Genomic DNA, 57671 nt, shown 5'->3' with positions numbered 1-57671 from the left:
TAATTGCGACTGGTTTCGAAGACAAACCAGCTACTCATGCACGTAAACAATCTAATACAGGTTTCGGATCTAGCGCAACAAGCACAAGTGCTTCAAGCGACGAAGGTATCGGTCATGCGCCAAGATCTCATAGTTCTGAATCATCAAGCGAATCAAGAACACACACTACTAAAGAAGATGATATTCCAAGCTTCATCAGAAACAGAGAAGAAAGACGTTCAAGAAGAACTAGACGTTAATCTCTTTCTATAAAGTTTGCATTGAGCAATCAACCATAGTATCACGTAAGATTAGATGCAACAGGTCATCGAGTGGTCTAGTGAGAACAATAATCTAAAGTGTCATCAGATCGATTGATCTGATGACACTTTTTATATATTTGAATATAAGCGCAATTAGCTTTACTATTAAATTGACAACCTAGTTTAAAAGGCATCAATCTATAAATAGGAGAGATTATTATGCCAGAGAATTTTAGCAAACAACCACATTATTTAGAACATACGGGTGCGAAATCAGAAGGGATTACTTTAGGATTCACTACCAGAGAAGGTGGACAGAGTCCGTATCCAGAAAACGCGTTTAATATGGCATTATATATCGATGATGCTGCTGAAAATGTACATGCCCATCAACGTATCATTGCTGATGCCATTGGTTATGATAGAAAACAATGGATTTTCCCGATTCAAACACATGGCACAAATGTCGTTGAAGTGACATCAGATGACGCGAATACAAACATTGATACATTAACAGATGCTTTGCATGGAGTAGATGGTATGTACTCATATGATTCAGATGTATTATTAACGATGTGCTATGCCGATTGTGTACCTGTTTATTTCTATAGTCCAAAACATCATTTTATTGCATTAGCACATGCAGGTTGGAAAGGTACAGTTGGCCGTATTTCAGAAGAAATTTTAGAACATATCATTTTTGATTTGAAAGACCTGCAAGTTGTGATAGGTCCTGCGACTTCAAATAGTTATGAAATTAATGATGACATTAAAGCGCAATTTGAAGCCTTACCTGTTGATACATCAACATTTATTGACACACGTGGCGAAGATCGTCATGGCATCGATTTAAAAGAAGCGAATCGTCAATTACTCATCCAAGCAGGTGTACCGAGTGAAAATATTGACGTAACAGATTATGCGACTTCTGAGAATTTGGACTTATTCTTTTCATATAGGGTAGAAAAAAGTAAGACTGGCCGTATGTTGGCATTTATCGGACAGTAAGAAGTAAGGAGTAATTGGAATGAATGTGAAACAAAATCTAGAACAAATCAACGAACATATTACGAAAAGTCTTGAGAAAGTCCATCGTGACACCAGACCGAACGTGATTGCTGTAACAAAATATGTTACAATAGAGCGAGCTAAAGAAGCATATGATGCTGGCATCAGACATTTTGGGGAAAATCGTTTAGAAGGTTTCCAAGCTAAGCGAGAAGCATTGCCAGATGACGTGGTAATGCACTTTATCGGTACATTGCAATCACGTAAAGTCAAAGAAGTTATCGATGACATTGATTACTTACATGCATTAGACCGTAAAAGTTTAGCGAAAGAAATCAATAAACGCGCATCACATGTCGTTAAATGTTTTGTTCAAGTGAATGTTTCTGAAGAAGAAAGTAAACATGGTCTTGCTTTAGAAGAAGTAGATGCATTTATCGAATTACTTGAACAATATGAGAACATTCAAGTCGTGGGTCTGATGACAATGGCACCTTATACAGAAGATGAAGCAGAAATTAGACAGATTTTTGAAACATTAAGACATAAACGTGATGAAATTCAAGCAAAACAATTAGATTATGCGCCATGCACTGAATTATCTATGGGCATGAGTAATGATTATGAAATTGCTGCAGAAGAAGGCGCAACCTTCGTACGAATCGGTACTAAACTAGTAGGGAAAGAGGAGTGAGCCAATTGGCTTTAAAAGACCTATTTAACAATTTTTTTGTCATAGAAGAAGAAGAGGAAGTTGCTGATCGTCAGCAACCTACAAAAAATACTGCACAAGCTGAACCAGAACCTCAAACACAAGCTACTACAACAGCGCAGCAAACGCAATCAACAAACAATAATAATTATTATAATGAAAGACAGCGTGCAATTAAGACTGTCCCTAAACGTCAAACACAAAGCAATCGATTGCAGACGTCTTCCAATGAAAGGAAGTATCAAATGGCTAATCACACAAACAATGACCCTTCAAGAAATGTAGTCAATATGAACGCTGGGAACTTGCACGAAAGTTCAAAAATGTGTTTATTCGAGCCACGTGTCTTCTCAGATACGCAAGATATTGCGGATGAGTTGAAGAATAGACGTGCGACACTCGTCAATTTACAACGTATTGACAATGTTTCTGCGAAACGTATTATTGATTTCTTAAGCGGAACAGTATACGCAATCGGCGGAGACATCCAACGTGTCGGTAATGATATTTTCTTATGTACACCAGATAACGTAGAAGTAGCTGGCAGTATTACAGAAGATATTGATACGTCTGAATTTGATTATGAATGAGGTAACCAGCTATGAGTTTAGTTAATGTTTTAGCGCTCTTATTTAATGCGATAGAGATATTGTTGACAGTGTATTACTGGGGTATGATTTTATACTTCTTTATGTCATGGATACCGAATGCGCAAGGTTCTGCATTTGGACGTTTCCTACGTAAGATTTACGAACCGTTTTTAGCACCGTTTCGTAAAATTATCCCGCCAATCGGTATGATTGATATTTCAAGTTTAGCCGCTATCTTTGTGTTGATATTCTTCCAAAGAGGCTTACATGCGATCTTCGTGCTGATTCTGCAACAATTAGTTTAATAAATCATGAAAGGTATGCCGAATTTCATTGGAATTAGGCTGCCTTTTTCTTTTGTCAGGGGTGAATTCACATAGATATATATCAACACTTTAGAAGAGAAGAACAACCTATCATCACAATGTTGATGGATAAAGTACAACAAGCAGAACGCAATTATGCGCCGGTGTTAACACACTTTCTAGATCCAAGAGCACAATATATTTTAGAAGTCATCGTCAATAGTTTCGATGATTTACAGGTTTCATTTAATGGCGGCAGTCCATCTAGTGAACGTAAGCGTGCAGTGATTGCGCCAGATTACTTTGAACCGACTGAAGAAGATTTTGAGCTGGTGCTGTTTGATTTAGAGTATCCTGAAAAGTTTGCGTCAATTGATCATCGTAACGTGCTTGGAACGTTGATGTCACTCAGTATTGAACGCGATCAGCTCGGCGATATTATTGTAGGCGATAAAATTCAGTTTATTTTGACAAAGAATATTAAATCGTATATAATGTTGGAATTAAAGCGAATCAAGGGTGTGCCGGTCAAACTGCATGAAGTACCACTAGAAGATATGATACAATCAAAAGAGGATTGGACGCTCCATCAAGCAACGGTCAGCGCAATGCGCTTAGATGTTGTGTTGAAGGAAATGATTCGTAAATCACGTTCAATTGCGAAACAATATATTGAAAAGAAACGTATCAAAGTGAATCATACAATTATTGAACGTCCAGATTTCCAACTAGAACCTGGAGATTTGCTGTCGATACAAGGACATGGCCGTGCGAGAGTGACTGAAATCGGTCATAAAACAAAGAAAGACAAACTGCGCATAGTATATGAAACTTTATTCAAATAGTGTATGATTAAGGAGGACAATATAAGATGTCTTTTACACCGAATGAAATTAAAAACAAAGAATTTTCTAGAATTAAGAATGGCCTTGAACCCACTGAAGTCGCTGATTATTTAAGCCAACTCAGTCAAGAAATTGAACATTTAAAAGAACAGAAAAAACAACTTGAAACAGTTGTAGAAGAAAAAGAAAATAACTTAAAAGCGTACAAAGAAGTACAACAATCAGTAAGTGACGCTTTAGTTCAAGCACAATCAGCAAGCCAAGAAACAAAAATGGCTGCGACAAAAGAAGCAGAAGCGATTATTGCGAAAGCAAAAGCAGAAGCAGATCGTATTGTGAATGACGGTGTGGAAAAAGCAAGACGTTTATCTTTCCAAACAGAAGATATGAAACGTCAATCTAAGATTTTCCGTTCTCGTTTCCGCATGTTAGTGGAAGCTCAGTTAGATTTATTGAAGAATGATGATTGGGATTACTTATTAAACTATGACTTAGATGCACAACAAGTCACAGAAGAAAACTTCCAACATTTACATCAAAATGATGTGACTGAACAAGAGAAACAACAAGCGCAAGCACAACAAGCTGAAGCTCAAGAAGGCACACCAGCACAAAACGAAACAGATAAAGAACAAAAATAATAATTGAATTTTGTAAAACAGACGCGTAAGAATTAAGTGAACATATCAACATAACAGCGAGTTAGGGATGGTGCGAGCCTAATATATGTTTAATTCTTATATCACTGTTTTATCCAATCATATAGGTAAGAATGAAGAGAACTCTAAGTTGAGTTAATCAGGGTGGTACCGCGGTTAATCGTCCCTGTTAATTGAACTTAGAGTTCTTTTTTATATTTTAAGGAGTGAAAATTAATGAACTACAAAGAAACGCTATTGATGCCGAAAACAGACTTCCCAATGCGAGGGGGATTACCAAAGAAAGAACCAGAAATCCAAAAACAATGGGATGAACAAGATTTATACCATAAAATCTTAGAAAAAAATAAGGGAAATGAAACTTATATTTTACATGATGGCCCACCGTATGCGAACGGTAACTTACACATGGGACATGCCTTAAATAAAATTTTAAAAGACTTTATCGTACGTTATAAATCAATGCAAGGTTACTATTCACCTTATGTTCCTGGTTGGGATACGCATGGTTTACCAATTGAACAAGCATTAACGAAAAAAGGTGTTAAGCGTAAAGAAATGCCTGTATCTGAATTCCGTGAATTATGTAAGGAATTCGCTTTAGAACAAATCGATATTCAAAAGAAAGACTTCAAACGTTTAGGTGTGAATGGTGACTTCAACGATCCATACATCACATTAAAACCTGAATATGAAGCAGCACAAATCCGTTTATTCGGTGAAATGGCTGACCGTGGTTTAATCTATAAAGGTAAAAAACCAGTTTACTGGTCACCATCAAGTGAATCATCATTAGCTGAAGCGGAAATCGAATATCATGATAAACGTTCACCATCTATCTATGTGGCATTTGACGTTAAAGACGGCAAAGGTGTTGTAGATGAAGATGCGAAATTCATTATCTGGACAACTACACCTTGGACATTACCTTCAAACGTTGCGATTACAGTTCACCCAGAATTGAAATATGGTCAATATAAAGTGAATGGTGAAAAATATGTTGTAGGTACTGACTTAGTAGAAGAAGTTGCTGAAGCATTAGATTGGGATAAAGACGCAATCGAACTTGAAAAAACATTCACAGGTAAAGAATTAGAATATGTTGAAACACAACATCCATTTGTTGATCGTGTATCATTAGTTATCAACGGCTTACACGTTACAACTGACGCTGGTACTGGTGCGGTTCATACAGCACCTGGACACGGGGAAGATGACTATATTGTCGGACAAAAATATGGTTTACCTGTTATCAGCCCATTAGATGATAAAGGGGTCTTCACTGAAGAAGGCGGCCAATTCGAAGGTATGTTCTACGACAAAGCAAATAAAGCTGTCACAGACTTACTTAAAGAAAATGGTTCTTTATTAAAATTACAATTCATCACACATAGTTACCCACATGACTGGCGTACGAAAAAACCGGTTATCTTCCGTGCGACACCACAATGGTTCGCTTCAATCAGTAAAGTACGTCAAGATATCTTAGACGCAATTGAAGAAACACACTTCAAAGTCGACTGGGGTAAAACACGTATCTACAACATGATCCGTGACCGTGGCGAATGGGTTATCTCACGTCAACGTGTTTGGGGTGTACCACTTCCAGTCTTCTACGCTGAAAATGGCGACATCATCATGGATAAAGAAGTCATCTATCATGTAGCGAACTTATTTGAAAAATATGGTTCAAATGTATGGTTCGACCGTGAAGCGAAAGACTTATTACCTGAAGGCTTCACACATCCAGGCAGTCCAAATGGTGAATTCACAAAAGAAGAAGACATCATGGACGTATGGTTCGACTCAGGTTCATCACACCGTGGTGTATTAGAAACACGTCCGGAATTGTCATTCCCAGCTGACCTTTACTTAGAAGGTAGTGACCAATATCGTGGTTGGTTCAACTCTTCTATCACAACTTCAGTTGCGACACGTGGCCAATCACCATATAAATTCTTACTTTCACATGGTTTCGTAATGGACGGAGAAGGTAAGAAAATGAGTAAATCATTAGGTAACGTTATCGTTCCTGATCAAATCGTAAAACAAAAAGGTGCAGATATCGCACGTCTATGGGTGAGCAGTGTAGACTACTTATCTGACGTACGTATTTCTGATGAAATCTTAAAACAAACTGCGGATGTTTACCGTAAAATCCGTAACACATTACGTTTCATGTTAGGTAATGTTAATGACTTTAATCCAAGTACAGATGCGTTGGATGAAGCGGACTTATTAGAAGTCGATCGTTATTTATTAAATCGTTTACGTGAATTCACAGCAAATATCATCAAACACTACGATAACTTCGACTACTTAAACATCTATCAAGAAGTTCAAAACTTCATCAACGTTGAATTAAGTAACTTCTACTTAGATTACGGTAAAGATATCTTGTATATCGAAAAACAAGATTCACCAAAACGTCGTAGTATGCAGACAGTACTTTACCAAATCTTAGTCGACATGACTAAATTATTAGCACCAATCTTAGCGCATACAGCTGAAGAAGTTTGGTCATATATCCCTCACGTAGAAGAAGAAAGTGTACATTTAGCAAATATGCCTAAAGTGGTTGAACCAGACACAGCATTACTTGAAAAATGGAACACATTCATGAAATTGCGTGACGATGTGAACCGTGCTTTAGAAAGTGCACGTAACGACAAAGTTATCGGTAAATCATTAGAAGCGAAAGTGATCATCGGAAGCAATGAACACTTCGATGCGACTAGCTTCTTAAAAGACTTTGAAAACTTACAACAATTATTCATCGTGTCACAAGTGGAAGTAGAAGATAAAGTTGAAGATGGTACTGAATACTATCACGGCGACATCAAAGTTGTTCACGCTGACGGTGAAAAATGTGAAAGATGCTGGAACTACAGCACTGAACTTGGTTCAGCAAACGGCTTAGATCACTTATGCCCACGTTGCCAAGCAGTTGTAGAAACTTTATAAGTCACACATTGTTAAAATAAAGATTAAAGTAAAAATGAAGCACTCTGACTAACCCTCAGAGTGCTTTTTTCAATGTATAGACTGTGAGCCAATCCTGAGTAATTGAGTCGAAAACTCGGTATAATGAGTAATACGCTTATGGAACGTCAATGAAAATAGACAGAAAGGAGCGACGGCATTGCGTCAATTAGGAGAAAAACATTACGTCAATGGTGTGACGTTAAATGTGAGAGATAAAGAAAACTTAAAACACTTTTATGAAGAGATATTAGGATTTAATGTGATTAATGAAACGTATACTTCTATTCAATATGAAGTAGGAGATTCAAAACATCGCATTACCTTACATCAAATAGATGATGGCAGAGAGCCATTAGTATCAGAAGCAGGATTATTTCATATCGGTATTCGCTTAGGTTCGCACGCGCATTTAGCGGATTTAATGGCACACTTAACGGAACATGAAATCCCGTTAAATGGTGCGGAACATAATGTCAGTACGTCATTATATTTTACAGACCCTGAAGGTAATGGCTTTGAATTTTATGCGGACCAACCGGAAGAAACCTGGGATTTTGATAAAGAGAATCGTGTGATTATGGATACAAGACATTTATATGCCTCTAAACTAATGAACTTACGTTCACGTGATGGATGGCAAGGTATTCCAGATGACAGTATGATTGGTAATTTACATTTGAAGACGGTACGTATTTCTGAAGTGAAAGATTATTACTTAGCACACTTTGGATTAGAAGAATCTTCTTTTGTGAATAAATCATCACTCTTTATGTCATCAAACGGTTATCATCATACTTTAGCTGTCAATCATTGGATGTCTAGTATGCAGCGGATGGAAAATGATGATACGTATGGTTTAACATTAGTAGATTTCCATTATCCAGAGACGACACATACTTGGCTAAAAGGACCGGACGGTATCGCATTTCGATTTAATTATCTAGGAGTTTGATAATCATTGAAAAAACTAATTTCAGCAGGTGTTATGTTGGTCGTCCTTGGTGGAGCAACATATGTGGCAGTCGACCATCAAGATGAGATTGAACATTATATAGAACAGATGAAACCTGATCCTATGGCAATTAATCCGTACGATGATGGAGAATGTACGGATTATGTGTTTGAGAAAGTCAAAGATGACGGTAATATGATTGGTAAAAGTTGGGGAGATGCGAAGTACTGGGCAGACAAAGCTGAAGAAGCGGGTTACACAGTGAATCAACAACCTAAAGCTTCATCACTCTTACAATCATCAAGAGGTGAAGAAGGTCATGTCGCATACATTGAACATGTGAATGACGATGGTTCATTATATGTGACTGAAATGAATTACGTTGCGCCTCATAAAGTGACTTCACGTACGATTCAACCACAACAAGTTCAAAATTATCATTATATTCATCCAAAAGAGAATCCAAAGACACAAGATACTAAAGAAGCTTAATTGATAATTTTAGTATCTGTTCTACTGGCAATTTGTTATAATATACAATGTTGTTATGAAGAAGTGAAAGGTCAGTATGCATCATTGTGGTGACACAATAGATTATCTGGCTGCTTCAAGGAGGAAGACATGAGAAAATCATATTTCATCGGTGCCACGTTATTTGTGACCTTAGCGGTACTGATTTTAGATCAATTTACTAAAGCATATATTGTTAAAACAATGTCAGTAGGTGACTCATATTCAGTCATTCCAGGATTTTTAAACATTACCTCTCACCGTAATACAGGCGCTGCTTGGGGAATACTCAGCGGCAAAATGGGCTTTTTCTTTTTAGTTACGATTATTGTATTAGGGTTACTTACTTATTTCTACGTTAAAGAAGCAAGAGGTCATTTCTGGATGCAGATGGCAATCAGTTTATTATTTGCTGGTGCATTAGGTAATTTCATCGATCGTATGAAAAATGGTGAAGTGGTCGATTTTATTGATACGTATATTTTCGGTTATGATTTCCCAATTTTTAATGTTGCGGATTCTAGTTTGACTGTCGGTGTCATTTTAATTTTGATTTTGTTGTTGTTTGATTCGAAGAAAAATAAAGTGAAGTAAAGGAGTGTTGAAATGACTCAATTTGATTTTAAGATTACAGAAGATGAACACGTTGGTCAACGTATAGATAAATTCTTGCCTGAACAAAACTCTGATTGGTCACGTAGCCAAATCCAAGATTGGATTAAAGAAGGCTTAGTTGAAGTGAATCAAAAAGTTGTGAAGGCGAATTATAAAATGAAGAAGAATGATCAAGTTCAAGTGACGGAGAAGGAGACGGTTGAAGCGGATATTCAACCTGAAAATTTGGACTTAGACATTTATTATGAAGATGAAGATGTGGCAATTGTTTATAAACCTAAAGGTATGGTTGTGCATCCATCACCAGGTCATTACAGTGGGACACTTGTAAATGGCTTAATGTACCAAATCAAAGATTTAAGTGGTATTAATGGTGAAATCAGACCTGGTATTGTCCACCGTATCGATAAAGATACGTCAGGTTTATTAATGGTTGCGAAAAACGATATTGCGCATAGAGGTTTAGTGGAACAGTTAATGGACAAAACTGTAACGCGTAAATATACGGCATTAGTTCATGGTAATATTCCACATGACTACGGTACAATCGATGCGCCAATCGGCCGTAATAAAGTAGACCGTCAAGCTATGGATGTTGTCGATGACGGTAAAGATGCGATTACACACTTTAATGTGTTAGAACACTTTAACAACTACACATTAGTAGAATGTGAACTTGAAACAGGACGTACACACCAAATTCGTGTACATATGAAATACATCGGTTATCCATTAGTCGGAGATCCAAAATACGGACCGAAAAAAACAATGGACATTGGTGGTCAAGCCTTACACGCAGGAGTCATCGGCTTCACACATCCAGTAACTGGTGAATACATCGAAAGAAAAGCACCTCTTCCAGATTACTTTGAGGAAATCCTTGAAGATATTCGTACAAGAGATGCGTAAATAAAAGTAAACTTAATATCTAATAGAAAATCCCTTGAAATGAAAGTGTTCGTTTCAAGGGATTTTTTGCATAAAAAAAGTCTTACTGACACAGTAAGACGTTAGCATTTAAGCTACATTTTCGCTTTAAGCTTGTTTTAACTTATTTATGATCTTTTAGAATGAAGTAAACTTCTATTACATCTTAACATAGGACTTTATAAAATAAAAGAATTTTGAGATAATTTATATAAATTATTACGACAACAGGTGATGACATGAAGAAAACAAACCCATATATTCTTAGCTTAGACATTGGAACAGCAAGTATTGGTTATGCTTGTATGGATTTAGATTTTAATATTTTAAAATACCATGATAAAGATGCGATAGGTGTGCTTACATTTGAAGGTGCAGATACAGCAGCTGAAAGGCGTGGATTTAGAACAAGTAGAAGACGTAAAAATAGAAGAATAAAACGTCTTGGATTATTACAGGAAGTTTTAGCACCATTAGTAAAGAATCCTAATTATTACCAATTATTAAACTTGCATAAATGGAAAAATTCAAATGAGGATTTTAAACATCGCAGTTTATCTGAAGTCTTAAAAACTTTAGGGAAGAACCCTAAAACTTATCCTACGATTTATCATTTACAACAAGACATTCAGAACCATCCCGAAAAGAAATTTGAACCAGAATTAATTTTTTTTAGCGCTTTACCACTTAGTTAAGTACCGTGGCCATTTCTTATTTAATAATTTAAGTTTTGATAAAGGGAAAACTGTTGATAATGAAGCACAACTATCAGAGCTGTTAGAACAATATCAAAGTATTAATCTATATGAAGACTCTATTTCCAATAAAGATATTAAAGTGATTGTCAATACTTTAAAAGATGATCAGTTAACAAGAAATGATAAATCTAAAGAATTAAAGAGAAATGTGTCAAAAACTCATGCAGAGCTATTTAAAATGTTAGTTGGCCTTAAATTTAAGCAAAGTATTTTATTTGAAAATATGGAAAATGCAGAAGATATAAAAGAAAGTGCTACAGGTAGTGATGCAATTTCGTTATCTGATGATTATTATGAAAATTTATCAGAGTTTCTTACAGATGAACAACTGAATTTTATTGAGTCGGCTAATACGTTCTTTATGGGCATTATGTTAGACAGAATATTAAAAGGTGCAACAAGTATCTCTGCAGCCAAAGTGAGAGATTATAAGATTTTCAAAAATCAATTGAAGTTAATTAAAGATATCGTTTATCAAAATAAGTATGATAAATATCATGAGTTTTTCGTGACAAGTAAAGAAGATATGAGGGCATATCAAGAAAACCCTGATGCGAAAACGTTCGGGAAGCTATCTAAGTTTGATCAATATCTCATTCATCCTAAAGATCAGTATGCGAAATTGATGAAGGACTTAAAAGGGATAGTGCCTAAAGAATATACTAAGGTTTTAAATTTAATAGATGAACAAAAGTTCTTAGTGGTCCAAAATACGACGGATAATGCGAGTATACCGTATCAAAATAATGTGTTTGAAGCGGAAAATATACTTAGAAATCAACAAAAATATTATCCTGAAATTACTGAAGAGATGATTGGTAAAGTTATCAATTTAATTTCATTTAGAATTCCATATTATGTAGGTCCGCTCACTAATAAAAATGGACAATCTGATTTTGCATGGATGATTCGTAAATCAGATGAACAAACTTTACCATGGAACTTTGACAAAGTTATTGATAAATCTAAGAGTGCTGAAAAATTCATCAGACGTATGACAAGTAAGTGCACTTATTTGTTAGAAGAAGATGTATTACCAAAACACAGTCTGTTATACCAAGAGATGGAAGTACTCAATGAACTTAATAATGTGCAACTTAGAGGAGAAAATGAACCTAAGCATAGAATCCATAGACTTGATCCTAAAGTTAAACAATTTATTTATCATAATCTGTTCCAAAAGAAAAAGAATGTCACGCATAAAGATTTAATCACTTTACTACAAAACTCTGAACATAGAAATACTTTAAACAAAACAAGTGGTCAAAAATTAAAAGTGTTTGGTACGCAAAATGATTCTAAATTTGCGTCAAAACTCTCTACTTATAATGATATGAAAGCTATTTTTGGTTCTGTTGAAAACAAAAGACAGATGATTGAAGAGTTAGTTTTATGGATTACAATCTTTGAAGATAAAGCGATATTGAAACAGAAAATTGGTGAAAAGTATCCAAATATTACTGAGAAACAACTTAATCAAATTGTTAAACTGAATTATTCTGGATGGGGAAGACTAAGTGAAAAATTACTAACTAAAGAAGTGAATGGTCGTTCTTTAATAGATTTGATGTATAGTACAGAAAATAACTTTATGGAAATTATCACAGATAAAACATTAGGATTTGATTGTTTCATTAAAAATAGTAATAAGGTAAAAAATGCTAAAATTTCTTATAAAGATGTTGCTGAATTAAGAACTTCTCCTGCACTTAAAAAGGGCATTTGGAACGCGATAAAAATGGTAAGAGAAATTAGCAATTTATTTGGTGCACCAGAGAAAATTATTATTGAATTTGCGACAGAAGATCAAGCAAAAGGTAAACGCCAAAAGTCACGTAGCGAACTTTGGGATGATTTGGTTAAAAAGAATAACCTAAAACGAAATAAAGAGTTCGAAGGTTTGTTTGAAGAACTAAAAGCTTATCCTGATTTAGATTTTTCTAATCCTAAATTATGGCTTTATATTCATCAAAACGGTAAATGTATGTATACCAAGAAGCCGATAGATTTAGAAAGATTAATGTCAGATACGAATAATCAACTCTATGAAATAGATCATATTTTACCGAGAACATTTGTAAAGGACGATAGTATTAACAATAAAGTTCTTGTTATACAAAGCGCTAACCAGAAAAAATCAGGCGATAAAATGCCGCTAGAAATTTTTGATAATCATGTACTTGTTTCATTTTGGAAGATGCTATATGAAAATGACCTAATTAGCAGTAGTAAGCTTTCAAAATTAATGAAGAAAGAATTTAATGATTTGGATAAAGAAGGTTTTATTCAAAGACAACTTGTTGAAACAAGACAGATTATTTCTCATGTAAGTGACTTCTTAACAGAAGAATATCCATCAACAACTGTAGTGCCTATGAAAGCAAACGTCGTTTCTGAATTAAGACGTAAATTTGATATACCTAAAATTCGTCAACTTAACGATTGGCATCATGCGGTAGATGCGTATTTAAATGGTTTCGTATATCAAGCTGCTCGTGTCTTTTATCCTAAAGTTAATCTATTTGAATTTAACTTCAAGTGGGAAAAAGTGCGTGAAAAATGGAGACAATTGGGTGAATTCACTGAGAATAATAAGAAAAGAGAATTCTTCCTGTTTAAGCGTATGGAAAACTATGTTAATGAACATGGGGAAGGTATGATTTCTAAATTGATATTTGACTTAGATAATTTTAAGTTCAATTATTCAAGGAAAGTAGAAAGCACAGAAAGTGCATTCTATAAACAAAGTGCTTTTTCTCCTAAAAATACGACTGCACAGTATGACTCGGATAAAAGTAAAACAGCTGTTTATAAAGAAATGAAAAATAAACGTGGTATTGTAGTTAGCTACATTTATGTCAAAAAAGATCAGGAGTTAATAGGTTACGGCGTATTTAATGAAACGGTATTTGAATATGTAAATAATGCTGATGTAGATATGAATACACGTGCATTGAAAATTGTTCGAAAAGCATTTCCTAAATTAGACATTAAAAAAGTACAATATCTATTTAGTATTAATAAGGGCGATACACTTCTTGTCAATGGACATCCATTCTTATTTGTTTCTGCATATGAACGCATTAATGGTAAACAATTAGAGTTTGATATCGCAATGCAACGTAAAATAAAACAGGCATTAAGTCCATATAATAATATGACAGAACAAGAAAAAGTAGAGTTTTATAATCAGTTTGCAGAAAAAGTTATTGAAGAGTTCAGAAATAGTATTGGATTACAATCTAGAGATAGAAAGGTTAACTTAATAAAAAATCTGTTTAACAAAACAGAAAAGTCTAACGACTCAATGACTCAATCTATATTAGAAGTTTTGAAGATGACTAAAGTCTCAGCTGAGAGATCAAAAGAATTAAAGATACGATGGAATGGACAAACGCCAAACACATTTATAGATACTAAAAATAATGCTGAAATACAATATAAATCCATTACTGGTTTAAAAACAACTAAACCTAAATCTATTTTCAAATTAGCGGAGTCTAAAAATGAGCTTTAGGACTGTCATAATTACTAAAGAATCAAAGTTGTCCTTGAGAATGAATCATTTAATAGTAAAAGCTGATGAATTGTATAAAATTCCACTCCAAGAAATTCTATGCTTGGTGATAGAAAATCCAAGCGTTTCTATTACTGGACATTTATTAAATGCCTTGTCTGAAAATAAGATTATTACGCTTTTATGCGATAAAAAACATTTACCTTCATCGTTTGTGGTGCCAATTTATGGGCATCACAAACAATCTAGGCATATTGCTAAACAATTGAACTGGAATAAGGAATATAAATCATTACTTTGGCAGAGGATTATAAAAAATAAAATTGCTAAACAAAAACAAGTGATTCAATATTTTTATAGAAATATTGATACCTCATTCTTTGATAACTGTGTTCATGAAACCAAATTAAATGATAGTACAAATAGAGAGGGACTAGCCGCAAAGTCTTATTTCAATATTATTTTAGATTCAGGTGTATCCAGAAATTCAGATGAATTTGTGAATGCAGGACTGGATTATGGCTATCAAGTATTATTAGCTGTATTTGTGCGAACTATTGTTAGTAAAGGTTATTTAACTGAGATAGGGATAAAACATAAAAATGAATTTAACCCTTTTAACTTAGCGTGTGATTTTATGGAAGTATTTAGACCGTTGGTAGATTTTTTGGTTCTACAAAATGTGTACGATAAATTTGAAAAAGAGGAAAAAAGAGCGATTTTAAACATGTTTAATGAGAAAGTTAAGTTAAACAAAAAGAATTACTTTTTAGTTAATGCGATTGAAATTTATTTGGATGGAATTTTTAAATTCTTGGAAAGTGGAGATATCAACTTTATTAAGATGCCTGTTTTTAACTTCTAAAAATTGGGTGTTTGAAAGGAGTATTATGAGATTCTTGAGACTTTTTATTATGTTTGATTTACCTGTTGAGACTTCGAGAGAACGACGTGAATATAGAAAGTTTGTTAAATTTTTGTTGAATGAAGGATATGTCAGAAGCCAATATTCAATTTATTGTAAATTGATATTAAATAGAGGTACATTAAACCATCAAATAAGTAAGCTTAAACAAAACTTACCTGCGCATGGAATTGTGCAATCGTTAATTGTCACTGAAAAACAATTTTCAGACATGACCTATCTAGTTGGCGAACCTAGAACGAAATATGATGTAAATACAACAGAAAGAATTCTTGAATTATGAAATTAGTTGGAGAATTTAATAAACCGATTGAAATAGCAAAGCAAAGATTAAATGTGATTTCTTTTCAGAATACTAGTAAATTGAATGCTTTAACTGAGGGACTTATAAAGTATAGTCAGTCTAAATCTAAAAATTATGATGAAAACGTTAGACTTGTAGCAGATGATTATCAAACAATATTACCTAATAAAGTAAACTTAATTATTGTTCCGTGCGGTGATATAAACCTCTTTGATAGTAAAATATTCAAAGAAGCATTATATCATCGTTTCGAACAACAAATTTTTAACGAAGAAACGACTAATTTATTATATAATAAGGTAGAGTCAACGATAGAAAGTTTCTTAAACTCATTAGAAATAAAGAATGAAAGTTATCAAGTTGACTTTCAATCCTCTAATATTGTTTTGAAAAAGTTGCTTGGCATGTTTAAACCAGATTTTCATAATGATTTAGAAGATTTAAATGCGATAGAGCAACGCAAATTATTTATAGACACATTAACATCAACAGAAAAAGAAAATGTGCTGGTTTTGTTATTCCCTGAAGCTCATTTAGGGCTTTCGGATATGAAGGCATTTAATAAATATCTGCAGACTCTAAATATGTTTAGTATTATTGTTACGAGCCATCCTTATTTTATTATAGAGTCTGATACATTAGCGCATATTAAAATGAATGGAGAGCCGGTGAATACTAAACAAATAAGAGAAGAGTTATTGTTGTTTAAAGAAAAAGAATCAATAACTGATTTGGATAAGACAAGCAAAATGATAGCTTATCATGAATTTTGCCAACATCCATATCTTGATGATGAGTTCTTCATTCAATTTATGAACAAATATTAGTTTACTGTCATTATAAAGGTCTCTAAAGTCTTGATTTCTCGTTGTTTGAGGTTTTAGAATTGTGATCTTTTAGAATGAAGTAAAACAAGTGACGAAGACTTTGAACGTGTAATGAAGTTTTAGAATTGTGATCTTTTAGAATGAAGTAAAACCATGCCATCCATTAATCGTTTCATCAATGTGTTTTAGAATTGTGATCTTTTAGAATGAAGTAAAACGTAATCTTGATTTTTGCTTTGTTGTCTGACGTTTTAGAATTGTGATCTTTTAGAATGAATTGACCATGGAGATTAACTTAACTATTTATCGTGCTTGTTTGAATGGAGAAATCTTTATATTTGTTTTGGAAATGTCTTTGACTTTTCATCTATCTGTGTTAAACTTAGTACAGTTTAATAAAGAAATCGTAAGTCTTTAATTGAGAGTACAGAGATGCTCCGAAGGCAGATAATTTACATGTTGAAACTAGAGAAAGTAACTAAGTAAACACTTTATTAAGAGGTAATTTTGTATGAACACGCAATTCACCAACCCTGATTGCCATACAAATTTAGTAAAGTAACCGACAAAACAGTTACTGATTTAAATAGTTGAGATAGTAAATCTCGCATGTTCTTCGTGTCCCGTGTCTCTCAATTGAGATACGGGATTTTTTTATGGAAAGGTGAGTGCGGGAATGACAGAGCGTATTGTATTAGATGATGCAGGCATGCAGCGGACTTTAACACGTATCGCACATGAAATTCTAGAGTATAACAAAGGTACTGAAAATCTTGTGTTGCTTGGTGTGAAAACACGCGGAGAATTTTTAGCGAAACGTATTCAAACGAAAATTCAACAAATTGAAGACGTAAGTGTTCCTACAGGAACATTAGACATCACGCAATTCAGAGATGACTTAGAGTTACCGACACCTAAAATGTCTGAGAAGTCTTATGTCATTGATGTAGACCTTAAAGACAAAGTCGTTATCATCATTGATGATGTGCTTTATACAGGTCGAACTGTACGTGCGTCACTCGATGCAATCTTACTACATTCTCGGCCACAAAAAATCGGGTTAGCAACATTAGTGGATCGCGGACACCGCGAATTACCAATACGCGCTGACTTCGTAGGTAAAAATATTCCAACTGCGAAAGACGAAGAAGTTTTAGTCTATGTAGACGAAACAGATGGTCGCAACGCAGTTATAATTGAATAGCTTACCCTTTTAAATCAGTACGAGAGACTGACAAAGGGTTAGATAAGAACTGTTGTCAACTTACAATGCTAGCACGAGAGGCTACAAATCTTGTAAGAAACAACTTCTAAAGAGGTACACGTGTATCTCAAACAGACAACACCTTCTTATCTTTCCCCCACAATGTCTCTTTGCACGCTGATTGCTGTAAAGAGATTTTTTTATGAAAGGAAGAAAGAGAAATGGAAAATGAACAAATGTTTGAGCGAACGGTGAAACCCGTACTAGATGTCAATGAAAAGCCGAAAGCAGGCCAATGGGCCTTCCTCAGCTTACAACATCTATTCGCGATGTTCGGAGCAACAGTCTTAGTACCATTCCTAACAGGCTTGCCAATTTCAGCAGCATTGCTTGCATCAGGAATCGGGACATTGCTTTATATCTTAATTACAAAATCAATGATTCCAGCATACTTAGGCTCAAGCTTCGCCTTCATCACACCGATTATTACAGGATTAAGTACACACAGCTTAGGAGACATGCTTGTGGCACTTTTCATGAGTGGTGTGATGTATGTCATCATCGGAATCTTAATCAAATTAAGCGGAATCGGTTGGCTTATGCATTTGTTACCGCCCGTTGTAGTAGGACCAGTCATCATGGTTATCGGATTAAGTCTTGCGCCGACAGCTGCCAACATGGCAATGTTTGAAAACACTGCAGACATGAAAGGTTACAACGTTACTTACTTGATTGTCGCAATGATCACGTTAATCACAACATTAGTTGTTCAAGGCTACATGAAAGGGTTCTTCTCGCTGATTCCAGTCTTAATCGGAATCATTGTAGGATACATCGCAGGCATCATCTTCGGCATCGTAGATTTCAAACCAGTGATGAAAGCATCATGGTTCGACTGGCCGCACATCTATGTACCATTTGTAGATTATCATCCAAGCTTCCACTTCGGACTGGTGCTCTTAATGGTTCCGATTGTATTCGTCACAGTCAGTGAGCACATTGGACATCAAATGGTCATCAACAAGATTGTCGGCAGAAACTTCTTCGAGAAACCAGGTCTTCACAGATCAATTATCGGAGACGGTGTATCTACAATGTTTGCAAGTATTATCGGCGGACCGCCAAGTACAACATACGGTGAAAACATCGGCGTACTTGCGATAACAAAGATTTACAGTATCTACGTTATCGGCGGTGCAGCAGTCATTGCGATTATCCTGGCATTTGTAGGTAAGTTCACAGCATTGATTTCATCAATCCCAACACCAGTTATGGGTGGGGTATCCATTCTCTTATTCGGTATCATCGCTTCAAGCGGCTTAAGAATGCTGGTTGAAAGCAAGGTAGATTTTTCGGAAAACCGTAACTTAGTAATCGCGTCAGTTATTCTTGTGGTGGGTATCGGAAACTTAATGTTCGATATTCACGGCGTCAAAGTTGAAGGTATGGCACTTGCAGCACTTTCAGGTATCGTATTGAACCTAATTTTACCTAAAGTAAAACCGGAAACATCAAATAAATAAACTTTATCCAATTCTTAGGGGGAATTAACAATGAAACAATTAGTATCTATGGAACATTTATCAAATGAAGAAATCTATTCACTTATCGAAACAGCAATCGAATATAAACAAGGTAAGAAAGTTCATAAATTAAATGACACATACGTAGCAAACTTATTTTTCGAAAACTCAACACGCACAAAATGCAGCTTCGAAATGGCAGAACGTCGCTTAGGTATGCAAGAAATTCCATTTGAAACTAGTACTTCATCTGTTAAAAAAGGTGAGTCATTATATGACACATGCAAAACTTTAGAAAGCATCGGTGTAGACGCATTAGTTATCCGTCACCCACAAAATGATTACTACAAAGAATTAGAGGGATTAAACATCCCAGTCATTAATGGCGGAGACGGCAGTGGTCAACACCCAACACAAAGCTTACTTGACATCATGACAATCTATGAAGAATACAAAAAATTCAAAGGCTTAAACGTGTTAATCTGCGGAGATATTAAAAACTCACGTGTAGCACGCAGCAACTACCAAGCACTTACATCTTTAGGTGCTAACGTTAAATTCGCAGCACCAGATGAATGGGTTGACGATACTCTAGATGCACCTTATGTCAAAATTGATGATGTCATCGAAGAAACGGATATTGTGATGTTATTACGTGTACAACACGAAAGACATGACGGAGAATTAAACTTTGATCCACATGAATACCATGAAAAATACGGTTTAACAAAAGAAAGATACAACCGCATGAAACCAAATGCAATTGTAATGCACCCAGCACCAGTGAACAGAGGCGTTGAAATTGATACAGAATTAGTAGAAGCGCCAAAAGCACGTATCTTCAAACAAATGAAAAACGGCATGTTCTTACGTATGTCAGTCATCAGCCATATTATTGCGGAACAACAGAAAGGGGTTCTTATCGATGTTGCTAATTAAGAATGCAAAAGTATTAAAAGACGGGAAATTAACAGAGGCTTCTATCTTAGTAGAAGACGACAAAGTAAAAGAAATCGCACCAGAAATCACAGTAGGTTCAGAAGTTGAAGTGATCGACGCAAAAGGTCACTTCGCAGCACCTGGCTTAGTTGATGTACACGTACATTTAAGAGAACCAGGCGGAGAACATAAAGAAACAATTGAAACAGGTACAAAAGCAGCAGCACGCGGTGGATTCACAACAGTTTGCCCAATGCCGAATACTCGCCCAGTACCAGATACAGTTGAACATTTAGAAAAACTCAACAAATTAATTGAAGATAACGCACGTGTTCGTGTATTACCATACGCTTCAATTACAATCAGACAAGCAGGCAGCGAATTAGTTGATTTCAAAGGATTAGCTGAGCACGGCGCATTTGCGTTCACAGATGACGGTGTAGGGGTACAAACAGCCGGCACAATGTATGAAGCAATGCAACAAGCAGCCAAATTAAACAAAGCAGTAGTTGCACACTGTGAAGATAACAGTTTAATCTACGGCGGCGCTATGCACGAGGGGAAACGCAGTAAAGAATTAGGTATTCCGGGTATTCCAAACATTTGTGAAGCTGTACAAATCGCACGTGACGTATTATTAGCTGAAGCAGCAGATTGTCACTACCACGTATGTCACGTTTCAACAAAAGAAAGTGTACGTGCTATCCGTGATGCGAAAGCAGCAGGTATCAAAGTCACTGCTGAAGTGACACCGCACCACTTATTAATGACAGAAGACGATGTCCCTGGTGACAACGCAATGTACAAAATGAATCCTCCTTTAAGAAGTAAAGAAGACAGAGATGCACTGATTGAAGGATTGTTAGACGGCACAATTGATTGTATCGCAACTGACCATGCACCACATGCAGCTGACGAAAAAGCACAACCAATGACAAAAGCACCATTCGGTATTGTCGGCAGTGAAACAGCATTCCCATTACTTTACACACACTTTGTAAAAAATGGAGATTGGTCATTACAACAATTAGTTGACTACTTAACAATTAAACCTGCACAGATCTTTGACTTGCCATACGGCATCCTAGAAGAAGGCAAAACAGCAGACTTAACATTAATCGATTTAGAAGAAGAGAGAGAAATCAAAGCAGAAGATTTCCATTCAAAAGCAAGCAACACACCATTCATCGGTTATAAAGTATACGGCAACCCTGTATTAACAATGGTAGCTGGAGAAGTGGCATTCAAGGAGGAATAAACAACAATGTTAGAAAAACGATATCTTGTATTTGAAGATGGTTCAATTTATGAAGGAAGAAAGCTGGGATCAGACAATCTGACTAAAGGTGAGATTGTCTTCAACACAGCAATGACGGGTTATCAAGAAACAATTTCTGACCCGTCTTACACAGGTCAAATCATTACATTCACTTATCCTTTAATCGGAAATTACGGTATTAACAGAGATGATTTTGAATCGTTAGTACCGACATTAAGTGGTGTAGTCGTAAAAGAAGCGAGTACACATCCTAGCAACTTCCGTCAACAAAAGACTTTCAACGATGTATTAGTTCAATATGATATTCCAGGTATTTCTGGTGTAGATACACGTAGTATCACACGTAAAATACGTGAACACGGAGTACTTAAAGCAGGTTTTACAGACCACGCTGAAGATATTCCAACATTCATAGAAGAACTTAAACAATTTGAACTCTCTCGTGATGAAGTACCGATGGTATCGACGAAAACACCTTATGTATCAACTGGTTCAGACTTAAGCGTCGTATTGGTAGACTTCGGAAAGAAACAAAATATCGTTAGAGAACTTAACGCACGCGGTTGTAATGTAACTGTCGTGCCATACAATACACCAGCTGAAATTATTCTTGGCATGTCACCTGACGGTGTCATGTTATCAAATGGCCCAGGAGACCCTGAAGATGTACCAGAAGCTGTGGAAATGATTCAAGGTATCTTAGGAAAAATTCCATTCTTCGGTATTTGTTTAGGTCACCAGCTATTTGCATTATCACAAGGTGCCGAAGCTTTCAAAATGAAGTTTGGTCACCGTGGTGCAAACCATCCAGTTAAAGACTTATCAACAGGAAAAATTGCTTTAACAAGTCAAAACCATGGTTACGCAATTGATGAAGCTTCAGTTGCACACACAGATTTAGAAGTCACACATATTGCCTTAAATGACGGCACAGTGGAAGGATTAAAACATAAAACGCTTCCTGCTTTTTCAGTACAATATCATCCAGAAGCATGCCCAGGACCTACTGATTCAAATTACTTATTCGATCAATTCATTGATATGATGAAAGAATTCAAAGCGAAGGAGCGTACAGTCAATGCCTAGAAATAATGACATCAAAACCATTTTAGTGATTGGTTCAGGACCTATCATCATCGGCCAAGCTGCAGAGTTTGATTATGCCGGTACACAAGCATGTTTAGCCTTAAAAGAAGAAGGTTACCGCGTTATCTTAGTCAATTCAAACCCAGCAACAATTATGACTGACAAAGAAATTGCAGATAAAGTTTATATCGAACCTTTAACACACGACTTTATCGCACGTATCATCCGTAAAGAACAACCTGATGCACTCTTACCAACACTTGGTGGACAAACAGGTTTGAACATGGCCATTCAACTTCATGACAGCGGTGTTTTAGAAGCGAACAATGTACGTTTATTAGGAACAAAATTAAGCTCAATTCAACAAGCAGAAGACCGTGAGTTATTTAGAAGTTTGATGAATGACTTAGATGTACCTGTTCCTGAAAGTGACATCGTCCACACCGTAGAACAAGCTTTTGCGTTTAAAGAACAAGTGGGATATCCATTAATCGTCCGCCCAGCATTTACAATGGGTGGTACAGGCGGCGGTATTTGTCATAACGACGAAGAATTAAAAGAAGTTGTGACAAACGGCTTGCATTATAGCCCAGCTACACAATGTTTGATTGAAAAATCTATCGCAGGATTTAAAGAAATTGAATATGAAGTAATGCGTGATAAAAACGATAACGCCATTGTGGTTTGTAATATGGAAAATATCGACCCAGTTGGTATCCATACAGGTGACTCTATCGTTGTTGCGCCAAGTCAAACTTTGACAGATGTTGAATATCAAATGTTACGTGACGTATCATTAAAAGTTATTCGTGCTTTAGGTATCGAAGGTGGTTGTAACGTACAATTAGCACTTGATCCATATTCAATGAATTACTATATCATTGAAGTTAATCCACGTGTATCACGTTCATCAGCCTTAGCATCAAAAGCAACAGGTTATCCGATTGCGAAATTAGCAGCTAAAATTGCGGTTGGTTTAACATTGGATGAAATGTTAAATCCTGTCACAGGCACATCTTATGCGGCATTTGAACCAGCTTTAGACTATGTGATTTCTAAAATTCCACGTTTCCCATTTGATAAATTTGAAAAAGGTGAACGTGTACTTGGAACACAAATGAAAGCAACAGGTGAAGTTATGGCTATCGGCCGTACGTATGAAGAATCATTATTAAAAGCCATTCGTTCATTAGAATATGGTGTCCATCATCTAGGATTACCGAATGGAGAAAGTTACGATTTAGACTACATAAAAGAACGTATCTTACAACAAGATGATGAACGTCTTTTCTTCATCGGTGAAGCGATTCGACGTGGTACAACACTCGAAGAAATTCACGAGATGACTAAAATCGATTACTTCTTCCTTAACAAATTCCAACATATTATCGATATCGAACGTGAATTAAAAGCACATAAAGGTGATATCGAATATCTTAAATATGCGAAAGACTATGGTTTCAGCGATAAAGTCATCGCGCATAGATTTGATATGGAAGAAGAAGATGTTTATCGACTCCGCCATGAAAATGATATTAAACCAGTATACAAAATGGTAGATACATGTGCTGCAGAATTTGAATCTGCGACACCGTACTACTATGGAACATATGAAAGAGATAACGAATCCATCGTAACAGATAAAGAAAAAGTGATTGTACTTGGTTCTGGTCCGATCCGTATCGGTCAAGGTGTTGAATTCGACTATGCGACAGTTCATGCCGTATGGGCAATCCAAAATGCAGGCTATGAAGCAATCATCGTCAACAACAACCCTGAAACAGTGTCAACTGACTTCTCAATTTCAGATAAACTTTACTTCGAACCATTAACTGAAGAAGATGTCATGAACATTATTGAACTCGAACAACCTAAAGGTGTTGTAGTTCAATTCGGTGGTCAAACTGCCATCAATTTAGCAGAAAAACTTGCGAAACACGGTGTGCAAATCTTAGGTACATCTTTAGAGAATTTAAACCGTGCTGAAGATAGAAAAGAGTTTGAAGAACTCTTAAATACCATCGATGTACCGCAACCGAAAGGTAAAACTGCAACTTCTCCTGCAGAAGCTTTAGATAATGCGCGAGAAATCGGTTATCCAGTTGTTGTACGTCCATCGTATGTATTAGGTGGCCGTGCGATGGAAATCGTGTATAATGATGCAGAGTTAGAAAACTACATGAGAGAAGCTGTAAAAGCGAGTCCTGAACATCCAGTACTTGTAGACCGTTACTTAACAGGTAAAGAAATTGAAGTTGATGCGATTTCAGATGGGGAAACAGTGATTATTCCAGGTATTATGGAACATATTGAACGTGCAGGGGTGCACTCAGGCGACTCTATCGCGGTTTATCCGCCTCAAACGTTATCTGATGAAGTGATTCAAACTTTAGAAGCTTATACAACGAAACTTGCGAAAGGTTTGGATATTATCGGTTTAATCAATATCCAATTCGTATTAGCACATGATGGTGTCTATGTCTTAGAAGTGAACCCAAGATCAAGTCGTACAGTACCGTTCTTAAGTAAGATTACAGATATTCCAATGGCACAACTTGCGATGCGTGCCATCTTAGGAGAAAAACTCAGTGACTTAGGTTACAAACCAGGACTTCAACCTTATTCAGAAGGGGTTTATGTTAAAGCGCCAGTATTCAGTTTTAATAAATTGAAAAATGTCGACATTACGCTTGGACCTGAAATGAAATCAACAGGTGAAGTCATGGGTAAAGATTTAACTTTAGAAAAAGCATTGTTCAAAGGTTTAACTGCGAGCGGTGTGGAAGTGAAAGATCATGGCACAGTGTTAATTACTGTCAGTGATAAAGACAAAGAAGAAATGGTTAAAATCGCAAAACGTTTACATGAAGTGGGATATAAAGTACTCGCAACTTCAGGTACAGCTGCGAAATTAGCTGAAAATCATATTCCGGTTGAAACAGTGGGTAAAATCGGCGGTGAAGATGATTTATTAAATCGCATTCAAAATGGTGACGTACAAATTGTCATTAACACGATGACAAAAGGGAAAACGATTGAAAGAGATGGTTTCCAAATCAGACGTGCGTCTGTAGAAAATGGTGTGCCATGTTTAACATCATTAGATACAGCGAATGCGTTAACGAATGTGATTGAAAGTATGACATTCACAATGAGAAGTATGTAAAAGTAGTTAAAGTGGCTATAATGAAGATAGATTCAAGATTAAAAGGAGGATTTAACAGTGGAACAAAACATTATCGTATCCAATCGAGAAATTGCGGACCGCATTTTTGAAATTAAAGTAAAAGGACCTGTGACACGTAAAATGACACAACCTGGACAATTCGTTCATATTAAAGTAGGTGAAGGTTCACTGCATATGTTGAGACGTCCGATCTCAATTTGTCATATCGAACCTGAAATTGAAACCTTTACGATGTTATATCGTGCAGAAGGTGCTGGGACACAACGTCTGTCTCAAATGCGTGAGAATGATGCGATTGATATTATTGCACCTTTAGGTAATGGTTTCCCTGTTGAAAAAGCAGAACGTAAAGCGCTTCTTGTGGGCGGCGGTATCGGTGTTCCTCCTCTATATGAACTATCTAAACAACTCAATCGTCAAGGTATTGAGACAGTGCATGTTTTAGGTTTCAGAAGTAAAAAAGATGTCTTCTACGCAGATGAGTTTGCGCAATTGGGTGAAACGCACATTGTGACTGAAGATGGCACAATGGGAGCAAAAGGCTTTGTGACAAATGTAATTTCTGAGTTGCCGGTAGATTATGATATTTACTATACATGCGGGCCTAAACCGATGTTAAAAGCCATTAAAGAACATGACAAATTAGCAGATGTTGAAGGTTTCTTATCACTTGAAGAACGCATGGGTTGCGGTATCGGCGCATGTTACGCATGTGTCTGCCATACACCTGAATCTGAAACAAGTTATGTCAAAGTTTGTACAGATGGACCTGTATTTGAGAAAGGAGCAGTCATCCTATGAGTCGATTAAATGTAGAAATTCCAGGATTAGAGTTAAAGAACCCGATTATGCCAGCAAGCGGTTGTTTTGCTTTCGGTGCAGAGTTCAGTCAATTTTATGACTTAAGCGAACTAGGTGCCATTATGATTAAAGCCGCTACGAAAGAAGCGCGTTATGGTAATGAAACACCGCGTGTTGCTGAAACTGATAGTGGTATGATTAATGCGATTGGGTTACAAAACCCTGGTGTGCATCACATTATTGAACATGAACTTAAGAAGTTAGAACAATTTGATGTACCGATTATCGCAAACGTTGCTGGTTCTACTGAAGAAGACTATGTATACGTGGCTGAACATATTTCAAAAGCACCAAATGTGAAAGCGTTGGAATTAAACATCTCTTGTCCGAACGTGAAAGAAGGCGGTATGCAGTTTGGTGTGGATCCAGTGGTTGCTGCTGAATTGACACGTAAAGTTAAAGCAGTTTCTGAAGTGCCTGTATACGTGAAACTTTCACCAAACGTAACAGATATTGTCGCAATGGCTAAAGCAATCGCGCAATATGCGGATGGTTTAACAATGATTAATACATTAGTCGGCTTACGTATTGATGCGAAAACAGGGCGTCCAATTATCGCAAATACAGTCGGTGGCTTAAGCGGACCAGCAATCAAACCTGTCGCAATGCGAATGGTTTATCAAGTCAGACAAGCTGTAGATATTCCAATTATCGCAATGGGCGGTGTTCAAAACGCACAAGATGTTATAGACTATATTTCAGTGGGTGCGAATGCGGTAGCAGTTGGAACAGCTAACTTCCAAAATCCAATGGTATGTAAAGAAATCATTGATGAACTGCCAGCATTGCTCGACGACTTAGGTGTAAACCATATTAATGAATTGTACAAAAGGACTTTTGAGGTGACTAAATAATGGCAAATCGTAATTTACCTTTACCGATTATCGCATTAGACTTTGCGACGGCTGAAGAAGTAGAAAATTTCTTAGATTTATTTGATGAACCTTTATACATCAAAATCGGAATGGAACTTTATTATCAAACTGGCCCTGAATTAATCAACAAAATTAAAGCACGCGGCCACCAAATCTTCTTAGATTTAAAACTGCATGATATTCCAAATACAGTCAAACAAGCGATGGCTGGTTTAGGACGTTTAAATGTAGATTTAGTAAACGTACATGCTGCAGGCGGTACTGAAATGATGCGCCAAGCAGTTGAAGGCTTACGTAGCGTCAACAAAGACACTAAAATTATTGCGGTCACACAATTAACATCAACAACAGAAGAAATGCTGCAAAAAGAACAAAACATCCAAACTTCAATTGAAGAGGCTGTATTAAACTATGCACGTTTAACTAAAGAAGCTGGCTTAGATGGCGTAGTATGTTCACCATTAGAAGCAGAATTACTGACAAAAGAATTAGGTTCAGACTTCTTGAAAGTAACACCAGGTATTCGTCCAGCACATTACGCACAAGACGATCAAAAACGTATTACAACACCAGACAAAGCACGTGAAATGGGTTCTACACATATAGTAGTAGGTCGTCCAATCACACAAAGTGACAATCCGGTTGAAAGTTATCATCATATTAAAGAAAGTTGGTTAGGTTAAGATGTCAAAACAAATTGCGCAATCATTATTAGATATTGGTGCAGTTGCACTATCACCGAATGATTTATTTACATGGAGTTCAGGGATTAAATCTCCGATTTATTGTGATAACCGTGTTACATTAGGTTATCCAGAAGTTCGTAACGCGATTCGTGACGGTTTAATCGAATTGATTCAAACACATTTCAAAGATGCTGAAATTGTATCAGGAACTGCGACAGCGGGCATTCCTCATGCAGCGTTCATCTCTGAAAAATTAGATATGCCAATGAGCTATGTACGTTCTAAAAGTAAAAGCCATGGTAAACAAAACCAAATCGAAGGTGCACCAAGTAAAGGTAAAAAAATCGTAGTCGTTGAAGACTTAATTTCAACAGGCGGTTCTTCTTTAGTTGCTGCAGAAGCATTAAGAGAAGCTGGCGCTGAAGTATTAGGTGTAGTCGCAATCTTTACGTATGGTCTTGCTAAAGCGGATCAAATGTTCAAAGATGCTGATATTCCGTTCTATACTTTAAGTGACTACAACGAATTAATCGACGTGGCTAAAGAACAAGGTAAAATTTCTGAGTCAGATATTCAATCTTTAGTTGAATGGAGAGACAATTTAGCATAAGATGGAATTGGATGGAGGGATGAACCATGTCCAATACACATGCACAAACTGCTCATAAACCATTTGCGCACTTAAATAAGTTCTTATCCGCAAATGAAGATTACCGTGAGCCGGTCAATAATCATGATCAAGATGAAAATCAATGGTTATCGAATGAACACGAGAAAAACATTTTCAAGAAATGTAAAACAGATATAAAAGAAAAAGGCTTAATTTAAAACAAACGACAAAATCCGCAATCATGAACACTCATTTTGAGCTTATGATTGCGGATTTTTAGATTTTAAGAAAAATCTGTCTAAGTCAAAAGTGACAAATAGACTAGCGTAAATATATTTTAATAAAGATATAACCGATAATAATCACTGCTAACATTGCTAAAATAGGTAAGAAAAAGTGAGACATCATAGACCTCCATTCATTCAATCATCTGATTAAGATTTACTCATTGTTTTGGAATAAAGTCATTATACTATGAATTGTGTCATACATATAGAAAAAGGTACTGTTTGATTCACTTTTGGTCTTTCATAATGTTAGCTTAATTTAACCCTTTTGAGGAAAAACACAATCTCAATTAAGGCAGTACTATGTATAGGTTGAGTTGCTTTTGCATAGTCATTCATGTATCGTTTTAAGTGTTAAAATAGTGATTTTTAAGTTGCTTAATTTTAAATTACTATGTGATTAGTAAATAGCAAGTCAATAAGGAGGGGATAGTGTGCAAATACCAAAGGTGACACCATTTTTAATGTTTAATAATGAAGCTGAAGAAGCGATTGAACTTTATACTTCAGTATTTGAAGATAGTGAAGTGGTTTCAATGGTGAAGTATGATGAGTTTGGAAGCGGAGAAGCGGGTGCAGTCCAACACGCAATTATTCGTTTAAAAGACCAAATTATTATGGCGATTGATAATTCTAATGGAACTGAAATACCGATGAATCCATCTATTTCTTTATTTGTGACAGTAGATAATGCTATGGAAATGGAACGTCTATACAGTGGACTAAAAAGCGGCGGTGCCATTTTAATGGCCAAAACTGAGCTTGGACCTTACAGAGAATTCGCATGGATACAAGATCGCTTCGGTGTGAATTTCCAACTGGCATTAATGGATTAATTTCATCAATGATATGTAAACAACTCACCTGATAGGTGGGTTGTTTTTTATTTACAGCAGGCTATGAAAGAAGAATATAATAAAGGTGAGTTATGAACAAACGCCATTTAAAAAGATAGATTGGTAGTCTGAATTTTGGAGTGATACCCATGATAGATATGCATAATCATATATTAATTGATGCAGATGATGGACCAAGAGATGAAGAAGCGGCTACTCAATTATTAAAACAAGCTAAAAAAGAAAATGTAACAAAAATTATTGCAACACCTCATTATACTAATAAATACGATAATTCTTTTGATAAAGTAAAGTTAAAAATAAAAAGATTATGTAAATTAAAAAAGGTTAAAGATTTAGGAATTCAAATTTATCCAGGACAAGAGGTAAGAATTCATCAGAATTTAATTGAAGATATTAAATCCGGAAAGGTAAGTGGTTTAAATAAGTCCAGATACTTACTCATTGAGTTTCCTCCTAACGACATTCCTGATTATACGTATCAAATGTTTCAAAATATACAGGATTTAGGTTATATTACCATCATTGCACATCCTGAACGTAATATCGCTTTGTTGAAAGATATGAGTGTTTTATATAACTTAGTTCAGCAAGGAGCATTAAGTCAAATTACTTCAACGTCTTTAGTAGGGGATTTTGGTAAAGGAATTCAAGATGTATCGATTGAACTAATGAAATGTAATCTTGCTCATTTTATCGCATCTGATGCGCATGATTTTGAAGCCAGACCTTTTATTATGAAATCTTTGTTTAAGGAAGAAGTGTTATTGAATTTTCGTGAATCTATGATGAAGTTAATCAAGAATGCAGAAGCAATTATTAAAAATGAAGAAATTGATAAGCGTGAACCGTTTGTTCCTGATAGTCAAAAAATTAAAGGTTGGATATTTTAAAATAAAGCACTCGAAAACATTTTGTCTTCGAGTGCTTTTAAAGTAAATAGATTATTTTAATTTCACTTTTTCTGAATCGCTTTTCATTGATTGGATGTGATCATAATCTGGTGTGGCATATAATGTTTTTTGATTATCGTATGTTACAAAGCCTGGTTTCGCACCTGATGGTTTGTGTACGTTTTTGATATCTGTGTAATCTACTGGAATTTGACCAGAGTTTCCTGCTTTAGAGAAGTAGGCTGCTAACATTGCAGCTTCTTCTATTGTTTTATCGCTTGGTTCATCTTCAAAAATGACTACGTGAGAACCAGGAATATCTTTTGTATGGAACCATAAATGGTGCTTACGTACTTTTTTATTTGTTAGATAATCGTTTTGTTTGTTGTTTTTACCTACATATATAGTTGAGCCATCTGTAGAAAGGTAAGTTTGCAACTGCATTTGCGGTTGTTTCTTTTTCTTACGATTTTGACGTTGTTTCATAAAGCCTTGTTCTGCAAGTTCTTCACGGATTTCGTCAATATCTTCTACTGTGATATGAGCCAACTGTTGCTCAATAGATTCAAAGTATGCAATGTTTTCTTCTGTGAGTTGAATTTGGTGTTCAAGCTCATGTTCACGTGTTTTTAAACGGTTATATTGCTTATAGTAATATTGAGCATTCAGTGAAGGTGATTTAGTCGGATCTAACTTAATTGTCACTTCTTCACCTGTGTAGTAATTTTCAGTAGTTAAGGTTTCATCACCTTGTTTAATGCGATAGATGTTTGCGGTAATGAGTTCACCATATAACTGCATATCTTCTTTTGATTGCGTACCTTCATACTCAGCGTTTAATTTAACGAGTTTGTTTCGGTTTTTTTGAAGTTGTTGTTGGACAAAACGAACTAGATCATTCGCACGTTGTTTAACACGTTCACGTTCGCCACGTGCATCGTAGAAACGATCTAATAACTCATCAAGTGATTCGTAAGTCACACTATCATCATCAAACTGTTTTAAACGCATGAAGTAATAATCTTCTTTACCAGTTTCATGGTTTTTATGGAAAATCGGAACAGGTTTAAGTTTAGTTTCTTCCATAACTTCATCGAATGCTGCTGGTAATGTTTCAGTAGTCATAAATTGACGACGTTCTGTAATTTCTTTCGTAATGAGTGGACTGAAACCTTCGAAAGTTTGTAAGAGTTGTCTCGCAATATTGCCTTGATTGAAATCAATATACTTGAGTACATCTTGACCTGAAACTTCATAAGGATTGATTTTATTTTGTGTAGGTGGTGCTTCATATTGGAAACCTGGCATCACAGTTCGATATTGGTTTGTGTTTGGTGTTAAATGTTTGAAACCTTCGATAATCTTACGATTATCATCAACTAGTATTAAGTTACTGTGTTTACCCATAATTTCTAGGATAACGGTACGATATATTTTATCACCGAGTTCATCTGTGCTTTGAACATCGATTTCGATACGACGGTCATTATCAATTTGACGAATTGCTTGTATAATTCCGCCGTCTAAGTGTTTACGAAAGACACGGTTAAACATTGGCGGTTCAAATGGGTTATCATATTTCTTTTTCGTAATATGCATACGAGAGAAATTAGAATGGATAGATAACAGTAATGAATGGTTTTTACGATTCTGACGAATGACCATTATAATTGTATCGTTATCAGGTTGGTTGATTTTATGAATACGTCCACCTTCAAGAAAGGACAGTTCTTCTACCATTTTCTTTGTGAATAGGCCATCAAATGCCATAATTATCAGCTACCTTTTTATTTTCGTTCTTGTACTACGTTCTTATTATTGTACCATGTGAATATGGTAAACTTCCAAATTAAGATTTTATCTATTGGCATCTATACAATTTTATTTAGAATATGGTATCATTATATAATACAACAATAGCTTAGAGAGGTCGTAAGGCATGGATAATGAAAAAGGTTTACTAATTGTCTTATCAGGTCCATCTGGAGTCGGAAAAGGTACTGTCCGCAAAGAAATATTTGATGATCCGAAAACATCATACAAATATTCAATTTCAATGACGACACGTGAAATGCGTGAAGGTGAACAAGATGGCGTTGATTATTTTTTCAAGACAAAACGAGAGTTTGAGCAACTTATCGCACAAGATCAATTTATTGAGTATGCAGAATATGTAGGTAACTACTACGGTACACCTGTACAGTATGTGAAAGACACTATGGATGAAGGCTATGATGTCTTCTTAGAAATCGAAGTTGAAGGTGCGAAACAAGTACGCAAGAAATTCCCTGATGCATTATTTATCTTCCTAGCACCGCCAAGTTTAGATCACTTAAGAGAGCGTTTAGTCGGCCGCGGTACAGAATCAGACGAAAAGATTCAAAGTCGTGTGAAAGAAGCACGTAAAGAAGTGGAAATGATGAATCTTTATGACTACGTTGTGGTAAACGATGAAGTAGAACTTGCTAAAGAACGTATTCAAGCAATCGTTGCAGCCGAACATCTAAAACGTGAACGTATAGAAGCAAAGTATAGAAAAATGATATTGGAGGCCAAAAAATAATGTTATACCCACCGCTTAATCAATTAACTTCAAAAGTAAAATCAAAATATTTAATCGCAACAGTGGCAGCCAAACGCGCACGTGAATTATATGACAAAAAAGACACTGCGTTATTAGAAAAATATCACTCAGTTAAAACAGTTGGAGAAGCTCTAGAAGAGATTGCCGATGGCAAAATCACTCCAATCGAACCAGAATTAAACGAAAGTGAATTCGAAACAAAAGACTGAGTTTAAAGTGATTATATAAATTGAAAACAACCTTTAAGGCAAAAAACTGCTTTAAAGGTTGTTTTTCATTTAATAAGACATCTTCAATTGCTCCATAGAACGTTCTAACTGATCGAAATCTATAATACGTGCTTGTCTATGAAATTCTCTTCCATTATTAAAAAGAATGACGACAGGCGCAGTAAAGAGTGAGAGTTGACCAGCAGCTTCAGGAATATCATTTACAATAATTTGTGCTGCAGGTATTTCTAACTGATTTACTAATTTTTCTACTCTAGGTTGGTCTGCATGGCAGACTGAGCAACCATTCGCCATGACATATAATAAGAATTTATTTTCTGATTCAATGCGTTGTGTAATATCGTCATATTGCTTTAAAGTCTCCATCTTCAAACCTTCTTTCTATTGTCTGTGTCGAAAGCTATCTTACGCGGATAGAGATAGAGAATCAACTTTATTGCTTTGCAAAGCAAAGGACTTTTTTGACCTAGAGTGTTAAAATATAAAATGATTGATGAATTATGAGGCCATTTCATTTGGACTCATTTTTTAATATTAAGCCGTATACATAAAGAGAGAATAAACTTGGAGGCAAAGATTGCGATGAAGAATATTTTATTAGCAGTATCGGGTGGTATTGCAGCTTATAAAGCGATTGATTTAACAAGTAAATTAACACAAGCAGGGTATGACGTACGTGTAATGCTGACTGAACATGCACAAGAGTTTGTGACACCGCTTGCTTTCCAAGCAATCAGTCGTAATCCTGTATACACGAGTACATTTAAAGAAGAAAATCCAGCTGAAATTCAACATATAGCATTAGGTGATTGGGCAGACGCAGTGATTATTGCGCCAGCAACTGCCAATATTATCGGTAAATTAGCAAACGGTATTGCTGACGATATGATTACTTCAACTTTATTAGCGACAACTGTTCCTAAATTTGTTGCTCCTGCTATGAATGTGCATATGTATGAAAATCCAAGAGTACAAGCGAACATGCAAGTATTGGCTGAAGATGGTTATCATTTCGCTGAACCTGGTGAAGGCTTTTTAGCCTGCGGCTATGTAGCGAAGGGCCGTATGATGGAACCATTGGATATCATTGCATTCATGCGCCAAACGATGGAACAAAATAATAATCAATCAGTCATCAATGAGAGTGATTGGTTCAATGGTAAACATGCCTTAGTTACAGCAGGACCAACGGTCGAAGTGATTGATCCTGTACGTTTTGTGTCTAATAGAGCATCAGGAAAAATGGGATATGCACTTGCTGATGCATTACAAAAGAGAGGCGCTAAAGTAACTTTAGTGAGTGGTCCAACAAGCTTAACGCCACCAGAAAATGTGGACTTTGTACCTGTAACTAGTGCGGAAGATATGTTTAACGCAGTAGTTGAACGTTTTGATGCTCAGGACTTTGTCTTTAAAACGGCTGCAGTTTCAGATTACAAACCATCAGAAAAACTGGAACATAAAATGAAAAAACAAGATGGAGATTTAACCATTTCATTTACACGAACTAAAGATATATTGAAATATTTAGGTGAGCATAAATCGCATCAAAAATTAATTGGCTTTGCAGCTGAAACACAAGATATTGAAAAATATGCAAAAGCTAAATTAGAGAAAAAGAATGCAGATGTGATTATTGCGAATAACGTAGGAGACACATCTATCGGTTTCAGTTCTGATGATAATGAAGTCACATTATACTTCAAAAATGACGAAGCAGTTAATATAGAGAAAGGTAAGAAACAGCAGCTTGCTGGAAGAATCTTAGAAGAATTAGAACGTAGGTGGAAAAAATGTATGCAAAGGTAATTGTAGATGTCCCAGCTAAAAACGTAGACTTTACCTTTGACTATAAAATACCAGAGCGACTCGTACCCATAATTCAAGTTGGTGTACGAGTCGTTGTACCCTTTGGGTACAGAACCATTCAAGGGTATGTTATGGAAATAGCTGAGGAACCAGATCCAGAACTAGATCTATCTAAACTAAAAGAAATCCAAGAAATTCAAGATATTAAACCAGAACTGACACCTGAATTAGTTGATTTAAGCGCTTGGTATGGTAAATATCATGTCACGAAACGTATTTCTATTTTAGAAGCCATGTTACCAAGTGCTATTAAAGCAAGATATACCAAAGTATTTGAAATTGTAGAAGATGAATCAATACCAGATGACATTTTAAAACGCTTTAATAAAGAAGGACATTATGCTTATAAAGCTGCTCAACAAAATGGTGATTTAAAACATTTAGTTCCTTTATTAGAAGAAGGTATCGTTAGAGAAGAAACGTTACTGTCTCAAAATACAAAGAAAAAAACACAACGTGCAATACGAATAAGAGATGATCATCAACCAGATGAAGTTTTAGCAATGTTAGAACGACACCCTAAACAATATGATGTTTATGCTTACTTGCTAGATGCACAAAATAGAGATGTTCCTTTAAAAGAACTTGAAGAAGTAGGGTTATCAGCTTCAAGTGCTAAAACATTGGAACGTAATGGTTTTGTAGAGAAGTATGATGCCATAGTAGAACGTGACCCATATGCATCAAGAGTATTTGAACAAGAAGAAAAACGACAACTCACTCCAAGCCAACAAATCGCTTACGATGAGATTAAAAAGGTTATTGATGAAGAAAAACAAGAGACTTTCTTATTACATGGTGTAACAGGTTCTGGTAAAACTGAAGTTTATCTTCAAACGATAGAAGCTGTTCTAGAAAAAAATCAACAGGCTATGATGTTAGTTCCAGAAATTGCTTTAACACCACAAATGGTTTTACGTTTTAAACGTAGATTTGGTGATGAAGTTGCAGTATTGCATTCTGGTCTTTCAAAAGGCGAACGTTATGATGAGTGGCAAAAAATACGTGACGGTCGTGCACGTGTAAGTGTAGGCGCGCGTTCTAGTGTTTTTGCACCATTTAAAAATCTGGGTATGATTATTATTGATGAAGAACATGAGGCAACATATAAACAAGAAGATTATCCTCGTTATCATGCGAAAGAGATTGCATTATGGCGAGCAAAATATCATCAATGTCCATTAATTTTAGGTAGTGCGACGCCAAGTCTTGAATCATATGCACGTGCTGAAAAGGGAGTTTATCACTTATTAAGCTTACCTGATCGTGTGAATAATCAACCATTACCTGAAATTGATATTGTAGATATGCGTGAAGAATTAGCAAATGGTAACCGGTCAATGTTTTCGACAGAATTGCGAGAAGCAATTCAAGACCGTTTATCTCGCAATGAACAAATTGTACTATTCTTAAATCAACGTGGTTATTCTTCATTTATATTATGTCGAGACTGTGGTCATGTACCGCAATGTCCGAACTGCGATATTTCATTGACCTACCATAAATCTAGCGATAAATTGAAATGTCACTATTGTGGTTATGAAGAAACACCGCCTAATAAATGTCCAAACTGCGAAAGTGAACACATTCGTCAAATGGGAACTGGTACCCAACGTGTTGAAGAACTTTTAAATCGTGAATTTGAAAATGCGAAGATTATTCGTATGGACGCAGATACAACATCAAGAAAAGGTGCACATGAGAAGTTATTGAATGACTTCGGAGAAGGTAAAGGGGATATTCTGCTCGGTACTCAAATGATTGCGAAAGGGTTGGATTTCCCAAATATTACACTTGTCGGTGTATTAAACGCTGATACAATGTTGAACTTACCAGATTTTCGTTCCAGTGAAAGAACCTTCCAATTGCTGACTCAAGTAGCAGGGCGTGCAGGACGTCATGAAAAAGAAGGGAAGGTTATTATTCAAACCTATAACCCTGATCATTATGCGATACAAGATGTCCAGCTTAATGATTATTTATCGTTCTATCATAAAGAAATGAAATACAGACAAATTGGTAAGTATCCACCATACTATTTCTTGATTAACTTTACGATTTCTCACCAAAATATGAAAGAAGTTATGCAAGCAGCGGCACATGTTCATAAAATATTATTACAACACCTTACGGATCGGGCTTTGATTTTAGGACCATCACCAGCAGCTATCGCTAGAATTAATAGAGAATTTCGTTTCCAAGTTCTAGTCAAATACAAAAGTGAACCCGAATTACACAAAGCACTTCAATATTTAGATGATTACTATCATGAACGCTATCAAAAAGATAAGCTTTCATTAAAGATAGACATAAACCCTTATGTCATGATGTAGAGAATAAAATAGCATAAAATGATGGATAAGTGATGATTTAGAAAGTATTAGATGCTTTTTAGATTATCACTTATCTTTTTATTTTCAGCCAACATCAATGTATAAGTGTAATACTTTTTGAAAGTTCTTTATTATTGCGTGCTATACAAAAAGTGGTGTAAAATAAATTAAATTATAAATGCTTATCTGCTTACGAACTTCATATAGATATACGATTAAGGATTCTTTATGAGGCACTATACTGTTAAAAGTAAGCAGTTTATCAAAGCTATAATTAATTTTCAAAAGGGGATGATGAAACGATGAAAATAGCAATCATTAGCGCAACGGGTAAACAAGGAACAATTTTAACTGAAAAAGCATTAGAGAGAAACCATGAAGTTACTGCGTTTGTCAGAAATCATAATAAATTACAATTTGATGTTCCATATGTAGAAATAGATATATTAGATATTACTCGTGAAGATTTAGAAGGTTTTGATGCAGTATTTGTCGCATTTGGCGCACCAAGAGGAAAAGAAGAGTTATATATTCAAATGACTAATCATCTTATTAATATTTTAGACGGTATAGATGTAAAACTGATGTTTGTTGGTGGAACAGGTAGATTGTATATAGATGATAGTAAAACAACAAGAGTAGCGGATAATCCAAATATCCCAGAGGCTGTAAAAGAATCAGCTATAAAAATGGCTGAAGCTTATGATATTCTAGCAGCACAAGACAAACTAAAAGACTGGACGTTTGTAAGTCCTGCAAGCATGTTTGATTTTAATGGTCCAGAAACCAACGATTATAAATTGGGTACTGATACAATTATTTATAACTCAAGAAATAAATCTTATGTATCGTACAGTGATTTCAGTAACGCATTTATAGATGAAGCTGAAAATGATCAATATCCAAACCAAGGTATCACAGTAGTTTCTGGTTAACTGATAATAAAAAGCAACCTCATTAAAAGCAATTTAACTTTCTATTGCTTTTAATGAGGTTTTATTATTAAGAATGCACTAACTTGTACAGGTGTATATATTTTATATAGGTAACTATAAGTTAATATCCCTTTTTTGATATTGTAATGATTATTTTCATGTATAATAAGGAATCAAGGAGTGATTTTATGATTCTGCTCAAAACGTTTATCATAGCATTTTCAGTTTTCACATTTTTATCTGCGATATTAATGTTAGCACGTAATCCGAAAACACCTAAAATTACAATGATCCTCTTAATAGTAGGAAGCTTATTGTTAGATATCGGAGCTTTAATTGCTAATTTCATACCAGCTCTGATTCTTTTAATCATTGGATTTGCGAAGATCCAAGTAGGCATAGGTATCTATCAAAAGAGAACTTTTGGGAAAATCATCTTTTTAGCACAAAGTGTGAGGTTCATTGTAAGTATATTTGTTATTGTTTTCTTTATTATTTTACAATAGTTTAAAGCATCTACTAAGAAATCTTGGTAGGTGCTTTTTTACGCCTTAGCAAAGGTATCCAGTGAATTAAGCTATCAATAGATTTAGTGATTGTTATAATTTTGTGGATTTTATTAAAAAATATTACAATCTGATTTTGATTGTAAAAATATTTAAAATTTGTTTCAAAAGCGTCATGTTATCCTATATAATGTAAAATATACGTTAATTAGTATGTACTATACATATAATGGAGGTTACTATGGAAAAGACAATTGATTTAGGAAATTTGATGACGGCATTAAAGAAAAATTTAAAGTTTTTAATTATCTTGCCGTTAATCTTTTTGATTGTAGGGTTATTGATTAGTTTCTTACTTATCCAACCTAAGTACGCAGCAACGTCGCAAGTATTAGTAAATCAAAAAGAAACAAGCAATGAGATGATGGCACAACAAGTACAATCTAATATTCAACTTGTTAAAACGTACTCAGAAATTATTAAAAGCCCAAGAATTCTTGATAAAGTTTCAAAAGAATTGAATGGAAAATATTCTGAAAAAGAACTTTCAGAAATGTTAAGTGTAAACAACCAAGCAGAATCGCAAATTATGAATATTACTGTCGAAAGTAAAAAGAAAAAAGATGCCACTAAAGTAGCTAATACTATTTCTAAAGTATTTAGTGATGACGCAAGTAAAATTATGAATATTGATAACGTTTCTACATTATCTAAAGCTGAAAATGCAAAGAAAGTTGCACCTAAGCCAATAATTAATGGTCTTATTAGTCTAATAGTGGGGCTAATTATTGCGTTAATTATTGTGACACTAAAAGAATTGCTAGATAGAAGAATTAAAACAGAAAAAGAAGTAGAAGAAGTTTTAGGATTACCTGTTCTAGGTTCTATTTCAGACTTCGGTAAAAAGAAATAAGGAGGACTTAATAGCTATGGCAAAGAAAAATGAAGTAATTCAAAACCCGTTAATCACATTTAATGATCCGAAATCTGTTATTAGTGAAAAGTTCAGAGGAATAAGAACTAATATTATGTTTTCAACTGCTGATAATGATATTAAATCGATAGTATTTACATCAGAAAAACCTTCGGCAGGTAAATCACTTGTTTCTGCAAATGTTGCAGTTACATATGCACAAGCTGGTTTTAAAACATTAATAATTGATGGCGACATGAGAAAACCGACTCAACATTATATTTTTAACACTTCAAATGTAGATGGATTTTCAAATCTGATTATTAATCAATCATATTTAAGTAAAGCAATTGAGAATACGGAAGTTGAAGGCTTGGATTTATTAACTTCTGGACCAATCCCGCCGAACCCGTCAGAACTTATTGGTTCTTCCCAATGTTTAAGTGTGCTTGAAGAGTTATATGAAATATATGACATCATCATAATTGATACGCCACCTGTAAATACAGTGACAGATGCTCAGTTATTCTCAGAAATAAGTGGGTATGTTGCTATGGTTGTAGATGTTAAAAACAACGATAGAAACGCAGTTAAAAAAGGAAAAGATTTAATTGAAAAAACAGGTGCAAAAGTATTAGGTGTTATTTTAAACAAAACAACACCAGATAAAACATCAAGTTATTATGCATATTATGGAGAAGATAAAAATGATTGATATTCACAACCATATTATTCCAAGTGTAGATGACGGCCCTTCAAATGAAGAGGAAATGATTAAATTAGTTAAACAAGCAGCTGAGCAAAACATAACTGGGATTGTAGCCAGTCCTCACCATTTACACTATAGATATGATAATGAGTTTCAAGACATCGTACAAAACGTTCAAGAGATAAATGAACATGAAGAAGTAAAGAAATTAGGAATTACAGTTTATCCAGGTCAAGAAGTCAGAATATCCGATCAATTATTAATACATTTGGATAATGGCAAAATTAAAGGGATAAATAATTCAAAATATCTTTTACTTGAATTGCCATCAAACCAAGTACCTAACTATACGCAAAATATTATTTATGAGATTCAAACCAGAGGCTTTATTCCGGTAATTGTTCATCCTGAAAGAAATAAACAAATTTCACAAGATATTAATGTATTATATGGATTAGTTGGAATTGGAGCTCTAAGTCAACTAACCGCTTCTTCTCTAACAGGAACATTTGGAAAAAATATACAGAAGTTATCTTTACAAATGATTGAACATAACTTAGTACATTTTGTCGCTTCTGATGCACATAGTGCTGATGAGCGACCGTTTGGGTTTAATAATCTTCTAAGCAACAAAAAACTTAGTAACTATCAAGATGATATTAGTAGGTATTTAAACAATAATAAGTTGATGATAGAAGATAGTAAGATTATTAGTGGTAGACCTGTTGAGTATACACGCAAAAAGATTTTAGGAATTTTTTAAAATTACTAGTATGCATTAGAAAGAGTGATAAGTATGAGAATTTTTAACATGATTAAGTATCACTTATATCCCAATTTAGTTAATGGATTTTTATATATTTTCCCTAATGCTAAAATTACCAATAAAATTAGAGGTAGATTATTAAAACCATTATTCAAGAATTGTGGCGAAAATTTGCAAATTGCAAGCGGAGTGATTATAAATATGCATCGCAATATAACTTTAGGAAATAACGTTTATATTGCTCATAATGTATGGCTAAACGGCACAGGCGGCTTAAAAATTTTAGATAATGTTATTATTTCACCAAATGTAATTATTGCAACTACTAAACACGAACGTTTGAATAATAGTGTTAGCAATACTCATTCAAATTCGAAACCTATAACTATTGGAGAAGGTACTTGGGTAGCGGGTAACTCAACAATAGCTATGGGAGTTCAAATTGGTTCAGGCAATATTATTTCAGCCAACTCATTAGTAAATAAAAATATTGATCAGAACAATGTATTAGTAGGTGGAGTGCCAGCCAAAATAATTAAGGCTTTAGGTGAGAATAGTGTATAAATCTAAAATATTAAGTAATATGGTGACTAGTTTAATAGTTATAATTTCGTTTGTTATCACTATTAACTTATTTCTAAGTCAAAATAGTTTGCCGTCAGGATATAGATTTTTATACTTGCTACCATTATCATACGGGCTGCTTTATGTGGTCTTTTTACACCGTGTCACTGTAAAATATGGATTCAGTTTATTTTTATCAGTATATATTGTTGTGAGTTTTGTAAGGTATGTAATACTTTCATATTTAGTGGTTAATTCAGGTTGGTATTACGGAAGATCTAATTTTTCTCCAATTGATACGAAGTTTAGAAAAGCTATTTACCTAATGGTTTATGAACTCTTTGCTTATAACCTTGCTATTTTTATATTCCATAAAATTTTGTTTAAAAATAGTGTAAGTAATACGAAGATAAAAAGCACTATAGAAGATATAAAATTTAACAAAAATAATTTTATATATATTTCATTTGTGTTATTCACACTGCTATTAGTTGCTTTAAAGCCTAGTTCTTTACAATTCTTCTCTTTTATTTCAATAAACAGTAATTATACTACTGTAGAAGAATCAGATGCATTAGTTTCAATTATTATAATATTTATTAATGTATCTCGCTATATAGTTTATTTTATGCTGGTTAAGTTCTTTATGGAAAGATTTTACATAAAACATCCAATTTTTGCTTTTACCAGTGTCGTTATTATTACTTTAATAAACGCAATGATTTTATTTGGCACGAATAGATCAGATTTTATTTTTAGCTTTATAATTAATTTGTTGATTTTAGTTTATCTATTTAGAAAATACGGAGTTGCTTTAGGAGCGATTCTTATTACTTTGGTTCCAGTGGTAGTAGGCAATATGACTAAGTATAGAGAAACAACTACAATAACAAATGGTTCAAATAAACTGATTGACATAACTGATAATTTACAAGTGTATTTGGCAGGGGTTTACAATGTAGCCATTAGTTTGGATATGAGTTTTATTCAAAGAAGCCCTGTAATGTTATTAGTAGATGTATTTCGATCAGCTATTGGTCCTAACGTTATATTAAAGCAATTTAACTTTGTTTCAAGTTCAAAACTTTTTAATGTTCGTTTGTTCTCATCAGATCACGTTTCTCAGATTGTTCCGATGATTGGCCAATCAAACTTATATTTAGGATTTATATTTTCACCGTTATTAGGTATTGCTTTTATTTTTATCGCTTTATATCTTTTGAAACAAATTATCAAAGTGAAGCGTTTTGAATTAATATATATCCTTTCTCTATCTAGTGGAAGAATGGGATTTGTTATGGCTCAAAATGGGAACATACTAATTAATGATTTAACGTTCTTTTTACCATTGTTCTTGTTGGTTTACTATCTAAATAATAAGGTTGTGTTAACTAATGAAAAGTAAATTAACAAATCTTATTTATACTTTCATGGGTAATGCTACTTTTTCATTTATAAAATGGCTTATTCTGATTTTGATTGTTAGATTAACTAATACTGAGCAAGTTGGTATATATACGTTTGCTATTGCTTTAACAACACCCATTGTTCTGTTAGTAAATATGAGATTAAGGTTAAGGTATGTCGTAGAAGATAATCTTTCATTTGTTAATTTAAAATACTTAAGAAATATTTTGAATTTAATCTCGCTTGTAATCATTACTATAATTACCTTGATTTTCTTCAAAGAATACCTAGTCATTGTTATCTTAGTTGCTGCGACAAAATTACTCGATTTAAATTCTGAATTGTATTATGGTATCTACCATAAAAAATCAATGTTCAAGAATATATCATTGTTAATGATTGTTAAATCAGCTTTAGTGATTTTATCATTTGGCGCTGTTTTAATAGTTACCAAAAATTTAGTTTTAAGTATGATTGCTCAGTTGATAGTACAATTTATATGGTTAGTACTTGCTGAAAAGAAAACACAAAATTTTGTTGATGAAGGTAAGAAAACAAGTTTTAACTTTAATATTATTTGGGGAATATTTTTAGCAGGAATTCCATTAGGAATAGTACAATTGCTTAACTCCTATAATATTTTAATACCCAGGTATGTAATCGAAGACAAGTTAAGTATTACAGCAATAGGTATTTTTGCTGCAATAAGCTATCTATTAACAATTATTGATATCTTTATGAATGCAATTTCCCAAAACTTTATTGTTAGTATCAAAAGTAAGATTAAGAATAATCAATTTAGTAAGTTGAGAAAATTCATTTTGAGAGATGTTTTAATAGCTTCAGTGGTTTTAGGTGGAGTAGTAGTTATTACAAGCTACTTGTTTGGAGATAAGATTATCAACATTATCTACGGAAGTGGATATGCAGATAAGAGTTATATTTTAACCATAGTAGCTATTTCAATTATTTTTAATTTCCAAGGTTGGATGTACGATACAACACTTATGGCCTTAGAGCGGTACAAAATTCAATTATTCGCATCGTTTATAACACTACTTGCATCTATAACTGCATCATTGCTATTGATTCCAAATTATGGATTGCTAGGTGCATCATTAGCCATTGTTGTAATCACGTTTATTCAGTCTACTATTAAGCTTGTTGTTATTATGTCAATAATGATTAAAAAAGGAGCAGTAAAATGACATCAGTATTATTTGTTCATGATTTTCCTGTTAAATATGAGGCTTCTACGGAAAAGTTTTATTCAAATGGATTTTCATATGAAATTTGGAAAAGATATTTAAATGTCTTTGATAAAGTTAAAGTTGCTTCACGTTTAAGTAGAAAGAATATCAAAAATGATGCACAGTCAAGTGGCCCTAATGTAAGCTTTCAGCCTATTAAAGAATATACAAGTATTAAAAAATTAATAATGAACTATTCTAAAATAAGTAAAAACTTAGAAAATCAAATTGATAAAGCTGACTGCGTGATTATACGTTTACCTAGTGTATTAGGGTTTGTTGCAGCAAATATTTGTATCCGCAAAAAAAAGAAATACATGGTTGAAGTTGTAGGATCAATGTTTGATACTTATTGGAATTTTGGAGGTTTATTTGCAAAAGCATTAGCACTTCCAAGTGAGATAATTCAAAAGCGAAGTATTAAGCATGCAAGTATTGCAGTATATATCACTCAAAAATATTTACAAAGTAAGTATCCATCAAAAGGTGAAATGTTTAATGGTGTTTCAAATGTAATAGTAAAAGATGAGTTGCTTGAGAATAATTCATTTCAAGATGAAATCAACTTAAACCATCCAGTGAAAATAGGCATTGTAGGGTCAACATATGTTAGATATAAAGGCCATTTCATTGCTGTTGATACAATTAAGAAATTGAAAGAAAAAGGGTTTACCGTTCAACTTCAGATGGTTGGTCAAGGATTAGATGAAGGTTTATCTAAGTATATAAAAGAACAGGGTATTGACAACGAAGTAATTTACAAAGGTATGTTGAATAGTGAAAAGGAAATGGATAAATGGTATCAACAGCTAGATATGTATATTCAACCAAGTAAAACTGAAGGCCATGGAAGAGCAGTGGTTGAAGCAATTAGCAATAGAGTTCCTGTCTTTACTTCTAATGTTGGAGGATTACCAGACAGCGTTAATAAAGAATTCCAGTTTTCAATTAAGCAACCTGAAAATCTAGTGGATTTATTAGTTAAAGGCATTGAAGACAAAAAGTTTTTAAAACAGAATATCGAAGAGAATTTTAAAAACATTAAAAAATATAGAAGAACTTTAGTTTCAAACAAAAGAAATGAAGCATTAAATGAGTTGAAGAGAATCGCAAATGAGGAGGTAGAGTAATGAAAGTTTTAATTACAGGTGCAGCTGGTTTTATAGGCTCACATCTAGCTAAGAAATTGATCTCACAAGGGCATGAAATTATCGGTGTTGATAACATTAATGATTACTATGACCCAAAATTAAAAGAAGACAGATTGAAATCAATTGGTGATAAAAATTTCACATTTTACAAAGTAACTTTAGAAGATGCAGATAAGTTAGAAGATATTTTCAAAGAGCAGCAACCTGATGTTGTTGTTAACTTAGCTGCACAAGCAGGTGTAAGGTATAGCTTGGAAAATCCAAGAGCTTACATTGATTCAAATATTGTAGGGTTTGTTAACATTCTTGAATGCTGCAGACACTACAATATTAAACATTTAATTTATGCTTCATCTAGTTCAGTTTATGGTGCTAATACTTCTAAGCCATTTTCAACTTCAGACAACATAGATCATCCTCTAAGTTTATATGCCGCAACAAAGAAATCCAATGAATTAATGGCACACACATACAGCCATTTATACAATTTACCTACAACGGGATTAAGATTCTTCACAGTTTATGGCCCATGGGGAAGACCGGATATGGCCCTTTTCAAATTCACAAAAGCAATTGTTAATGACGAGACAATCGATGTATATAATCACGGTAATATGATGAGGGACTTTACTTATGTAGACGATATTGTAGAAGCAATCAGTCGATTAGTTAAACGTCCAGCTCAATCAAATCCAGAATGGAGTGGAGCTAATCCAGATCCAAGTTCGTCATATGCACCGTACAAAATATATAATATCGGAAATAATAGCCCTGTAAGGTTAATGGAATTTGTAGAGGCAATAGAAAATAAACTCAACAAGACAGCTAAGAAAAATTATATGGATTTACAACCAGGTGATGTTCCAGAAACGTATGCAAATGTTGATGATTTATTCCGTGATATTGATTTCAAACCAGAAACAACAATTCAAGATGGCGTAAATAAATTTATTGATTGGTATTTAGATTATTATTCTATTAAGTAAGGGAAGATTGTAATGTTAGAATTCATATATAATCATTCACCAATTTGGTTTCAAAACTTAATGGTGTCTGTTAAAGGTAAACAATTCATTAAACAAAGGTATACTGAGGAATATTATAATGAATTAGAAAAACTTCATAATACAGAAGATAAGTTTGCATTACAACAAGAACGACTGAATGATTTTTACAAGTATGTTAAAGAAAATAGTGAGTACTTTAAGCGTGTATTACCTGATGTTGAAAGTAATATTACAGTAGAGGATTTGAAACAATTCCCTACTATGGATAAAGAAACAATCAGAAACAACATTGATGAAATTGTTACGCGTAAAGAAAAGTTAATTCCCATGAAAACGGGGGGTTCAACAGGTAAAAGTTTAGTTTATTATACACATCCAATCGATATGTCTCGAAAAATCGCATATCTTGATTATTTTAAAGAGAAACATGGTGTATACAAAGGTATGAGACGTGTAAGCGTCGGTGGTAGAATTTTAGTTCCAAATAAGCAAAAGAAAAAAGTGTTCTGGCGTTATAATAAGCCGCTAAACCAACTCATGCTTTCTGCGTATCATGCAGATGGAGAAAATTTAAAGTACTACATCAAAAAGTTAAATAAGTTCAAACCGCAAACTCTAGATGGATACACTACTGTATTGCATAGAATTGCACAATACATCAACAAACATGATATTCGATTGAAATTCAAACCAATCGCAATATTCCCAACAGCAGAAGCATTAACTGATGAAATGAAAATGGATATTGAAAAAGCCTTTAATTGTCCAGTTAGAAACCAATATGCATCTTCTGAAGGTGCACCTTTTATTACAGAAAATACAAAAGGTGAACTTGAAATTAATCCTGCAACAGGCGTGTTTGAATTAGAGCATTTAGAAGGAAATATTTATGAATTAGTAGTCACTGGTTTTTATACTACGACTACACCATTGATTAGATATAAAATCGGTGATTCAGTTGAATTGTTTGAACCGTTAGATGCAAATTACAAGCAAAGTGATATTAAAATAAAAAGAATTATTGGCAGAAACAATGACTTTTTAATGTCTAATGAACGCGGTATTGTTACTAATGTGAATTTATCAACTGTAGTTAGAGAAGCAGGAAAAGACATCGTTCAATCACAATTTGTACAAAATCAATTGGATGAAATTATAGTGAATTTGGTTGTAGAGAAAGATACTAATAAAAATGCATTAGAAAAAATCTTAACTGAAAAACTCAGTACGAGATTTGGAGATACTACTCAATTTAAATTTAATTACTTCAGTGAAATACCTAAAACATCAGGTGGAAAAACTAGATTCACCATCAATAACTTAGAGAAATAGAAAAGGGGAATTGTTTTGGAAAGAAATATAGCAGTTGTTGGATTAGGATATGTAGGCTTACCGGTAGCGGTAGCATTTGGAAAAAAGAATTCAGTAATCGGTTTTGATATTAATCCGAAAAGAATTAAAGAGTTAAAAGAAAATCACGATAGAACAAACGAAGTAACAACTGAAGATTTGAAAGAATCAGATGTTGAATTTACAGATAGTATTGATACTTTAAGTCAAGCTGATTTTATTATTGTAGCGGTACCAACACCAATCAATAAACATAATCAACCTGATTTAACACCATTAATCAGCGCAAGTAAAACTGTAGGTAAAGCATTGAAAAAAGGCACGATTGTTGTATTTGAATCTACAGTATATCCTGGCGCAACTGAAGAAGAATGTGTACCAGTTCTTGAAGAGAATTCAGGTTTAAAAGCTGGAGAAGACTTCTTTGTGGGTTATTCACCAGAACGTATTAATCCAGGAGATAAAGAACATACATTTGAAACAATCACTAAAGTTGTTTCTGGACAAACACCTGAGGTATTAGATATTGTTGCTGATGTTTATGGATCAGTTGTTAAAGCTGGTGTTCATAAAGCACCATCTATCAAGGTTGCAGAAGCAGCGAAAGTTATTGAAAACACACAACGTGACGTTAATATCGCTTTAATGAATGAATTTGCGGTTATCTTCGACAAAGTAGGTATTGATACAAACGCTGTACTTGCAGCTTCAGGTACGAAATGGAACTTCTTAAACTTTAAACCAGGCTTAGTAGGTGGACACTGTATTGGTGTAGATCCTTACTACTTAACTCATAAAGCTCAAGAATTAGGTCACCACCCTGAAATTATTCTTGCAGGTAGAAGAATTAATGACAATATGTCAAAACATGTTGCTTCTAACATCATCAAAGAATTATTGAAAAAAGGCATCAATGTTCAAAATGCATCTATTAATTTATTAGGTCTTACATTCAAAGAGAACTGTCCTGACTTAAGAAATACGAAAGTCATTGATATTGTAAGAGAATTAGAAGATTATGGATTGAAAATTAATGTGAATGATGTCGAAGCGGATAATGAAACTGCTAAAGCTTTATATGATATTGATTTAGTTTCTAAAGAAAATTTACCAGAAACTGATGCATTAATTTTTGCAGTACCTCATAGAGATTATCTTGAAAATAAATCTGAGTATCTCGATTTACTTTCAGATAATGGTATTGTTTTCGATATTAAAGGCATTATTCAAGAAGATGAATTAAAAGAAAACCAAAGTATTTGGAGACTTTAAAAATAGTTTGGTTTATGTAAACTTTATTAAAGAGAAAAAGAACTGGAGGTGGGTTTGTGAAAATTATTCAAGTAGCAGCTATTGATATGACGCATATTAAATTATTGAACACCTTGAATCAACATTCAGCAAAAGAAGGCTTTGAAGTACACTGCGTAAGTAGTGAAGGTGATTATGTAGAAGAAATTAAGAAACAAGGCTTTTATTTTCATAATATACACATTGATAGAAAGATAAGCCCAGTAGGCAATCTTAAATCTGTGCTTCAAATGGTTAAACTTTTTAAATCTATTAAACCTGATATTGTACATGTGCATACACCTGTAGCTGCAGTATTAGGCAGGATTGCGGCCAAATTGGCTGGAGTACCCACTATTATATATACAGCTCATGGGTTTTATTTCCATGAAGGCATGTCAAAAAAACAATATAAATTATTTTTCAATATAGAAAAGTATATTGGTAGATTTTTCACTGATTATATTTTCACGCAAAGTAAAGAAGATTTTGATGTTGCAGTGAAAAATAAATTCTTGAGTAAGAAAAAACATGATCATTACTATCATATTAGTAATGGTATTGATTTAGGTCATGCATTCAACCTTAAATCGATTGATGATGAAAAAATTAATCAAATCAAAAAGGATTTAGGTATTCAAGAAAATGATATTGTAGTGTCATTTATTGGAAGACTTGTTAAAGAAAAAGGAATTATCGATTTGTTAGAGTCATTTAAACATTTAAAAAGTAAAAATGTTAAATATTTGATTATCGGTGATTTGCCTAAAAGTGAAAGAGACTTAGAAACAGCAAAAACACTCAACAAATATGAGGAAAATCCTAATATTATTTTTACAGGACAAGCATCTAATATCAATGAACTGCTGTACTTGAGTGATATTTTCTGTCTACCTTCATATAGAGAAGGAATGCCACGTTCAATTATTGAAGCAATGGCAATGAAAAATGCAGTTATTGCTACAAATATCAGAGGATCAAGAGAAGAAGTTGTCGAAGATGAAACAGGCTATTTAATCGATTTAAATGCGAGCAAGCAGATTGCTGATAAAGTGGATTATCTTATTGAAAATCCTATGACATTACAAGGTATGAAAGAAAATGGTTTTACACGTGCACATCAATTATATGATGAAGCTAAAGTAGCCGATAAGCAGATTGAAGTATTTAAAAAGATTGGAAATGGTGATAAAGATGTTAAAGAGAGCAATTGATTTAGCGATAGGTAGTTCAGTTTTCTTAGTGAGTGCTCCAATTTTAGTCGGTGCATCTGTTGCCATTGCCAAAAGTATGGGACGACCAGTGTTATTTAAACAACAAAGACCAGGTTTAAATGGAGAACCTTTCTATATTTATAAATTCAGAACAATGACTGATGCACGAGACGATCAAGGTGAATTATTGCCTGATGAACAAAGAATGACAAAAGTGGGCAGTTTTATTCGTAAAACTAGCATTGATGAACTACCCCAATTAATTAATGTCATAAAAGGTGATTTAAGCTTGGTAGGCCCACGTCCGTTATTAATGGAATATCTTCCTTTATATTCACAAGAGCAAAAGAAACGTCACTTGGTAAAACCTGGTATCACAGGTTGGGCACAAGTAAACGGCAGAAATGCGATTTCATGGGAAGCTAAGTTTAAATTGGATGTTTGGTATGTTGAAAACCAATCGTTCAAGTTAGATATGTATATCCTATACAAAACATTTATCAATGTTTTAAATCGTAAGGATGTAAGTGCTAAGGATCACGTAACAATGGAAAAATTCCGAGGTTCGCCGCAATGAAATCAATACTAATTATTGGTAATGGCGGACATGCTAAGGTTGTCAAAGATGTAATCGAAGCTGAAGGCATTTATAAAGTTAGTGGATATTTGGATGATAATATTGAAAAAATGTATAAAGAAAAAGATTTGATTTTCGATAATCTTAGAAATATTCAACTTTATCAAGAAAATTACTATTTTGTTATTGCAATAGGGAATAATAAAGTTAGAAATAAAATTTTCGACAAGATTAATGTGCCTATCGAAAGATTTCCAGTGTTTATTCATCCGCATGCAATTATTAGTAAAACTGCAGAAATTGGCAATGGTACCGTTGTTATGCCCGGTGCCATTGTTAATGCGGATACAGTAATAGGGAAGCATGCCATTATAAATACCGGTTCCATAGTTGAACATGATTGTTTAATAAAGGATTATACACATATTTCACCAGGAGCAGTGTTAACTGGCAATGTTTCGGTTGGTGAGAGCACGCAAGTTGGAGCAAATGCGACAGTGATTCCGAATTTGAAAGTTGGAGCACACGTTATGGTAGGCGCAGGTTCTACCGTAATTTCTAATGTAAGGGACAATGTAACGGTAGTAGGATCACCCGCAAAAGTTATTAAGGAGTAATGATGATAATGAGAGAGAGAATATTTTTATCAACACCGCATATGGGTGGGACAGAAACCCAGTACATAGAAAAAGCTTTTAAAGATAATTGGATTGCACCTTTAGGTGAAAATGTAACGGAATTTGAAAATGATGTAAAAGATTACGTAGGTGCAGATTATGCACTAGCTACAGCAAGTGGTACATCTGCTATTCATCTTGCATTGATTGAAGCAGGTGTTGCCAAAGGTGACATCGTCTTTTGTTCATCATTAACATTCTGTGCTACATCTAATCCAATTTTATACCAAGATGCTACACCAGTATTTATTGATTCAGAAATGGAATCATGGAATATGTCACCGACAGCTTTAGAAAAAGCATTTAAAATATATGAAGATAAAGGTACTTTACCTAAAGCAGTTTTAGTAGTTAATTTATATGGTCAGACAGCAGATTTTGAAAAGATATCAGAAATCTGTAAACGTTATGATGTTACTTTAATTGAAGATTCAGCAGAATCTCTTGGGTCAACTTATCACGGTAAAATGAGTGGTAGTTTTGGAGATTTAAGTATTTTTTCATTTAATGGTAATAAAATCATTACGACAAGTGGTGGGGGTATGTTGCTTTCCAACCATAAAGAATACATTGACCATGCATTATTCTTAGCAACACAAGCTAAAGATAAAGCACCATATTATCAACATAGCGAGTTAGGATTTAATTACAGATTAAGTAATATTTCAGCAGGTATTGGCCGTGGCCAAATGGAAGTTATTAATGATCGTGTGAATCGTCGACGTGACATCTTCGACATGTATTATGATGCATTAAGTGAAATTGATGGTATTAATTTCCAAACTGAATTACCAGACAGTAAATCTAATCGTTGGTTAACAGCAATGACTATTGATTCAAACAAAATTAATATTAGCGCTGCTGAGTTAATCAAAGAATTAAATGTAGAAAATATTGAAGCAAGAGCAGTATGGAAACCGATGCATTTGCAGCCACTGTATGAATCATTTGATTATGTTTATGATGAGACAGATAATGCAGAAAAATTGTTCGAAGAAGGTATTTGTTTACCATCAGGCTCAAATATGACAAATGAGCAAGTTAAAACTGTAATTGAAAGAGTAAAAGCTTATATTGAAAGCTAACAGCTAGATAGGGCGGAAAGAGGATTGGATATGTCACGAAAAAATAAAAAGAAACTATCGACACCAGTAAAATGGTTGTTGATTATTGTTGGTATTTTGTTACTCATAGCCATTATTTTTATCGGATATTTAGCTTTTAAATTATTTGGATTGAATAATTCTATTAATAGTCCGCTAGATAGAGAGAAATCAGATTTAAGAAATGAATCAGTAAAAAAAGATGGTACACCGATTTCCATTGCTTTGTTTGGTATTGACTCAGATGAAGTCAGAAAAGCTGAAGGCGGCGGAGAACGTTCTGATTCTATTATTCTTTTATCTATCAATCCTGATAAGAAGAAAACAGTTATGGTCAGTATCCCACGAGATACACGAGCAGATATTGTAGGGCATGATTCGGTAGAAAAAATCAATCATGCTTATGCATACGGAGGTCCTAATATGGCTGTAAAATCAATTGAAAAACTGATGAATGTTCCAGTCGATCATTATGCAACCATGAATATGGATGGTATTGAAGAACTTATTAATCATGTTGATGGTGTAGATGTTAGAAGTAACGCAACTTTTTCTTATAAGGGATATGACTTTGAAAAAAATGAGAAGTATCATATGAAAGGAAAAGAAGCGCGTACATTTATGACGAGCCGAAAACAAGATGGTGCTGGTGGCGACTTTGGTCGTCAAGCAAGACAACAACTTGTACTGCAAGCACTTGTTAATAAACTTGTCAGTGTAAACTCTATACCTAAAATTAATGGAATTGTAGATGCGTTAGGTGATAACGTAAAAACTGATTTATCAATTACAGAACTCAATGATTTAAGACAGAATTATGAACCTGCTAAAAAGAATGTTGAAAAGCTTCAATTAGAAGGTGACAATCAAATGTTAGATGATGGATTGTTCTATTTCCTTCCTGATGAAGCAAATAAAAAGAAAATAGAAAAAATCTATCGTGATAATTTAGGGATATAACACAAACAAAGCACATCTCACTCGCTTGAGATGTGCTTTACTGTTTGTTCTATTTACTTAATAAGTTCGTGTTCACTTCATCAAAGCCTTTGTCTGATAAGCGAACATCATTAATTTTAGTGCCGTCCCATTTACCGTCTACATATCCTTTATCAAATAAGACTTTCAAATCGTCTAAGAATGAGTCTCGATCCTTATCACAGAAATAGTTTTCTTGTAATGAATAAGAATCCTTGAAATCATTCGCTTGTTCAGGTGTCATGTCAGCGTTACGTTTTTCTGTATAATATTTATACAACACCGCGACGATGAATGCCTGATCACGTGTAATATCATCCAAGAATATTCACCACCTTTAATCAATACGCGTATAAACCCTAAATTTATACAATATTAATACTTTACCCATTTTGTTTTGTTTTAAATCTTAATTTTATTAGGAATTTGTTGTTTGTTTTTGTGGATGTATCGCTTTTCTGAGTGTTTTACGATATAATGATTAGATGAATTTTTTAAGGAGTCGATGAATGTGGCAGTGAAACCTTTAGTGTCTGCATCAAGCGCAATATTGCGTCAACAAGCAGAGGATGTTAAAACGTTTGATAGTCAGTTGAAACAGTTATTATTAGATATAGAGGATACTTTATATGAAACAGAAGCATCTGCTTTGTGTGCACCACAAATTGGGGTTTCACAACAAGCAGCGATTATCGATATGGAAGCGGACGGATTACTTCAATTAATCAATCCACGTATTGTCAGTGAATCAGAAACGAAAGTGACTGAACTAGAAGGCGATGTATCGTTTCCAGATATCTTTGGGACAGTTACTCGCAGTCAAATGATTGTCGTCCAAAGTAATGATGTTGAAGGCAATACAGTAGAATTAACCGCATATGATGATATTGCACGCATGATTCTTCATATTATAGATCAATTAAATGGCGTGCCTTTTACAGATAAGATGGAAAAACAATTGACTGAAGAAGAATTGGAGGCGTATTTAGAAGATGAGTAGAATTATATTTATGGGAACACCAGATTTCTCCACAAAAGTATTAGAAATGTTAATCGCGAAAGAAGATGTGATTACGGTTGTAACACAACCAGATCGTCCAGTAGGGCGTAAGCGTGTTATGACACCGCCGCCAGTAAAAGAAGTGGCATTACAAAATGGGATTGAAGTCTATCAACCTGAAAAAATTTCACAATCAGAAGATTTACAAACATTAATTGATTTAAAACCAGACTTAATCGTGACAGCAGCATTCGGTCAAATTTTACCGAAAGCATTGTTAGATGCGCCACGTTTAGGCGCAATTAATGTGCACGCTTCATTATTACCAAAATACCGTGGCGGTGCCCCGATTCATCAAGCGATTATCGATGGCGAAAAAGAAACAGGCGTTACGATTATGTATATGGCACCAAAACTAGATGCAGGCGACATCATTTCACAACAAGCCATTGACATCGAAGCAAATGATGATGTAGGTTCTATGCACGATAAATTAAGCTTCTTAGGTGCAGATTTACTTGCGAAAACTTTACCAGACATTATTAATGGTACAAATGAACGTATTGAACAAAATGAGGAAGAGGCAACATTCGCTTCAAATATCAGTCGTGAAGATGAACGTATCGATTGGTCAAAATCTGCACAAGATATTTACAACCATATCCGTGGTTTATCACCATGGCCAGTGGCATATACAAAATTAGATGATAAAAATATGAAGTTATATCAAGCACATATAGTAGAAGGAAAAGAAGGCAAACCAGGTGAAATTATTGAAACGACAAAGAAAGCAATCATTGTCGGAACAGGTTCATCTGATGCGATTGCGTTAACAGATATTCAATTATCAGGTAAAAAACGTATGCCGACTGCGAACTTCTTAAGCGGCTACCAAGATGACTTAGTTGGGAAGGAATTAAATTAATGCAGACAGTGAGAACACTCGCATTTGACACATTACAAGCAATTATCCAAGACAAAGCGTACAGTAACTTAAAGATTAATGAAGTTTTAAAAGAAAATGAATTGAGCCGTGCGGATAAAGGGTTATTAACAGAATTAGTCTATGGTACGTTGAAACATCAATATACACTTGATTATTATTTGAAGCCTTTCGTAAAAACGAAGATTAAAGGGTGGATGCGCCGTTTACTATGGATGAGTATCTACCAATATCAATATTTAGATAAAATCCCAGATCACGCAATTATCAATGAAGCAGTTGAAATCACTAAACAACGTGGTGGGCTGCATAACAGTAAAGTTGTGAATGGTATTTTACGTAATATGATGCGCAGTGATTTACCAAACCCTGCAGATATTGAAAATGACCAACAACGTATTGCGATTATGTACAGCTTGCCTAAGTGGATTGTTAAACATTGGGTGACACACTTTGGTTTAGAAACAACTGAAGCAATTGCTCAGTCGTTGCTTGAACGACCAGGTCAAACAGTACGTGTCAATACACATAGAACAACGATTGAAGATGCGATAGCACGCTTAGAAAAAGAAGATTATGAAGTATCACAAGATCACGATATTCACTATTGTTTACATGTGTCAGGACGTCCAGTAGTAGAAAGCCGTGCATTTAAAGATGGTTATGTATCTATCCAAGATAAAAGTTCTATGTTTGTAGCTGAAATCTTAGCACCTGTTGAAGGTGAAAATATTTTAGATGCTTGTAGTGCACCAGGTGGTAAAGCGTGTCAGACTGCTGAATTATTAAAAGGCAGCGGTCATGTCGATGCGACGGATATCCATGAGCATAAAATTGATTTAATTGAGCATAACATTCGTAAGTTGCGTTTGAAGAACGTCACAGCGTTTCAACACGATGCGACAAAGCCATATGACGCAAAGTATGATAAAATTTTAGTGGATGCTCCATGTAGCGGTTTAGGTGTGTTACGCCATAAACCAGAAATTAAATATACACAAAATCCGGAAACGGTCGATGGATTAGTCGACTTACAGTTAGAAATTATGAATAATATTAAAGATTCTGTAAAACCGGGTGGCGTGATTGTCTATTCAACATGTACAATAGAACAGATGGAAAATGAAAATGTGATTTATACATTTTTAAAACAAAACAAAGACTTTGAATTTGAACCATTCCCACATCCTAGAACAGGAGAGGAAGTAAAGACTTTACAAATCTTACCGCAAGACTTTGACTCAGATGGTTTCTTTATTACAAAGATTAGAAGAAAGGAAAGTTAATTCATGATTACACCTCAAAAGAAGAAAAAGAATCGTTTTCTTCCTGATTTTGAAAAGCAAT

The 57671-nt window shown here is 34.4% G+C and carries 57 protein-coding genes and 1 pseudogene (2 of these 58 running past the window's edge); 55 read left to right on the top strand and 3 right to left on the bottom strand.

Annotated features, from left to right (window positions below; all coding sequences use genetic code 11):
• The 30 genes and pseudogenes from ftsZ to MUA87_RS08210 form a co-directional block, all read left to right on the top strand.
• On the top strand, window positions 1-239 hold the final stretch of the coding sequence (gene ftsZ, locus MUA87_RS08355) for a cell division protein FtsZ (RefSeq protein WP_002480596.1). The gene continues 928 nt to the left of window position 1, outside the view; the window shows 239 of its 1167 coding nt (coding positions 929-1167); its start codon lies beyond the left edge, outside the window; its stop codon occupies window positions 237-239.
• A 222-nt stretch (window positions 240-461) separates the two neighbouring features.
• Window positions 462-1250, top strand: a complete 789-nt coding sequence (pgeF, locus tag MUA87_RS08350) for a peptidoglycan editing factor PgeF (protein WP_262550523.1) — start codon at window positions 462-464, stop codon at window positions 1248-1250.
• Window positions 1251-1269: 19 nt separating this feature from the next.
• The gene (locus tag MUA87_RS08345) at window positions 1270-1944 is read left to right on the top strand and encodes a YggS family pyridoxal phosphate-dependent enzyme (RefSeq protein WP_002480598.1); all 675 of its coding nucleotides are present in this window, start codon (window positions 1270-1272) and stop codon (window positions 1942-1944) included.
• Window positions 1945-1949: 5 nt separating this feature from the next.
• The gene (locus MUA87_RS08340; RefSeq protein ID WP_002480599.1) at window positions 1950-2552 is read left to right on the top strand and encodes a cell division protein SepF; all 603 of its coding nucleotides are present in this window, start codon (window positions 1950-1952) and stop codon (window positions 2550-2552) included.
• A gap of 11 nt (window positions 2553-2563) precedes the next feature.
• On the top strand, window positions 2564-2857 hold the full coding sequence (locus tag MUA87_RS08335) for a YggT family protein (RefSeq protein ID WP_002480600.1): 294 nt from the start codon (window positions 2564-2566) through the stop codon (window positions 2855-2857).
• A 71-nt stretch (window positions 2858-2928) separates the two neighbouring features.
• Complete coding sequence (locus tag MUA87_RS08330) at window positions 2929-3702, top strand: YlmH family RNA-binding protein (RefSeq protein ID WP_060803930.1); 774 nt, start codon at window positions 2929-2931, stop codon at window positions 3700-3702.
• 26 nt (window positions 3703-3728) lie between these two features.
• Window positions 3729-4343 carry a DivIVA domain-containing protein gene (locus MUA87_RS08325; RefSeq protein WP_002480602.1) on the top strand — a complete coding sequence of 205 codons (615 nt, stop codon included), beginning with the start codon at window positions 3729-3731 and terminating at the stop codon, window positions 4341-4343.
• 234 nt (window positions 4344-4577) lie between these two features.
• A complete protein-coding gene (ileS, locus tag MUA87_RS08320) occupies window positions 4578-7325 on the top strand; it encodes an isoleucine--tRNA ligase (RefSeq protein WP_057511002.1) in 2748 nt (915 codons plus the stop codon).
• A gap of 178 nt (window positions 7326-7503) precedes the next feature.
• Window positions 7504-8298, top strand: a complete 795-nt coding sequence (locus MUA87_RS08315; RefSeq protein WP_002480605.1) for a VOC family protein — start codon at window positions 7504-7506, stop codon at window positions 8296-8298.
• A gap of 6 nt (window positions 8299-8304) precedes the next feature.
• On the top strand, window positions 8305-8790 hold the full coding sequence (locus MUA87_RS08310; RefSeq protein ID WP_262550519.1) for a CHAP domain-containing protein: 486 nt from the start codon (window positions 8305-8307) through the stop codon (window positions 8788-8790).
• A 129-nt stretch (window positions 8791-8919) separates the two neighbouring features.
• Window positions 8920-9402 (top strand): signal peptidase II, encoded by a 483-nt coding sequence (gene lspA, locus MUA87_RS08305; protein WP_002480607.1) that lies wholly within the window; start codon window positions 8920-8922, stop codon window positions 9400-9402.
• 12 nt (window positions 9403-9414) lie between these two features.
• Window positions 9415-10332 (top strand): RluA family pseudouridine synthase, encoded by a 918-nt coding sequence (locus MUA87_RS08300; protein ID WP_070626661.1) that lies wholly within the window; start codon window positions 9415-9417, stop codon window positions 10330-10332.
• A 257-nt stretch (window positions 10333-10589) separates the two neighbouring features.
• Window positions 10590-11045 (top strand): type II CRISPR RNA-guided endonuclease Cas9, encoded by a 456-nt coding sequence (cas9, locus tag MUA87_RS08295; RefSeq protein WP_262550516.1) that lies wholly within the window; start codon window positions 10590-10592, stop codon window positions 11043-11045.
• Window positions 11046-11082: 37 nt separating this feature from the next.
• A pseudogene (gene cas9, locus MUA87_RS08290) lies at window positions 11083-14625 on the top strand (type II CRISPR RNA-guided endonuclease Cas9); the annotation flags it as partial.
• The gene (cas1, locus tag MUA87_RS08285; protein ID WP_262550514.1) at window positions 14615-15490 is read left to right on the top strand and encodes a type II CRISPR-associated endonuclease Cas1; all 876 of its coding nucleotides are present in this window, start codon (window positions 14615-14617) and stop codon (window positions 15488-15490) included. The pseudogene cas9 (MUA87_RS08290) and the gene cas1, both read left to right, overlap by 11 nt.
• Before the next feature lie 25 nt (window positions 15491-15515).
• Complete coding sequence (gene cas2, locus MUA87_RS08280; RefSeq protein ID WP_002480613.1) at window positions 15516-15833, top strand: CRISPR-associated endonuclease Cas2; 318 nt, start codon at window positions 15516-15518, stop codon at window positions 15831-15833.
• Window positions 15830-16681: a P-loop NTPase family protein gene (locus MUA87_RS08275; RefSeq protein ID WP_262550512.1), complete on the top strand. Its 852-nt coding sequence runs from the start codon at window positions 15830-15832 to the stop codon at window positions 16679-16681. The genes cas2 and MUA87_RS08275 overlap by 4 nt, the downstream gene beginning before the upstream one ends.
• 676 nt (window positions 16682-17357) lie before the next feature.
• Window positions 17358-17885: a bifunctional pyr operon transcriptional regulator/uracil phosphoribosyltransferase PyrR gene (gene pyrR / locus MUA87_RS08270; protein ID WP_057511005.1), complete on the top strand. Its 528-nt coding sequence runs from the start codon at window positions 17358-17360 to the stop codon at window positions 17883-17885.
• A 221-nt stretch (window positions 17886-18106) separates the two neighbouring features.
• A complete protein-coding gene (locus MUA87_RS08265; RefSeq protein WP_002480616.1) occupies window positions 18107-19408 on the top strand; it encodes a uracil-xanthine permease family protein in 1302 nt (433 codons plus the stop codon).
• Between the two features lie 30 nt (window positions 19409-19438).
• Entirely contained in the window at window positions 19439-20347 is a 909-nt protein-coding gene (locus MUA87_RS08260; RefSeq protein WP_023015760.1) for an aspartate carbamoyltransferase catalytic subunit, read from the top strand.
• Window positions 20334-21605 carry a dihydroorotase gene (locus MUA87_RS08255; protein WP_262550509.1) on the top strand — a complete coding sequence of 424 codons (1272 nt, stop codon included), beginning with the start codon at window positions 20334-20336 and terminating at the stop codon, window positions 21603-21605. The genes MUA87_RS08260 and MUA87_RS08255 overlap by 14 nt, the downstream gene beginning before the upstream one ends.
• 6 nt (window positions 21606-21611) lie before the next feature.
• Window positions 21612-22712, top strand: a complete 1101-nt coding sequence (locus tag MUA87_RS08250) for a carbamoyl phosphate synthase small subunit (RefSeq protein WP_262550507.1) — start codon at window positions 21612-21614, stop codon at window positions 22710-22712.
• Window positions 22705-25878, top strand: coding sequence for a carbamoyl-phosphate synthase large subunit (gene carB / locus MUA87_RS08245; protein WP_023015758.1), 3174 nt, complete (start codon window positions 22705-22707; stop codon window positions 25876-25878). The genes MUA87_RS08250 and carB overlap by 8 nt, the downstream gene beginning before the upstream one ends.
• A 57-nt stretch (window positions 25879-25935) precedes the next feature.
• The gene (locus MUA87_RS08240; protein ID WP_060803939.1) at window positions 25936-26700 is read left to right on the top strand and encodes a dihydroorotate dehydrogenase electron transfer subunit; all 765 of its coding nucleotides are present in this window, start codon (window positions 25936-25938) and stop codon (window positions 26698-26700) included.
• Window positions 26697-27614 (top strand): dihydroorotate dehydrogenase, encoded by a 918-nt coding sequence (locus MUA87_RS08235; protein WP_057511010.1) that lies wholly within the window; start codon window positions 26697-26699, stop codon window positions 27612-27614. The genes MUA87_RS08240 and MUA87_RS08235 overlap by 4 nt, the downstream gene beginning before the upstream one ends.
• Window positions 27614-28318: an orotidine-5'-phosphate decarboxylase gene (gene pyrF, locus MUA87_RS08230; RefSeq protein WP_002480623.1), complete on the top strand. Its 705-nt coding sequence runs from the start codon at window positions 27614-27616 to the stop codon at window positions 28316-28318. The genes MUA87_RS08235 and pyrF overlap by 1 nt, the downstream gene beginning before the upstream one ends.
• A gap of 1 nt (window position 28319) precedes the next feature.
• Window positions 28320-28931: an orotate phosphoribosyltransferase gene (pyrE, locus tag MUA87_RS08225; RefSeq protein WP_023015755.1), complete on the top strand. Its 612-nt coding sequence runs from the start codon at window positions 28320-28322 to the stop codon at window positions 28929-28931.
• Between the two features lie 26 nt (window positions 28932-28957).
• Window positions 28958-29149, top strand: coding sequence for a hypothetical protein (locus MUA87_RS08220; RefSeq protein ID WP_060803941.1), 192 nt, complete (start codon window positions 28958-28960; stop codon window positions 29147-29149).
• A gap of 503 nt (window positions 29150-29652) precedes the next feature.
• Window positions 29653-30054, top strand: a complete 402-nt coding sequence (locus MUA87_RS08215; RefSeq protein WP_002480626.1) for a VOC family protein — start codon at window positions 29653-29655, stop codon at window positions 30052-30054.
• A gap of 149 nt (window positions 30055-30203) precedes the next feature.
• Window positions 30204-30968 (top strand): tyrosine-protein phosphatase, encoded by a 765-nt coding sequence (locus MUA87_RS08210; RefSeq protein WP_262550505.1) that lies wholly within the window; start codon window positions 30204-30206, stop codon window positions 30966-30968.
• A 51-nt stretch (window positions 30969-31019) separates the two neighbouring features.
• Here the strand turns inward: MUA87_RS08210 and MUA87_RS08205 are convergent, their stop codons facing one another.
• The gene (locus tag MUA87_RS08205) at window positions 31020-32738 is read right to left on the bottom strand and encodes an Rqc2 family fibronectin-binding protein (RefSeq protein WP_262550503.1); all 1719 of its coding nucleotides are present in this window, start codon (window positions 32736-32738) and stop codon (window positions 31020-31022) included.
• A 169-nt stretch (window positions 32739-32907) separates the two neighbouring features.
• Between MUA87_RS08205 and gmk the strand changes: the two genes are divergently transcribed.
• Together gmk and rpoZ are read left to right on the top strand one after the other, a co-directional pair.
• Window positions 32908-33531: a guanylate kinase gene (gmk, locus tag MUA87_RS08200; protein WP_002480629.1), complete on the top strand. Its 624-nt coding sequence runs from the start codon at window positions 32908-32910 to the stop codon at window positions 33529-33531.
• Window positions 33531-33761 carry a DNA-directed RNA polymerase subunit omega gene (rpoZ, locus tag MUA87_RS08195; RefSeq protein ID WP_002480630.1) on the top strand — a complete coding sequence of 77 codons (231 nt, stop codon included), beginning with the start codon at window positions 33531-33533 and terminating at the stop codon, window positions 33759-33761. Before gmk ends, rpoZ begins: the two co-directional genes overlap by 1 nt.
• Window positions 33762-33830: 69 nt before the next feature.
• On the opposite strand, the gene MUA87_RS08190 is transcribed toward rpoZ, so the two are convergent.
• Entirely contained in the window at window positions 33831-34148 is a 318-nt protein-coding gene (locus MUA87_RS08190; protein ID WP_002480631.1) for a thioredoxin family protein, read from the bottom strand.
• Between the two features lie 216 nt (window positions 34149-34364).
• On the opposite strand from MUA87_RS08190, the gene coaBC reads away from it, so the two are divergent.
• The 19 genes from coaBC to MUA87_RS08095 all read left to right on the top strand — a co-directional run bounded on the left by coaBC (window position 34365) and on the right by MUA87_RS08095 (window position 54363).
• Window positions 34365-35591, top strand: coding sequence for a bifunctional phosphopantothenoylcysteine decarboxylase/phosphopantothenate--cysteine ligase CoaBC (coaBC, locus tag MUA87_RS08185; RefSeq protein ID WP_262550501.1), 1227 nt, complete (start codon window positions 34365-34367; stop codon window positions 35589-35591).
• Complete coding sequence (gene priA / locus MUA87_RS08180) at window positions 35576-37984, top strand: primosomal protein N' (protein ID WP_060803943.1); 2409 nt, start codon at window positions 35576-35578, stop codon at window positions 37982-37984. Before coaBC ends, priA begins: the two co-directional genes overlap by 16 nt.
• 302 nt (window positions 37985-38286) lie before the next feature.
• The gene (locus tag MUA87_RS08175) at window positions 38287-38919 is read left to right on the top strand and encodes an NAD(P)-dependent oxidoreductase (protein ID WP_262550499.1); all 633 of its coding nucleotides are present in this window, start codon (window positions 38287-38289) and stop codon (window positions 38917-38919) included.
• A gap of 188 nt (window positions 38920-39107) precedes the next feature.
• Window positions 39108-39425 (top strand): hypothetical protein, encoded by a 318-nt coding sequence (locus MUA87_RS08170; RefSeq protein WP_262550497.1) that lies wholly within the window; start codon window positions 39108-39110, stop codon window positions 39423-39425.
• Window positions 39426-39666: 241 nt separating this feature from the next.
• Window positions 39667-40338: a YveK family protein gene (locus MUA87_RS08165; protein WP_262550495.1), complete on the top strand. Its 672-nt coding sequence runs from the start codon at window positions 39667-39669 to the stop codon at window positions 40336-40338.
• Window positions 40339-40354: 16 nt separating this feature from the next.
• On the top strand, window positions 40355-41053 hold the full coding sequence (locus tag MUA87_RS08160) for a polysaccharide biosynthesis tyrosine autokinase (RefSeq protein WP_107548379.1): 699 nt from the start codon (window positions 40355-40357) through the stop codon (window positions 41051-41053).
• Window positions 41046-41810 (top strand): tyrosine-protein phosphatase, encoded by a 765-nt coding sequence (locus MUA87_RS08155; protein ID WP_262550491.1) that lies wholly within the window; start codon window positions 41046-41048, stop codon window positions 41808-41810. The genes MUA87_RS08160 and MUA87_RS08155 overlap by 8 nt, the downstream gene beginning before the upstream one ends.
• 33 nt (window positions 41811-41843) lie before the next feature.
• Entirely contained in the window at window positions 41844-42377 is a 534-nt protein-coding gene (locus tag MUA87_RS08150) for an acyltransferase (protein ID WP_107540440.1), read from the top strand.
• Entirely contained in the window at window positions 42370-43782 is a 1413-nt protein-coding gene (locus MUA87_RS08145; RefSeq protein ID WP_107540439.1) for a hypothetical protein, read from the top strand. Before MUA87_RS08150 ends, MUA87_RS08145 begins: the two co-directional genes overlap by 8 nt.
• On the top strand, window positions 43772-44992 hold the full coding sequence (locus tag MUA87_RS08140; protein ID WP_262550488.1) for an oligosaccharide flippase family protein: 1221 nt from the start codon (window positions 43772-43774) through the stop codon (window positions 44990-44992). Before MUA87_RS08145 ends, MUA87_RS08140 begins: the two co-directional genes overlap by 11 nt.
• On the top strand, window positions 44989-46164 hold the full coding sequence (locus tag MUA87_RS08135) for a glycosyltransferase (RefSeq protein ID WP_262550486.1): 1176 nt from the start codon (window positions 44989-44991) through the stop codon (window positions 46162-46164). Before MUA87_RS08140 ends, MUA87_RS08135 begins: the two co-directional genes overlap by 4 nt.
• Entirely contained in the window at window positions 46164-47171 is a 1008-nt protein-coding gene (locus MUA87_RS08130; RefSeq protein ID WP_107540436.1) for an NAD-dependent epimerase, read from the top strand. The genes MUA87_RS08135 and MUA87_RS08130 overlap by 1 nt, the downstream gene beginning before the upstream one ends.
• A gap of 12 nt (window positions 47172-47183) precedes the next feature.
• Window positions 47184-48524, top strand: a complete 1341-nt coding sequence (locus MUA87_RS08125; protein ID WP_107540435.1) for a phenylacetate--CoA ligase family protein — start codon at window positions 47184-47186, stop codon at window positions 48522-48524.
• Between the two features lie 15 nt (window positions 48525-48539).
• Window positions 48540-49814 (top strand): nucleotide sugar dehydrogenase, encoded by a 1275-nt coding sequence (locus MUA87_RS08120; RefSeq protein ID WP_262550483.1) that lies wholly within the window; start codon window positions 48540-48542, stop codon window positions 49812-49814.
• 56 nt (window positions 49815-49870) lie between these two features.
• Entirely contained in the window at window positions 49871-51046 is a 1176-nt protein-coding gene (locus MUA87_RS08115; RefSeq protein ID WP_156666907.1) for a glycosyltransferase family 4 protein, read from the top strand.
• Window positions 51027-51623, top strand: a complete 597-nt coding sequence (locus MUA87_RS08110; RefSeq protein WP_156666908.1) for a sugar transferase — start codon at window positions 51027-51029, stop codon at window positions 51621-51623. Before MUA87_RS08115 ends, MUA87_RS08110 begins: the two co-directional genes overlap by 20 nt.
• On the top strand, window positions 51620-52240 hold the full coding sequence (locus MUA87_RS08105) for an acetyltransferase (RefSeq protein WP_262550479.1): 621 nt from the start codon (window positions 51620-51622) through the stop codon (window positions 52238-52240). The genes MUA87_RS08110 and MUA87_RS08105 overlap by 4 nt, the downstream gene beginning before the upstream one ends.
• Window positions 52241-52242: 2 nt before the next feature.
• A complete protein-coding gene (locus tag MUA87_RS08100; protein ID WP_316960863.1) occupies window positions 52243-53385 on the top strand; it encodes a DegT/DnrJ/EryC1/StrS family aminotransferase in 1143 nt (380 codons plus the stop codon).
• A 30-nt stretch (window positions 53386-53415) separates the two neighbouring features.
• Window positions 53416-54363 carry an LCP family protein gene (locus tag MUA87_RS08095; RefSeq protein WP_103363852.1) on the top strand — a complete coding sequence of 316 codons (948 nt, stop codon included), beginning with the start codon at window positions 53416-53418 and terminating at the stop codon, window positions 54361-54363.
• Between the two features lie 49 nt (window positions 54364-54412).
• On the opposite strand, the gene MUA87_RS08090 is transcribed toward MUA87_RS08095, so the two are convergent.
• Entirely contained in the window at window positions 54413-54703 is a 291-nt protein-coding gene (locus MUA87_RS08090; RefSeq protein ID WP_262550476.1) for a hypothetical protein, read from the bottom strand.
• Window positions 54704-54892: 189 nt separating this feature from the next.
• Between MUA87_RS08090 and MUA87_RS08085 the strand changes: the two genes are divergently transcribed.
• The 4 genes in view from MUA87_RS08085 to rlmN are tightly spaced (at most 3 nt apart) and all read left to right on the top strand, a layout consistent with a single transcriptional unit that may run on beyond the window.
• Complete coding sequence (locus MUA87_RS08085; protein WP_002480649.1) at window positions 54893-55381, top strand: peptide deformylase; 489 nt, start codon at window positions 54893-54895, stop codon at window positions 55379-55381.
• The gene (gene fmt / locus MUA87_RS08080) at window positions 55374-56306 is read left to right on the top strand and encodes a methionyl-tRNA formyltransferase (RefSeq protein WP_262550474.1); all 933 of its coding nucleotides are present in this window, start codon (window positions 55374-55376) and stop codon (window positions 56304-56306) included. Before MUA87_RS08085 ends, fmt begins: the two co-directional genes overlap by 8 nt.
• The gene (rsmB, locus tag MUA87_RS08075) at window positions 56306-57610 is read left to right on the top strand and encodes a 16S rRNA (cytosine(967)-C(5))-methyltransferase RsmB (protein ID WP_105966828.1); all 1305 of its coding nucleotides are present in this window, start codon (window positions 56306-56308) and stop codon (window positions 57608-57610) included. Before fmt ends, rsmB begins: the two co-directional genes overlap by 1 nt.
• Window positions 57611-57613: 3 nt before the next feature.
• Window positions 57614-57671, top strand: partial view of a dual-specificity RNA methyltransferase RlmN gene (gene rlmN, locus MUA87_RS08070; RefSeq protein ID WP_023015729.1) — the 5' end (the start) only. It continues 1037 nt past the right edge of the window; the window shows 58 of its 1095 coding nt (coding positions 1-58); the start codon lies at window positions 57614-57616; the stop codon falls past the right edge of the window.

Source organism: Staphylococcus simulans (assembly GCF_025561465.1).
GTDB lineage: Bacteria > Bacillota > Bacilli > Staphylococcales > Staphylococcaceae > Staphylococcus > Staphylococcus simulans.
Note: the sequence above shows the minus strand (reverse complement) of the source record. Positions and strands in the feature narration are given on the sequence as shown.

Coding starts and splice junctions, on each gene's coding strand:
- pgeF (WP_262550523.1), top strand. CDS start 462: ATGCCAGAGAATTTTAGCAAACAACCACATTATTTAGAACATACGGGT.
- MUA87_RS08345 (WP_002480598.1), top strand. CDS start 1,270: ATGAATGTGAAACAAAATCTAGAACAAATCAACGAACATATTACGAAA.
- MUA87_RS08335 (WP_002480600.1), top strand. CDS start 2,564: ATGAGTTTAGTTAATGTTTTAGCGCTCTTATTTAATGCGATAGAGATA.
- MUA87_RS08325 (WP_002480602.1), top strand. CDS start 3,729: ATGTCTTTTACACCGAATGAAATTAAAAACAAAGAATTTTCTAGAATT.
- ileS (WP_057511002.1), top strand. CDS start 4,578: ATGAACTACAAAGAAACGCTATTGATGCCGAAAACAGACTTCCCAATG.
- lspA (WP_002480607.1), top strand. CDS start 8,920: ATGAGAAAATCATATTTCATCGGTGCCACGTTATTTGTGACCTTAGCG.
- MUA87_RS08300 (WP_070626661.1), top strand. CDS start 9,415: ATGACTCAATTTGATTTTAAGATTACAGAAGATGAACACGTTGGTCAA.
- cas9 (WP_262550516.1), top strand. CDS start 10,590: ATGAAGAAAACAAACCCATATATTCTTAGCTTAGACATTGGAACAGCA.
- cas1 (WP_262550514.1), top strand. CDS start 14,615: ATGAGCTTTAGGACTGTCATAATTACTAAAGAATCAAAGTTGTCCTTG.
- cas2 (WP_002480613.1), top strand. CDS start 15,516: ATGAGATTCTTGAGACTTTTTATTATGTTTGATTTACCTGTTGAGACT.
- MUA87_RS08275 (WP_262550512.1), top strand. CDS start 15,830: ATGAAATTAGTTGGAGAATTTAATAAACCGATTGAAATAGCAAAGCAA.
- pyrR (WP_057511005.1), top strand. CDS start 17,358: ATGACAGAGCGTATTGTATTAGATGATGCAGGCATGCAGCGGACTTTA.
- MUA87_RS08265 (WP_002480616.1), top strand. CDS start 18,107: ATGGAAAATGAACAAATGTTTGAGCGAACGGTGAAACCCGTACTAGAT.
- MUA87_RS08260 (WP_023015760.1), top strand. CDS start 19,439: ATGAAACAATTAGTATCTATGGAACATTTATCAAATGAAGAAATCTAT.
- MUA87_RS08255 (WP_262550509.1), top strand. CDS start 20,334: ATGTTGCTAATTAAGAATGCAAAAGTATTAAAAGACGGGAAATTAACA.
- MUA87_RS08250 (WP_262550507.1), top strand. CDS start 21,612: ATGTTAGAAAAACGATATCTTGTATTTGAAGATGGTTCAATTTATGAA.
- carB (WP_023015758.1), top strand. CDS start 22,705: ATGCCTAGAAATAATGACATCAAAACCATTTTAGTGATTGGTTCAGGA.
- MUA87_RS08235 (WP_057511010.1), top strand. CDS start 26,697: ATGAGTCGATTAAATGTAGAAATTCCAGGATTAGAGTTAAAGAACCCG.
- pyrF (WP_002480623.1), top strand. CDS start 27,614: ATGGCAAATCGTAATTTACCTTTACCGATTATCGCATTAGACTTTGCG.
- pyrE (WP_023015755.1), top strand. CDS start 28,320: ATGTCAAAACAAATTGCGCAATCATTATTAGATATTGGTGCAGTTGCA.
- MUA87_RS08220 (WP_060803941.1), top strand. CDS start 28,958: ATGTCCAATACACATGCACAAACTGCTCATAAACCATTTGCGCACTTA.
- MUA87_RS08210 (WP_262550505.1), top strand. CDS start 30,204: ATGATAGATATGCATAATCATATATTAATTGATGCAGATGATGGACCA.
- MUA87_RS08205 (WP_262550503.1), bottom strand. CDS start 32,738: ATGGCATTTGATGGCCTATTCACAAAGAAAATGGTAGAAGAACTGTCC.
- gmk (WP_002480629.1), top strand. CDS start 32,908: ATGGATAATGAAAAAGGTTTACTAATTGTCTTATCAGGTCCATCTGGA.
- rpoZ (WP_002480630.1), top strand. CDS start 33,531: ATGTTATACCCACCGCTTAATCAATTAACTTCAAAAGTAAAATCAAAA.
- MUA87_RS08190 (WP_002480631.1), bottom strand. CDS start 34,148: ATGGAGACTTTAAAGCAATATGACGATATTACACAACGCATTGAATCA.
- coaBC (WP_262550501.1), top strand. CDS start 34,365: ATGAAGAATATTTTATTAGCAGTATCGGGTGGTATTGCAGCTTATAAA.
- priA (WP_060803943.1), top strand. CDS start 35,576: ATGTATGCAAAGGTAATTGTAGATGTCCCAGCTAAAAACGTAGACTTT.
- MUA87_RS08175 (WP_262550499.1), top strand. CDS start 38,287: ATGAAAATAGCAATCATTAGCGCAACGGGTAAACAAGGAACAATTTTA.
- MUA87_RS08170 (WP_262550497.1), top strand. CDS start 39,108: ATGATTCTGCTCAAAACGTTTATCATAGCATTTTCAGTTTTCACATTT.
- MUA87_RS08165 (WP_262550495.1), top strand. CDS start 39,667: ATGGAAAAGACAATTGATTTAGGAAATTTGATGACGGCATTAAAGAAA.
- MUA87_RS08160 (WP_107548379.1), top strand. CDS start 40,355: ATGGCAAAGAAAAATGAAGTAATTCAAAACCCGTTAATCACATTTAAT.
- MUA87_RS08155 (WP_262550491.1), top strand. CDS start 41,046: ATGATTGATATTCACAACCATATTATTCCAAGTGTAGATGACGGCCCT.
- MUA87_RS08150 (WP_107540440.1), top strand. CDS start 41,844: ATGAGAATTTTTAACATGATTAAGTATCACTTATATCCCAATTTAGTT.
- MUA87_RS08140 (WP_262550488.1), top strand. CDS start 43,772: ATGAAAAGTAAATTAACAAATCTTATTTATACTTTCATGGGTAATGCT.
- MUA87_RS08135 (WP_262550486.1), top strand. CDS start 44,989: ATGACATCAGTATTATTTGTTCATGATTTTCCTGTTAAATATGAGGCT.
- MUA87_RS08130 (WP_107540436.1), top strand. CDS start 46,164: ATGAAAGTTTTAATTACAGGTGCAGCTGGTTTTATAGGCTCACATCTA.
- MUA87_RS08125 (WP_107540435.1), top strand. CDS start 47,184: ATGTTAGAATTCATATATAATCATTCACCAATTTGGTTTCAAAACTTA.
- MUA87_RS08110 (WP_156666908.1), top strand. CDS start 51,027: ATGTTAAAGAGAGCAATTGATTTAGCGATAGGTAGTTCAGTTTTCTTA.
- MUA87_RS08105 (WP_262550479.1), top strand. CDS start 51,620: ATGAAATCAATACTAATTATTGGTAATGGCGGACATGCTAAGGTTGTC.
- MUA87_RS08100 (WP_316960863.1), top strand. CDS start 52,243: ATGATAATGAGAGAGAGAATATTTTTATCAACACCGCATATGGGTGGG.
- MUA87_RS08095 (WP_103363852.1), top strand. CDS start 53,416: ATGTCACGAAAAAATAAAAAGAAACTATCGACACCAGTAAAATGGTTG.
- fmt (WP_262550474.1), top strand. CDS start 55,374: ATGAGTAGAATTATATTTATGGGAACACCAGATTTCTCCACAAAAGTA.
- rsmB (WP_105966828.1), top strand. CDS start 56,306: ATGCAGACAGTGAGAACACTCGCATTTGACACATTACAAGCAATTATC.